The sequence below is a fragment of the Chryseobacterium sp. JM1 genome (assembly GCF_000737715.1).
In the GTDB taxonomy this organism is placed as follows: domain Bacteria; phylum Bacteroidota; class Bacteroidia; order Flavobacteriales; family Weeksellaceae; genus Chryseobacterium.
Window position 1 is genome coordinate 1 of record NZ_JPRN01000021.1, and the last position, 55,584, is coordinate 55,584.

49 protein-coding genes and 1 tRNA gene are annotated in these 55,584 nt (G+C 37.2%); 32 read left to right on the forward strand and 18 right to left on the reverse strand.

Features of this window, described 5'->3' with window-relative positions; all coding sequences use genetic code 11:
- Positions 1 to 535: 535 nt before the first annotated feature.
- The 6 genes from IW22_RS21945 to IW22_RS21970 form a co-directional block, all read right to left on the reverse strand.
- The gene (locus IW22_RS21945; RefSeq protein WP_051891351.1) at positions 536 to 1,795 is read right to left on the reverse strand and encodes a TolC family protein; all 1,260 of its coding nucleotides are present in this window, start codon (positions 1,793 to 1,795) and stop codon (positions 536 to 538) included.
- A complete protein-coding gene (locus IW22_RS21950; protein WP_034731345.1) occupies positions 1,785 to 4,880 on the reverse strand; it encodes an efflux RND transporter permease subunit in 3,096 nt (1,031 codons plus the stop codon). The genes IW22_RS21945 and IW22_RS21950 overlap by 11 nt, the downstream gene beginning before the upstream one ends.
- 66 nt (positions 4,881 to 4,946) lie before the next feature.
- Positions 4,947 to 6,041, reverse strand: coding sequence for an efflux RND transporter periplasmic adaptor subunit (locus IW22_RS21955; protein ID WP_034731348.1), 1,095 nt, complete (start codon positions 6,039 to 6,041; stop codon positions 4,947 to 4,949).
- A 62-nt stretch (positions 6,042 to 6,103) separates the two neighbouring features.
- On the reverse strand, positions 6,104 to 6,799 hold the full coding sequence (locus tag IW22_RS21960) for an MgtC/SapB family protein (protein ID WP_034731350.1): 696 nt from the start codon (positions 6,797 to 6,799) through the stop codon (positions 6,104 to 6,106).
- Between the two features lie 428 nt (positions 6,800 to 7,227).
- Positions 7,228 to 8,580 carry an ATP-binding protein gene (locus IW22_RS21965; protein ID WP_034731353.1) on the reverse strand — a complete coding sequence of 451 codons (1,353 nt, stop codon included), beginning with the start codon at positions 8,578 to 8,580 and terminating at the stop codon, positions 7,228 to 7,230.
- 10 nt (positions 8,581 to 8,590) lie between these two features.
- Positions 8,591 to 9,295, reverse strand: a complete 705-nt coding sequence (locus IW22_RS21970) for a response regulator transcription factor (protein ID WP_034731356.1) — start codon at positions 9,293 to 9,295, stop codon at positions 8,591 to 8,593.
- Positions 9,296 to 9,396: 101 nt separating this feature from the next.
- Between IW22_RS21970 and IW22_RS21975 the strand changes: the two genes are divergently transcribed.
- The 4 genes from IW22_RS21975 (at position 9,397) to IW22_RS21990 (ending at position 13,488) form a co-directional block, all read left to right on the forward strand.
- Complete coding sequence (locus IW22_RS21975) at positions 9,397 to 10,068, forward strand: YiiX/YebB-like N1pC/P60 family cysteine hydrolase (protein WP_081874007.1); 672 nt, start codon at positions 9,397 to 9,399, stop codon at positions 10,066 to 10,068.
- A gap of 466 nt (positions 10,069 to 10,534) precedes the next feature.
- Positions 10,535 to 10,849, forward strand: coding sequence for an NIL domain-containing protein (locus IW22_RS21980; protein ID WP_034731359.1), 315 nt, complete (start codon positions 10,535 to 10,537; stop codon positions 10,847 to 10,849).
- A gap of 158 nt (positions 10,850 to 11,007) precedes the next feature.
- The gene (locus IW22_RS21985; protein WP_034731360.1) at positions 11,008 to 11,559 is read left to right on the forward strand and encodes a LemA family protein; all 552 of its coding nucleotides are present in this window, start codon (positions 11,008 to 11,010) and stop codon (positions 11,557 to 11,559) included.
- A 3-nt stretch (positions 11,560 to 11,562) separates the two neighbouring features.
- On the forward strand, positions 11,563 to 13,488 hold the full coding sequence (locus IW22_RS21990) for a DUF2207 domain-containing protein (protein WP_051891352.1): 1,926 nt from the start codon (positions 11,563 to 11,565) through the stop codon (positions 13,486 to 13,488).
- 71 nt (positions 13,489 to 13,559) lie between these two features.
- Here the strand turns inward: IW22_RS21990 and murA are convergent, their stop codons facing one another.
- Both murA and IW22_RS22000 read right to left on the reverse strand, forming a co-directional pair.
- Entirely contained in the window at positions 13,560 to 14,867 is a 1,308-nt protein-coding gene (gene murA / locus IW22_RS21995; RefSeq protein WP_034731362.1) for a UDP-N-acetylglucosamine 1-carboxyvinyltransferase, read from the reverse strand.
- Positions 14,867 to 15,553 carry a DUF4290 domain-containing protein gene (locus IW22_RS22000; protein WP_034731364.1) on the reverse strand — a complete coding sequence of 229 codons (687 nt, stop codon included), beginning with the start codon at positions 15,551 to 15,553 and terminating at the stop codon, positions 14,867 to 14,869. Before IW22_RS22000 ends, murA begins: the two co-directional genes overlap by 1 nt.
- Before the next feature lie 188 nt (positions 15,554 to 15,741).
- Between IW22_RS22000 and IW22_RS22005 the strand changes: the two genes are divergently transcribed.
- Positions 15,742 to 17,175, forward strand: a complete 1,434-nt coding sequence (locus IW22_RS22005) for an alpha-amylase (protein ID WP_034731365.1) — start codon at positions 15,742 to 15,744, stop codon at positions 17,173 to 17,175.
- Positions 17,176 to 17,426: 251 nt separating this feature from the next.
- Here the strand turns inward: IW22_RS22005 and IW22_RS22010 are convergent, their stop codons facing one another.
- From IW22_RS22010 to IW22_RS22020, 3 genes are all read right to left on the reverse strand, one after another.
- Entirely contained in the window at positions 17,427 to 17,840 is a 414-nt protein-coding gene (locus IW22_RS22010; protein ID WP_034731366.1) for a thiol-disulfide oxidoreductase DCC family protein, read from the reverse strand.
- 11 nt (positions 17,841 to 17,851) lie between these two features.
- The gene (locus IW22_RS22015; protein ID WP_034731367.1) at positions 17,852 to 18,313 is read right to left on the reverse strand and encodes a heme-binding domain-containing protein; all 462 of its coding nucleotides are present in this window, start codon (positions 18,311 to 18,313) and stop codon (positions 17,852 to 17,854) included.
- Positions 18,314 to 18,428: 115 nt separating this feature from the next.
- A complete protein-coding gene (locus IW22_RS22020; protein ID WP_034731369.1) occupies positions 18,429 to 18,887 on the reverse strand; it encodes a hypothetical protein in 459 nt (152 codons plus the stop codon).
- 443 nt (positions 18,888 to 19,330) lie between these two features.
- On the opposite strand from IW22_RS22020, the gene katG reads away from it, so the two are divergent.
- From katG to IW22_RS22040, 5 genes are all read left to right on the forward strand, one after another.
- Entirely contained in the window at positions 19,331 to 21,610 is a 2,280-nt protein-coding gene (gene katG / locus IW22_RS22025; protein ID WP_034731371.1) for a catalase/peroxidase HPI, read from the forward strand.
- A 448-nt stretch (positions 21,611 to 22,058) separates the two neighbouring features.
- Complete coding sequence (locus IW22_RS22030; protein WP_034731373.1) at positions 22,059 to 23,816, forward strand: hypothetical protein; 1,758 nt, start codon at positions 22,059 to 22,061, stop codon at positions 23,814 to 23,816.
- A 312-nt stretch (positions 23,817 to 24,128) separates the two neighbouring features.
- Positions 24,129 to 24,275, forward strand: coding sequence for a hypothetical protein (locus tag IW22_RS24515; protein ID WP_165571918.1), 147 nt, complete (start codon positions 24,129 to 24,131; stop codon positions 24,273 to 24,275).
- Positions 24,276 to 24,984: 709 nt separating this feature from the next.
- A complete protein-coding gene (locus IW22_RS22035) occupies positions 24,985 to 26,316 on the forward strand; it encodes a hypothetical protein (RefSeq protein ID WP_131401779.1) in 1,332 nt (443 codons plus the stop codon).
- 10 nt (positions 26,317 to 26,326) lie between these two features.
- Positions 26,327 to 26,899 carry a DUF6705 family protein gene (locus IW22_RS22040; protein WP_034731382.1) on the forward strand — a complete coding sequence of 191 codons (573 nt, stop codon included), beginning with the start codon at positions 26,327 to 26,329 and terminating at the stop codon, positions 26,897 to 26,899.
- A 232-nt stretch (positions 26,900 to 27,131) separates the two neighbouring features.
- Here IW22_RS22040 and IW22_RS22045 read toward each other — a convergent pair.
- Positions 27,132 to 27,202, reverse strand: a tRNA-Gln gene (locus IW22_RS22045).
- A gap of 256 nt (positions 27,203 to 27,458) precedes the next feature.
- Here IW22_RS22045 and der point away from each other — a divergent pair.
- Positions 27,459 to 28,769 (forward strand): ribosome biogenesis GTPase Der, encoded by a 1,311-nt coding sequence (gene der / locus IW22_RS22050; RefSeq protein WP_034731385.1) that lies wholly within the window; start codon positions 27,459 to 27,461, stop codon positions 28,767 to 28,769.
- Between the two features lie 83 nt (positions 28,770 to 28,852).
- Positions 28,853 to 29,506 carry a uracil phosphoribosyltransferase gene (upp, locus tag IW22_RS22055; protein ID WP_034731387.1) on the forward strand — a complete coding sequence of 218 codons (654 nt, stop codon included), beginning with the start codon at positions 28,853 to 28,855 and terminating at the stop codon, positions 29,504 to 29,506.
- A gap of 3 nt (positions 29,507 to 29,509) precedes the next feature.
- Here upp and IW22_RS22060 read toward each other — a convergent pair whose 3' ends face one another.
- From IW22_RS22060 to IW22_RS22070, 3 genes are all read right to left on the reverse strand, one after another.
- Positions 29,510 to 30,199, reverse strand: a complete 690-nt coding sequence (locus IW22_RS22060) for an alpha/beta fold hydrolase (protein WP_034731390.1) — start codon at positions 30,197 to 30,199, stop codon at positions 29,510 to 29,512.
- A gap of 180 nt (positions 30,200 to 30,379) precedes the next feature.
- Positions 30,380 to 31,033 carry a ComF family protein gene (locus IW22_RS22065; RefSeq protein ID WP_034731393.1) on the reverse strand — a complete coding sequence of 218 codons (654 nt, stop codon included), beginning with the start codon at positions 31,031 to 31,033 and terminating at the stop codon, positions 30,380 to 30,382.
- Positions 31,034 to 31,125: 92 nt separating this feature from the next.
- The gene (locus tag IW22_RS22070) at positions 31,126 to 32,613 is read right to left on the reverse strand and encodes a helix-turn-helix domain-containing protein (RefSeq protein WP_081874009.1); all 1,488 of its coding nucleotides are present in this window, start codon (positions 32,611 to 32,613) and stop codon (positions 31,126 to 31,128) included.
- 125 nt (positions 32,614 to 32,738) lie between these two features.
- Here IW22_RS22070 and aceB point away from each other — a divergent pair, with 125 nt between their 5' ends.
- The 3 genes from aceB to IW22_RS22085 all read left to right on the forward strand — a co-directional run bounded on the left by aceB (position 32,739) and on the right by IW22_RS22085 (position 36,961).
- Complete coding sequence (gene aceB / locus IW22_RS22075) at positions 32,739 to 34,316, forward strand: malate synthase A (protein WP_034731401.1); 1,578 nt, start codon at positions 32,739 to 32,741, stop codon at positions 34,314 to 34,316.
- 142 nt (positions 34,317 to 34,458) lie between these two features.
- The gene (gene aceA / locus IW22_RS22080; RefSeq protein ID WP_034731406.1) at positions 34,459 to 35,739 is read left to right on the forward strand and encodes an isocitrate lyase; all 1,281 of its coding nucleotides are present in this window, start codon (positions 34,459 to 34,461) and stop codon (positions 35,737 to 35,739) included.
- A gap of 832 nt (positions 35,740 to 36,571) precedes the next feature.
- Positions 36,572 to 36,961 (forward strand): acyl-CoA thioesterase, encoded by a 390-nt coding sequence (locus tag IW22_RS22085; RefSeq protein ID WP_034731410.1) that lies wholly within the window; start codon positions 36,572 to 36,574, stop codon positions 36,959 to 36,961.
- A gap of 23 nt (positions 36,962 to 36,984) precedes the next feature.
- On the opposite strand, the gene IW22_RS22090 is transcribed toward IW22_RS22085, so the two are convergent.
- The gene (locus tag IW22_RS22090) at positions 36,985 to 38,808 is read right to left on the reverse strand and encodes an acyltransferase family protein (protein WP_081874010.1); all 1,824 of its coding nucleotides are present in this window, start codon (positions 38,806 to 38,808) and stop codon (positions 36,985 to 36,987) included.
- Positions 38,809 to 39,085: 277 nt separating this feature from the next.
- Here IW22_RS22090 and IW22_RS23870 point away from each other — a divergent pair, with 277 nt between their 5' ends.
- The 10 genes from IW22_RS23870 to IW22_RS22140 all read left to right on the forward strand — a co-directional run bounded on the left by IW22_RS23870 (position 39,086) and on the right by IW22_RS22140 (position 46,726).
- Positions 39,086 to 39,787: a cell wall anchor protein gene (locus IW22_RS23870; protein WP_228384091.1), complete on the forward strand. Its 702-nt coding sequence runs from the start codon at positions 39,086 to 39,088 to the stop codon at positions 39,785 to 39,787.
- A gap of 140 nt (positions 39,788 to 39,927) precedes the next feature.
- On the forward strand, positions 39,928 to 40,398 hold the full coding sequence (locus IW22_RS22100; RefSeq protein ID WP_034731416.1) for a hypothetical protein: 471 nt from the start codon (positions 39,928 to 39,930) through the stop codon (positions 40,396 to 40,398).
- Between the two features lie 120 nt (positions 40,399 to 40,518).
- Positions 40,519 to 41,298: a hypothetical protein gene (locus tag IW22_RS22105; protein ID WP_131401780.1), complete on the forward strand. Its 780-nt coding sequence runs from the start codon at positions 40,519 to 40,521 to the stop codon at positions 41,296 to 41,298.
- Positions 41,299 to 41,396: 98 nt separating this feature from the next.
- Positions 41,397 to 41,849: a hypothetical protein gene (locus IW22_RS22110; RefSeq protein WP_034731424.1), complete on the forward strand. Its 453-nt coding sequence runs from the start codon at positions 41,397 to 41,399 to the stop codon at positions 41,847 to 41,849.
- 738 nt (positions 41,850 to 42,587) lie between these two features.
- The gene (locus IW22_RS22115) at positions 42,588 to 43,028 is read left to right on the forward strand and encodes a hypothetical protein (protein WP_034731427.1); all 441 of its coding nucleotides are present in this window, start codon (positions 42,588 to 42,590) and stop codon (positions 43,026 to 43,028) included.
- A 186-nt stretch (positions 43,029 to 43,214) separates the two neighbouring features.
- Complete coding sequence (gene queD / locus IW22_RS22120; RefSeq protein WP_034731429.1) at positions 43,215 to 43,661, forward strand: 6-carboxytetrahydropterin synthase QueD; 447 nt, start codon at positions 43,215 to 43,217, stop codon at positions 43,659 to 43,661.
- A gap of 29 nt (positions 43,662 to 43,690) precedes the next feature.
- Positions 43,691 to 44,482 carry a UDP-2,3-diacylglucosamine diphosphatase gene (locus tag IW22_RS22125; RefSeq protein ID WP_081874011.1) on the forward strand — a complete coding sequence of 264 codons (792 nt, stop codon included), beginning with the start codon at positions 43,691 to 43,693 and terminating at the stop codon, positions 44,480 to 44,482.
- A gap of 181 nt (positions 44,483 to 44,663) precedes the next feature.
- A complete protein-coding gene (locus IW22_RS22130) occupies positions 44,664 to 45,647 on the forward strand; it encodes an acyltransferase (RefSeq protein ID WP_034731434.1) in 984 nt (327 codons plus the stop codon).
- Between the two features lie 23 nt (positions 45,648 to 45,670).
- On the forward strand, positions 45,671 to 46,174 hold the full coding sequence (locus tag IW22_RS22135) for a hypothetical protein (RefSeq protein WP_034731437.1): 504 nt from the start codon (positions 45,671 to 45,673) through the stop codon (positions 46,172 to 46,174).
- A 6-nt stretch (positions 46,175 to 46,180) separates the two neighbouring features.
- Positions 46,181 to 46,726, forward strand: coding sequence for a hypothetical protein (locus IW22_RS22140; protein WP_034731441.1), 546 nt, complete (start codon positions 46,181 to 46,183; stop codon positions 46,724 to 46,726).
- A gap of 248 nt (positions 46,727 to 46,974) precedes the next feature.
- Here the strand turns inward: IW22_RS22140 and aqpZ are convergent, their stop codons facing one another.
- Complete coding sequence (gene aqpZ / locus IW22_RS22145; RefSeq protein ID WP_034731472.1) at positions 46,975 to 47,694, reverse strand: aquaporin Z; 720 nt, start codon at positions 47,692 to 47,694, stop codon at positions 46,975 to 46,977.
- A gap of 219 nt (positions 47,695 to 47,913) precedes the next feature.
- Here aqpZ and IW22_RS22150 point away from each other — a divergent pair, with 219 nt between their 5' ends.
- The 3 genes from IW22_RS22150 to IW22_RS22160 all read left to right on the forward strand — a co-directional run bounded on the left by IW22_RS22150 (position 47,914) and on the right by IW22_RS22160 (position 50,189).
- The gene (locus tag IW22_RS22150) at positions 47,914 to 48,534 is read left to right on the forward strand and encodes a DUF5715 family protein (protein WP_034731444.1); all 621 of its coding nucleotides are present in this window, start codon (positions 47,914 to 47,916) and stop codon (positions 48,532 to 48,534) included.
- Positions 48,535 to 48,808: 274 nt separating this feature from the next.
- Complete coding sequence (locus IW22_RS22155; protein WP_034731450.1) at positions 48,809 to 49,546, forward strand: hypothetical protein; 738 nt, start codon at positions 48,809 to 48,811, stop codon at positions 49,544 to 49,546.
- Between the two features lie 19 nt (positions 49,547 to 49,565).
- Positions 49,566 to 50,189: a hypothetical protein gene (locus IW22_RS22160; protein ID WP_034731452.1), complete on the forward strand. Its 624-nt coding sequence runs from the start codon at positions 49,566 to 49,568 to the stop codon at positions 50,187 to 50,189.
- Positions 50,190 to 50,191: 2 nt separating this feature from the next.
- Here the strand turns inward: IW22_RS22160 and IW22_RS24680 are convergent, their stop codons facing one another.
- The gene (locus tag IW22_RS24680) at positions 50,192 to 50,398 is read right to left on the reverse strand and encodes a hypothetical protein (protein ID WP_228384092.1); all 207 of its coding nucleotides are present in this window, start codon (positions 50,396 to 50,398) and stop codon (positions 50,192 to 50,194) included.
- Between IW22_RS24680 and IW22_RS22165 the strand changes: the two genes are divergently transcribed.
- The 4 genes from IW22_RS22165 (at position 50,390) to IW22_RS22180 (ending at position 55,227) form a co-directional block, all read left to right on the forward strand.
- The gene (locus tag IW22_RS22165; protein WP_228384093.1) at positions 50,390 to 50,968 is read left to right on the forward strand and encodes a sensor histidine kinase; all 579 of its coding nucleotides are present in this window, start codon (positions 50,390 to 50,392) and stop codon (positions 50,966 to 50,968) included. The genes IW22_RS24680 and IW22_RS22165 overlap by 9 nt on opposite strands.
- Positions 50,937 to 51,614 carry a response regulator transcription factor gene (locus tag IW22_RS22170; protein ID WP_034731455.1) on the forward strand — a complete coding sequence of 226 codons (678 nt, stop codon included), beginning with the start codon at positions 50,937 to 50,939 and terminating at the stop codon, positions 51,612 to 51,614. Before IW22_RS22165 ends, IW22_RS22170 begins: the two co-directional genes overlap by 32 nt.
- A gap of 159 nt (positions 51,615 to 51,773) precedes the next feature.
- Positions 51,774 to 53,114 (forward strand): T6SS phospholipase effector Tle1-like catalytic domain-containing protein, encoded by a 1,341-nt coding sequence (locus IW22_RS22175; RefSeq protein ID WP_034731457.1) that lies wholly within the window; start codon positions 51,774 to 51,776, stop codon positions 53,112 to 53,114.
- Between the two features lie 187 nt (positions 53,115 to 53,301).
- Complete coding sequence (locus IW22_RS22180) at positions 53,302 to 55,227, forward strand: ABC-F family ATP-binding cassette domain-containing protein (protein ID WP_034731460.1); 1,926 nt, start codon at positions 53,302 to 53,304, stop codon at positions 55,225 to 55,227.
- The last annotated feature ends 357 nt before the right edge of the window (positions 55,228 to 55,584 follow it).

A 55,584-nucleotide genomic window follows, 5' to 3' on the forward strand; every position in this document is an offset into this window, starting at 1 on the left:
TTAATCCCGTATTTCTATTTGAGTTTTAAATGAATAAAGCATTTAATTCTTTATCAGCCCATGAATCTTATTCGGAGGCACTCTTAGTTTAATTAAATGCTTTCTCTTTCTCTAAAGTTAATAACTTTTATCCTCTGCTAATCTAAAGGAGGCTCTCGAAGCCCCTTTCCGTGAAATTTTTTCTATACAGATATCCAAAATCATCTGTGTCCCTATGAATAATCCGTGGTTAAAAAAGAATATTTAATTACCACAAAAGCCACAAAATTTTTTGAACACTTAAGTTATTTGAAGATTAAATACTTCATGGATAAGAAGTACACATAAGTTTCAAAAAAATATTTGATTTTTTTATTATTGCCAGAGCGTACCGAAGTGAAAATATAATGACTATTCAAGCTGCGGGTACGTTCCCCTCCCATGGAGGGGTGGCGAAAATTCAAAGAATTTTTGACGGGGTGGTCAAATATTAAACATTAAAAACATAATCATCCGCGTCATCCGGAAAATCTGTGGGAACAAAAAAAGTTTAACCTCAAAAATCAATATCCCAAATCCCAGTTTTCCTTTCCAGTTCTACAAGGGCTGCCGCATTTTCAGCTAACGTTTCAATATAATGCTGTCTGATATCATTATAAGTTCTCTGCGCATTCAGAACTTCCAGAATAGAACTTTCACCCCGCTGATAGCTGTAGCTGATGCCGTCCAGAATATTTTTCGCCTCTGAAAGCATTCCATTATCAAACTGTTTCAACTGCTTCTGTGTTGCAAAATACTGCTGATAAGCCTGCATAACCTCCGTTCGGACACTGTTTTGAATCTGTTTGTAGTCTGTTTCTGCCTGCATACGTGCCATTTCCGCTATTTTCAGATCCGCATTTCTACGGTTCGAAAATTTCAGAGGAATACTTGCTCCCAGTTTTACAGCATTCACGGCAGGTGAGGGAGCAATTTCGTTCGTTGCCCATGTATGATGCTCTGCGCCTACACTAAGTCCGAGGTCTATGACCCGTTTAGATTTTTCAAGCTGAACAAGACTCGCCGCCGTATTGATGTTCTGTTTGGAAGCCAGAAGATCAGTTCTGTTATTAACCGCCTCGAGAATCAGATCTTCAGGATTGAAATCTCTGCTAAAAGCTTTGAAATCTCCACTAATATTCTTTTCTTCCAAACCCGTTCCTAAAAATACGGAAAGTGCTGAGAAAGCCTGTCTGCTGCTGCTTTCTGCCATATAGAGATCATTCAGTAAAGAAGAAGCTTCCAGTCTGCTTTGCTTGGAGGTAACCTGAGAAATAGCTCCCAGTTTGTACCGGATACTGTCGGATTGGGCAAGCTGCTGCATACTGAGATAAGAATCTTTCTGAACGTCCACCAAAGCTTTTGTTTTTAACGCCTCAATATATCCGAGAGAAGCATCGGCTACAAGATTTCTCAAAAAGTACTGAAGCAGAAGTTTGGTGTATTCAGCCTGATTTTTTGCCGTTTCTATCCTTGCTTTTCTTTTTCTGCCTAGCTCGAGTGTCCAACTTAATGAAGTTCCGATGGTGTAGCCCATCTTTTTGGAAACCCCGCTATCCGAGGTTTCCATTTCAAGCTGAGGATCGGGGAAAATGCTTGCTGTCAGGATGGAAGCTTCAGCCATGCTCACATTGTATTTCTGAGCAGCGTAGCTTAAATTTTTTTCCCTGACTTCATTCAGATAAGTGGAGAAATTTAAAGTTTCCTTTTCCTGAGCTTTCAGTACAATTGGAAATAACAGGCCTATTGATATAATTAAAGTGATTTTAGCTTTCATCTGATGTTAATTTAGGTTGATCAAAACGATATTCTGCGAGATAATAGATCGCCGGCAGGATAAATAAAGTAAGGAGTGTTGAAAACATAAGACCGTACACGATCACTGTAGCCAGAGGTCTCTGCACATCCGACCCAATTCCGGTAGCTAATGAAGCCGGAAATAATCCTATGACAGCCACAGAAGCAGTCATCAGTACAGGTCTGAAACGGTCTTCCGCTCCTTTGATTACAGATGTTTTTAAATTCAATCCCTGTTTTCTGAGCGTGTTGATATGCGAGACCATAATCACTCCATTCTGTACCGCCACTCCAAACAGCGCAATAAAGCCGACCGCCGAAGAAACATTTAAAGTCATCCCGCGTACATTCAGCGCAAGCATACCTCCGAATAATGCCAATGGAATAATACTCATCAGAACAAGTGCCTGTCTGAAACTTCCGAATGCTCCGTAAAGCAGTAAGAACATCACAGCCAAAGCCAGCGGAACGATGAAGGCCAGTCGGGAATAGGCCCTGTTTTTATTTTCAAACTGTCCGCCCCATTTGATCTGGTACTTCTGATGATCATAGCGGATGTCTTTTTCGATGGTATCCTGTGCTTCCTTCAGGAAAGAAGATAAATCACGATCCCTTAAGTTCAGTTTAACCGTAAGATGTCTCTTATTCATTTCTCTGGTAATCGTACTTTCTCCGGTGCTCAGTTTGATTTCAGCCACTTGTGAAAGCGGTATTTTAGCTCCTGAAGCTGAAGTCAGCATAAGATTTCCGACCTTATCCGGAGTATTCCGGCTGTCTTCGGCATACCGGCACGAAATATCATAGACTTTATTGCCGATAAATATTTGTGAAATCGCTTTTCCACCCAGAGCGGTTTCGATGAGGTCGGCTACATCGGAAACATTCAGACCATACTGTGCAATTTTATCCCGGTCTGCAATGATTTGCAGCTGAGGAAGCGGCGGTTCCTGATCGATAGCGAGATCGGCAGAACCCGGAATCTTTTTTAAAGTGGAAAGGATCTGTTCGGCAATTTTTCTGGTTCCGCCAAAATCATCACCATATACTTTTACGACCAGTTCACTGTGTGCACCAGAAATTTTATCCATCACTCCATCAATCATAGGTTGGGAAAATCCTACGGAAAATCCTGGCATATTTTTATAATCATCAGCCAGTTCTTTGATAAGATCTGCTTTGGTTTTTCCTGATGCCCATTCTTTGTAAGGCCTTATTCCGACGGAAACTTCAAAATGGGAAGCGGTCCACGGGTCTGTTCCGTCATCATTTCTTCCGGCCTGTACCATTACATAAGTCACTTCGGAATGTTTCATGGTCTGAGTACGTAAAGAATCACTCATTTCTTTCGCTTTGTCTAATGAAATTCCGGGTGGAAGCTGTACCTGAAGCCAGATAGATCCTTCATCCAGTTCCGGCAGGAAATCTTTACCCACCATAAAAGAAAGGAGACCTGCGGAAAACAATATGACACCTGCGGGAATCAGCATTTTTTTAGGAGCTTTGATGATTCTTTCGATTCTTTTACCATACAGACTGCTTATTTTTTCAAGCCATCGGTTATGAAAAATTTTCTGTGGTTTTTTATAGATGACGTAAGCCAGTCCGGGAATTAAGATCAGTGCTGCTGCCAATGCTCCCAACAATGCATATCCGATGGTAAACGCCATGGGAGTGAAGAGTTTCTTCTCGACGCGTTCAAAAGCAAACAGCGGAAGATAAGCGGTGATGATAATGACAGTCGAAAAGAAAATAGGTTTTGCAATTTCTGTTGCTCTCTGGATGATGGTTTTTTCTTCCAGTTCCTGTTCGGGATGATCTTCTCTCTTTTTCAAAATCACTTCCAGCATCACGATGGATCCGTCTACAATAATCCCAAAATCTATTGCACCTAATGACAAAAGATTAGCAGGAATATGAGTAAAGTACATCAGAATAAATGCAATAAGCAGTGATAGTGGAATAGTGATCGCTACAAGTAATGCTCCTCTCCAGCTTCCCAGAAATACAATCAGAATAATAATGACCAGAACAATTCCCTCCGTTAAAGTATGGGTAACTGTAGTCAGCGTTGTATTCACGAGATCGGTACGGTCCAGATAAGCGTGAATTTTTACACCTGCCGGAAGAGTATGGGTGTTCAGTTCCTCAATAGCCTGATGAACATCCTTTAAAACTACGGAAGGATTTTGCCCTTTTAACAGAAGCACAATTCCTCCTGTACTTTCGTTATAATTACGGTTTCTGTCTGTATAGCCCAGAATTCCTTTTCTTTCAAGATTCCCGTACTTCAGAGTTCCTACATCATTCAGAAATACGGGAACTCCTTTTTCTGTTTTAATGACAATTTTCCCAAGATCATCTAAATCTTTGATGAGCCCGATTCCACGTACGACATAAGCCAGGTCACCTCTCGGGAGCATACTTCCTCCGGCGTTGCTGTTGTTTTTCGTGATGGTTTCAGTGACTTCAGATAAAGACAATCCATACTGATCCAGTTTTTGAGGATTCAATTCGATCTGAAACTGGGTGGTGATTCCGCCAAAATTCGTCACATCTGCAATGCCTGTCACCTGTTTGATTCTTGGGATAATGACAAAATTCTGCAGATCTGTAAGTTCTCTCAGACTTTGTCCATTACCTTCAATGATGTAGCGGTAGATTTCTCCCACAGGAGAGGTCAATGGATCCAAACCGGGCTGTGCGTTATAGGGAAGTTCTGCTTCGGATAATCTTTCCTGAATACGCTGTCTTGCCCAGTAGTCATCTACACCATCATCGAAGACCATCGTGATGATAGACAGTCCGAAGGTGCTTTTGCTTCTCATAATGTGCATTCCCGGAAGACCGTTCAGAGATCTTTCCAGAGGAATGGTAATCTGTTGTTCTATTTCTTCAGCAGCGAGTCCCGGAACCTGGGTCACCACCTGTGATGTCGTGTCGGCAATATCCGGATAGGCTTCCACGGAAAGTTTAATCCATGAATAATATCCGAAAATTCCTAATAGTAAGAAGAGGGCAAGCATCAGCCATCTCTTCTGTATGGAGAGTGTGAGTAATTTTTTCATAAGAGTATTGAATGTCTGGAAATCTTCTTGTTTGGCAGGCGAAAGTTTCCGGACTTTTAAAGGTTATTATTGGGTATCCGGCATATAAATCCCACCCTGAGTCATGATGATATCTCCCGGTTTAAGTCCTGAATTGATTCTTACTGTTTTTTCAGAAGTATTACCGGGAACAACGATACGTTTTATAAATTCCTGCTTAGCGGATTGTATCCAGACATACTGACGGTCTCCCTGCTGCATCAGAGCACCGGAAGGAATCACCACCGCTTTTTCTGTTCCTGCAGAGTAGGTAACGGCTGCGTACATTCCGGGTTTTAATTTTCTTTGCGGATTATCACATTGAATCAGGACCTTAATACTTCGGGTATCTTCATCTACCAGTTCACTGATATGATACACTTTTCCGGTAATTTCCATATCCGGATAGGTATTGACTTTCACGGATACAGGGTCTCCCGGACTGATAAAACGGATATCTTTCTCTTTCACAGCACCACTAATCCATACTTTTGAAAGTTCAGCGATAATCACAACAGGTTCCGAGTCTTCTTTTAAATATTGTCCGGTGACGATTTTGTTGGAAATAATTTCTCCGCTGATCGGAGCTTTTATAATGTAGGTTCCTCCCGAACTCTTGCTGTTATATGCATTCAATGTTGATGAAGCATTGGATAGAGATGTCTTTTTATTTTTATATTCGGTTTCTGCCTCTTCCAGTTCTTTTTGAATGCCCACGCCATGTTTCACAAGATCCTGCTGACGTTTGTAATTTTTTTCTGCCAGTCTCACATCATTCAAGGCATCGGAATAATCTTTCTGGACCGAAGAATATCCGGGAGCAAGGATTTCAAAAACCGGACTTCCTGCATTGACGTGCTGTCCGATACTGACAAAGGATCTGATCACCCTTCCCGAAAACGGACTCGCTATTTCCGCATAATTATTAGGAATGGTTTCTATGGTTCCGGCTGAGGTAATGCTGTTGCCGGATTCCTGTTCAGTCACCGTTTCTGTAGTAATTTTCTTCAAGACAGGATCGTTGTTCTTTATGGTCACTCGATTTCCCAGAATGTGGAATGCTTCTTTTTGTTGAGGTTCTTCTTTTTTACCGCTACAGGAAATGATAAGGGCAAAAACAGGAGAGAAGATCAGTATTTTCATAGAGCCTATATTTAGAGGTCGTTGTTTGTTTAAATGGATCATTTTACATTGATTTTTTAGGTTTATAAATCGCTTTCAGTGCCGATGATTTCCCAGCTTACCCTTGTGATTTTATCTTCCAGGGTGAGTCTGCTCACTGCCTTTTCTATAATATTATCCTGTGGGGAAGCGGAATATACTTCGGCGGAAATAATAATGTTTTCAGGGGTGTCTGTATCGTCGCTGGTAAGGGATTTGAGCAAGATCTGATCGGTGGAATTGAATGACTGCATCAGTAAAACTCTCGCATGGTTTTCAATTTCCGTTCTGCATTTAATCGTGATAAGGTATTCGGAAGTGCTGGTGCGGATGGTTTTTGAACCTAATGTTTTTCCCAGCGGGCGTAATATAGTATGCGTTAAAATAATAAGTCCGGCTGTCATTCCTGCCTCGGTAACAAATCCCAAAGCTGCCAGTGAGCCTACAGAGGCAGAACACCAGATGGTAGCAGCGGTATTCAGTCCGCGTACGGTAAGTCCGTCCTTCATGATGACGCCACCCCCGAGAAAGCCAATGCCGCTCACAATATAGGAAGCGATTCTTCCCGTAGCATCACCTCCGATTCTGAGGGATAGTAAAACAAATGCCGCCGATCCCAGACATACCAGAGTATTCGTTCTGAGGCCCGCACTTTTCTGATGCCACTGTCTTTCAAAACCGATGGAGGCACCCAAAATAAGAGCGGTCAGTAAGCGTGTGCCAAATTCTAATGTATTCATAACTTTTTCTTTTTTGCAGGCCTTTTTTCAGGCACACGGAAAAAGTATGCTCAGGAAAGCCTTAAGGTTGATAATAACTGGCAGGATCTGTGTCCATAGTTTGAATTATTTTGCTGCAAAAGTAGAAATAACGGCTGTGGCAGGCCGTTAGAGATGTTTTAGAATGTTATTAGAATTCTATTAGAGAAGTTAGAAGTTGGAGAGTAGTAGGGTTTGAGGGTTTTAGAGTTGGAGTGTTTTAGAGTCGGAGAGTGTATGAAAGTGGAATTTAGTTGCTAGTTGATAGTTGCTAGTTGCTAGTTGGCAAGTTGCTGGTTCAAACCTCGAAACCCGAAACGTGTATCTCGAAACTTTATTAACGATTAAAATAAATCTAAATTTCTATTTCATTACGATTCTGTCTGAAATCTGATATCTGGCATCTGGTCTCAAAAAACAATCTGAAAGCTAGTCGTGTTTTTCCCAGAAGAAACCTGAATTCTGGCATGATGAAGATCGATGATCTTTTGGGTAAGGTAGAGACCGATTCCGTATCCTTTTTTATCGAAAGAATTTTCGGCTCTGTAGAACGGTTTGAAGATGTTCTGCTGATCTTTTTCAGAAATGGAGATTCCGTTATTGATGAATTGGATGGAAAGATGATCAGCGACCAATCCGACATCAATACGGCAGGTGTCATCTGAAGCATATTTACAGGCATTATCAATAAGATTGTTGAATGCCACCAGAAGAAGATAAGGATTTCCTCTGTGAATCAGTTTCTGCTCGTCTATCTCGGGATCAATATTCAGATGGATGGTATACTGCGGATTTTCTTTTCTGATTTTAGCATAAGAATCCATCAGGATTTCATCGATTCTGATCTCAGAGAAACTTATTTCTGCAGGATCATAGCTGGCTTTGGCAAGATCCATTAAGCTTCCGGAAAGTTTGCTCATGTTTTTTACATCCGTTAATGCATTCAGAATGATTTTCTGATATTCTTCCTGAGTATAATTTTTTTGTAGAGCCAGTTCCAACTCTGCGGTCATAGCAGCTAGTGGAGTATTCAGTTCGTGGGAAATATTGGAAACAAAATGCTTTTGTGTACTGAAGGAATGATCCAGTCTTTCCAGCATTTGATTGAAACTTTTTTCAAGTTCGTGAAATTCTCCTTTCTCTTCGGACTCATCCAGTCTCAGCTGTAGTTTTCCGGCATTGATTCTTTTGATCTGTTCCACCATTTTAACCGCTGGGCTGAGTGCTTTTTTCGAGAGAAAAAGACCCGCCAGATAAATAAGCACGAGAATAATAATGAATGAAATAATACTGATCGTCAGCAAATGATTAATCGAATTATAACCATACTGATCATAAGCGGCCGCAGTGATGGCATATTGTTTTCCCTTGTGAGAATAAACAATTCCCGCCACCTGAAAATCATCCAGAAAAAAGAAAAGCTGCTTACTTTTGAAAATTTTGGAAAGCATTTCAGCATTTTCCTTCACATAATCTACTTTCGAATCATCATGATACACAAGATTGAACCCGGAATCATAAATGGCCACCTGAACTTCGCTTAAAGTCTGCGTATTATTTTTGTACAGCTGATGCATTTCCTTTTCACTCAAATCACCTTGGAAAAAGAGGTTGGCTTTGGCTACAGCTTCACTTTTAAGTTCTGTATAAAACGAAGTTTCCCTGGCTTCCTTTGACGAATAGTAAATGGCAGCCCCATAAAAGCTGATGAGCGTTGCAGTCACTAGTGTAAACAGTAAAGTAAGCCTGGTTCTAACTTTCATTCCGTATTTTTTAATTATTGGAACTGTCTTCGTAGCCCTTTTTTAAAATAAATCCCATGCCCGCCCTGGTATGGATGAGCTTGGTTTCAAAGCTGCGGTCTATTTTTTTTCTGATATAATTAATGTAAACATCAATGAAATTCGTGCCTGTATCAAAATGAGTATCCCAAACATTTTCTGCAATCTCATGACGGGAAAGCACCCTTTCAGGATTTTCAAGCAGAAATTTCATCAGATTAAATTCTTTGGGAGTCAATTTGATCAGGTTTCCGGAACGGGTAACGGTTTTCAGTTTCAGATCCATCTCAATATCTTCATATTGCAGTAAAGTTGAGGTTTCCGGACGATAGGTGGAATATCTTTTAAGTAAAACCTTGACTCTGGCCAAAAGCTCCCTCATTTCAAATGGCTTGGTCAGATAATCATCTGCCCCCGAATCAAAACCTTCCAGTTTGTCATCTGTCGTTCCCAGCGCGGTTAACATAATGACTGGGATTTCAGGTTTCAAAGCCTTGATTTCTTTGCAAAATTCCAGACCGTTTTTCACAGGAAGAATAATATCTGTAATGATGAGGTCAAAGTTCAGCAATTCAGTAAGCTTTAAGGCCGTTTCACCGTCAGCAGCGGTATTGACTTCCATATCATGTTCCATCAGTCCTCTCGCAATCAGCTGCGAAAGTCTTTTGTCATCTTCAACGAGTAGGATATGAGGCATAGAAATCTGGTTTTATTGCTGTCCTGCAAAGGTAATTAAGTATTTTCACATACCTGTTATGAATACAATTTGTAAATTTGACCGCTCAATGATAATGTACTATGATTAAAGTTAATAAAGATCCGCTGAAGAAAGCGATACAAATATTTACCTGCGTTCTTTTCTTTGCTGTAACGCTTCTGCTGCAGTATTGTACGCCACATCCGAAAACCGGGCCTTTGAAAAATGGGGACCTGCTTTTTGTGACGGCGAAAGAAACCGGACTTTCGGGAGCGATCAATAATGTCACTCAAAAACAAAAAGAAGCATCCTTTGATCATATCGGAATAGCAGAAAAAGAAAATAATCATTGGTATGTGCTTCATGCCGCTCCAAAAGGAGGTTCTCAAAAACAGGACTTAGCTTCTTTCCTTAAAGATCAGTCCGATGACGGGCAGAAAGTCGTGATATACCGTTTGAAATCTGAATATCAGAAATCTGTTCCGGCAGCACTTGAAAAAGCAGAAACTATGCTTGGAAAGCCGTATAACTTCAATTATATTCTAGACGAAAATTCTTACTACTGCTCAGATTATATTGAGAGAGCGTTTCGTGAACATAATATCTTCAAGTTGGAGCCCATGACATTTATCGATCCAAAAACCGGAAAAATCAATGAGTTCTGGACTGAATTTTACAAGAAGAAAAACTTAGAAGTTCCGGAAGGAAAACCGGGATGCAACCCCAATGGACTGGCAGCTTCCGATAAACTGGAAAGAGTAGGAGAGTTGTAAATAAAATCTCATCAATACTATTACCCTTAAAGACTTGAATGATCTTTGAGGGTATTTTTTTGTTGTGTAAAAAAAAGATGCTTGAATCCGTGTGAAATTTTCAAACGCAAAGTTCTATGATAATCATGAAGACTTTAAGATGGCAAAGAGAGAATCAACTCCGTTGATTCGATGAAGCGGACTTGCTGATGTATGATGAGTAAAAGAAAATCTGTGTCATCCGTGGGAAATATCTTTTGTTTTAAAAAATCTGCATGATCTGTTCAATCTGCGTGAGACAATTAAGCCCAAAGATTGTTCAGTATATCTTCTCCTTATTTCCCGGATTGAAAAATAAATATGTTAAAATTTAAAATTATTAGTCCACTAATTTGGTAGACTAATAATTTTTTATATTTTTGTCAAAGATTTAACGCAAGAAAGCAACCATGATCTAGAAAATGTTTAACCAAAAAATTGTTTAGTGATGATTACACCTAATCCTACGCTGCAGATAATACCCAATACTACCATTGGACTGCCTAAAAAAGAACTGATACTGGAAATAGAATTGAATGGCAAAATGAAATTTGAGCATTTGATGAATACCATTTATAATCAGTTTGGGATATGCCACAGGGTGTTGTCTGCCAATGTAGAATATGTGAATGGAAACAGTTTTGGTTCGGTACAGTTATATATTAATGTTAATTCAGAAGACTACCAGAAGCTGGAGTTTTATCTGAATAAAAATAAACTTTTAAATACCATGGTGGAATACCACTGCCGTAAGTATTTTTAGGGGAGATTCATATAGTTTTAATTACAGAAAGTATCCGGTTTTCCGGGTACTTTTTTGTTTCAAACAATAAAATTTGCTAAAATATTTTTATCCAACTTTTTAATTACCAGTTCAGATTTAAAAAAACACTACTTTTAAAGCATACAAAATAAAAAATTATGACCATAGTTATTATTATTGCTTTAGCTGTTGTGTTTGCGCTTTACGCAGTATCCATCTACAACCGACTTGTCAAACTGAGAAATCTGGTTCAGGAAGCGTGGAGCAGCATAGATGTAATGCTTAAAAAACGTCATGACCTTATTCCCAATCTTGTGGAAACGGTGAAAGGCTATGCTACTCATGAGCGTGAGACCCTTGACAGTGTAATCAGAGCAAGAACTCAGGCTGTAGGTGCCGATTCCGTTCAGTCTAAAGAAGCTGCGGAGAAAAACCTGAATCAGGCGATGATGAATTTATTTGCGGTAGCTGAACAATATCCTGATCTGAAAGCTAACGCGAATTTTCAACAATTGCAGGGAGAACTTACTTCTATAGAAAATGATATTGAAAAATCAAGAAGATACTACAACGGAACAGTCCGTGAAAACAATACGTTGGTAGAATCTTTCCCGAGCAATATCATCGCGAATATGTACAAATTTGAGAAATCCCCGTTCTTCGAGCTGGACAATATTGCAGAAAGAGAAGTTCCAACTGTAAAATTCTAGGAAATGAAAAAGTGGTTACTGCTTTTCTTTCTTCAGTTCTTTCTCATCGCCTTTGCTCAAAATGAATTGGCGAGGGCAGATCAGTTGTCTGTTATCGGGCCGGAAAAAATTATTTCTTTCCATTCGGATATTGAGGTGGATAAAAATTCGGGAATTACCGTTACGGAAAACATTAAAGTATACAGCCTTGGAAATAGCATCAAAAGAGGAATTTTCCGGGCTCTTCCTTTATCAAGAAATCTGAACAATAAAACACAGAGGGTACAATATGATATCCTTTCTGTGAAAAAAAACGGAATTGATGAAAATTACCATGAAGAAACAGGAGACGGCTATTTGAAAATATACGCCGGAAACAAAGATATCATCCTGGATCCCGGAACTTACGATTACGAAATAAAATATAAAGCACAGAATCAGATTGGATTTTTTCCGAAGTACGATGAATTTTACTGGAATGTCAATGGAACATATTGGGACTTTGACGTAGATTCTATTTCTGCAAAAGTAACGCTCCCGGAAGGCGCAGGGATCATCCAGAACTCTTGTTACACAGGAGAATATGGCAGCAACAGCCAGAACTGTACAGTTAAAGTATTGTCCGATCAGTCTATTGAGTGGAACGCATCAGGGCTTAAAGCGAATGAAGGTCTTACTGTTGCGGTAGGTTTTAAAAAAGGAATTATGGTACCGCCACCACCACCTACTTTCCTTGAAAAGTATGGAATTCTGATAGGCGCATGTATCATATTCTTTGGACTAATGCTGTATCTCTATTCCACATGGAGAAAATACGGTATAGATCCTGAATCCCCGACGGTTTATCCGCAGTTCAACGTTCCTGAAAATCTTTCGCCGGCTTCTATGGGCTATATCAATTCTGAAAGTTTTAAAAATAAATATCTGACCGCTGCTGTCGTCAATCTTGCTGTAAAAGGCTACGTAAAAATTATTGAAGGTGAAGATTCCGGTGTGCTGGGATTTTTTAATACCAAAACTTTTACCCTGCAAAGACTGAAACCAGCCGATGAATCCCTTTCTAAAGAAGAGATCAATCTGATGAACAGCCTCTTTTCGCAGTATGAAGATTCCATTAAATTTGATGGAAAATATGATTCGAAAATTGAAAAAGCAGTCCTTAACTTCAAAGAAACACTCAAATTTCAGTACGAAGACTTTTTAAATGAAGGAAATAATACCAAAAAATTGGTACTGCCATGGTTGGTTATCACAATAGTTTATGGTCTTGGTTTATTGATAAGCTTTAAGATATTGCCTGAGGCTGAAAGAGTATTCGCCGGAGTTATTTTATATATTATTCTTTTTATTGCATTTGTTTTAATTGCATTTTTAGCTAATAAATTATCATGGAAGCTTCTGTTTCTGATTCCTATTCCCATTAGTATTATTTTAGGAATTGGAGGAATTATTTCCCAGGAAGGCTCAGATGCCGAAAGCGTTAATTTTAGTGTCTGCTATATTTTTCTTGCCCTTGGTTTTTCAGTGATGGTACTGTATCAGTATTTAATAAAACAGCCATCGAAAGAGAAACTGAGAAAGAAATCTCTGATAGACGGTTTCAAAATGTATATGGGAGCAGCAGAGAATGAGCAGCTCAAATTCCACAATCCTCCTCAGATGACTCCACAGGTTTTTGAAACCCTGCTTCCTTTTGCGATGGTGATGGGAGTGGACCAGATCTGGGGACAGAAATTTGATGACTTATTAAAAAGAACTTCAACCGAATATAACAATTCATGGTATTACGGAGGCGTAATGAATCATTATGCTTTCGGGAATACGCTGAACTCAAGTCTTACGCAGTCCATACAGTCTGCATCTACCAAACCATCCAGTTCCGGCAGCGGATCCGGTGGCGGTGGATTCTCTGGAGGCGGCGGAGGCGGTGGTGGAGGCGGTGGCTGGTAGCCATCCATTCTGAAAAAAAAAAGCGTTCAAAAATTACTTTGAACGCTTTTTTTATGGGAATAAATGTATTCTTAAATTCTTTCAATATCAGCACCAATGGCTTTCAGTCTTCCGTCAATATTTTCGTAACCTCTGTCGATTTGCTCAATATTGTGGATGATCGATTTTCCTTCTGCAGAAAGAGCTGCGATAAGAAGTGCGTTTCCGGCTCTGATATCCGGGGAAACCATCGTTGTTCCTCTCAAAGGAGCTTCCTGGTTCAGTCCGATTACTGTAGCTCTGTGTGGATCACATAAAATAATTTGGGCACCCATGTCAATCAGTTTATCTACAAAGAATAATCTGGATTCAAACATTTTCTGGTGAACCAAAAGACTTCCTTTCGCCTGAGTAGCTACTACCAGAATAATAGACAATAGATCCGGTGTGAATCCCGGCCATGGAGCATCTGAAATAGTAAGGATAGATCCGTCGATAAACTTTTGGATTTTATAATTTTCCTGAGCAGGTATGAAGATATCGTCATTACTCTGTTCAAGCTGAATTCCTAATTTTCTGAATGTATTCGGGATAACGCCAAGCTGGCTCCAGTTTACATTTTTGATGGTGATTTCAGATTTTGTCATGGCAGCAAGACCTATCCATGATCCGATCTCTACCATATCCGGAAGCATTGTGTGTTCCGTACCGTGAAGATGTTCTACCCCTTCAATCGTAACCAAATTGGAACCGATTCCTGAAATATTCGCTCCCATTCTGTTCAGCATTTTGCATAATTGCTGAAGGTAAGGCTCGCAGGCAGCATTGTAAATTCTTGTTTTTCCTTTGGCAAGGGCAGCAGCCATTACAATATTCGCTGTTCCCGTTACAGAAGCCTCTTCCAGAAGAATAAATTTCCCTCTAAGTTCTTTAGCTTTTAATGAATAGAAATATTCTTCTTCATCATAATTGAATTCAGCACCCAGTTCAACAAGTCCCTGGAAGTGCGTGTCTAACCTTCTTCTTCCGATCTTATCACCTCCCGGAGTTGGCATATAAGCCTCACCATAACGGGCAAGCATCGGACCCATCAGCATAATGGAACCTCTCAGTTTAGCACCGTCTTTTTTAAATTCGTCTGATTTTATATAATCGAAATTGACCTTATCGGCTTTGAATGTGAAATCGCCCTGGCCATTCTTGGTTACTTTTACACCAAAGTCACCCAAAATTTCAATCAGTCTGTTGACGTCATGGATGTCCGGAATATTTTTGATTCTTACCTCCTCATCTGTTAACAGGACAGCACATAAAATTTGTAAAGCTTCATTTTTAGCCCCTTGTGGAGTGATTTCCCCATGCAGCCTTTTTCCTCCTCTTATCTGAAATGTTCCACTCATTACTTTCTGTTTTTATGGTTGTTGTTATGCCTTCTCTTATTAGTCTGGTCTTTATTATTACTCGTATTGCTGTTGTTTCGTGTGTTATTATTTCTGCCGTTGTTGCTGTTGTTATTTCGGCTATTGTTGTTGCTGGTGTAGTAGATCTTGCTCTTTTCGAGAGATTCTATTCCGGTAAGGTCCAGCCTGTTTTCAGACAGCTCTTTCAGGTGACGGAAAATCACGTCGTCCGTTACGTGCTCCTTATTATAGACATTGTACGACTTCTTCATATTGTTCGCAATCACTTCGATCAGGGCTTCTTTTTCGTCGCCTGGTTCCAGTTCGATAGCTTTATCGATCAGTTGAAGGATACTTTTTCCGTAAAACTTAAAATCACCCTGAAGTTTAGGGTATTCCATTCTTTTAGGTTTTTCTGCCAGCTGTTCTCTGGTAGGGAAAGGATATGGGGAGTCTACGTCAAGATCATATTCTGCTAAAATGAAAAGATGATCCCAAAGTTTATGTTTATAATTTTCTTCGTCACGGAGTTGAGGGTTTCTCTGACCCATAAAATCGATAATGGCCATAGCCATTTCACTCCTTTCCTCTTTGGTAGGGAGCTCTTTGCAGCGTTCAACCAGCTGCTGTATGATTCTGCCGTATTCCGGCATATGAAGCTGAGTTCTTTGGGTGTTATATTCCATAATATGCAAATATATGGATTAAAAGAAAAATTGTTTTGAAAATATTAAAAGTTTATGATTTTTTAATGAAAATTTTATGCAGTCTTTTGCGGAGATCTTTCGGTGAAAATGAAAATATTTCACATTTTATAGAATTTGTTTTAATAAAATTGTAATTTAGTTAATAGGTTAATAATTAAAATACTAGAATGAAAAAAACACATTTTCTCGTTTCGATGCTGGTTTTAAAAATTTTTAATGCTTGCCAGAACAATGATGAAAACGACAATGACAATCTCCGAAAATCAGAGTCTCATACGAAGACCGTAAACGTTACTACCCATGACGGCCGCCCATTCAGTACCGGAAGCGGATCTGTAGCCGGAAAATTTGTATCCGGTCCCGGAGGTGGAGTGCTGATGCAGGGCTTTTACTGGGATGTTCCCGAAGGCGGAACCTGGTGGAATGTCGTAAAAGACAAACTGACGGCCTGGTCAGATTCAGGAATCGGGGCAGTATGGCTTCCTCCCGCATCAAAAGCTCAGAACGGAGCCTATTCAATGGGATACGATCCTACCGATTATTATGATTTCGGGAATTTCAACCAGAATGGAAGCACAGAAACCCGTTTTGGATCCCGGACAGAGCTGGAAGCTTTAATTACAAAAGCTCACGCCGAAAATATGCAGGTTTACGCAGATATTGTCATCAATCACAACAGTGGCGGGCAGTCTCAGGCAAATCCTTTCACCGGAACGAATACATGGACTGATTTCTCAGGAATTGCTTCAGGAAAATTTCCGAGAAGCTACAATGACTTTTATAAAAATTCTTACGGGAATAATGACGAAGGTGCTTTCGGAGGCTTTCCCGATCTGTGTCATGCAAATCCTTATGTACAGGACTGGCTTTGGGGAAGAGATGACTCTGTGGGAAAATACTATAAAAATGTCATGAAATTCGACGGCTGGAGATTTGATTATGTGAAAGGTTTTGGCCCTTGGGTAGTCAACTCCTGGAATAGCAATGTGGGCGGGTTTTCCGTAGGCGAATTGTGGGACTCCAATGTGAATACCTTAGAATGGTGGGCCAATAATGCCAACAGCTCCGTTTTCGATTTTGCAGCTTACTATAAGATGGATGAAGCTTTCGACAACGGCAATTTAAATGTCCTGAATGACGACATGATGTGGAAAAGAAATCCTTACAAAGCCGTGACTTTCGTAGCTAATCATGATACCGATATCATTAACAATAAAATGCCGGCCTATGCCTACATTCTTACTCATGAAGGATATCCTACCATTTTTTACCGCGATTATGAAGAATGGCTTAATAAAGAAAGACTGAACAATCTGATCTGGATCCACAACAACAAAGCTACCGGAACTACTTCAATCCTCTACACGGATAACGACGAATATATCGCAAGGCGTAACGGCTACAACGGAAACCCAGGACTCGTAGTCTATATCAATAACTCGACAAGCTGGCAGGAAAGATGGGTAGAAACCAACTGGAGCAGTCAGCAAATGAAAGACTTTACTGGTCATTCAAGCTGGTACCCAACGACACAGGGTGATAAATGGGTAAAAATCCAGTGTCCACCGAACAGCTATTCAATATGGTCATTGAATCAATAAAATTTTTAATGATGTAAAAACAAAAGCAAGGGTAATTTATCCTTGCTTTTTTTATTTATACTAAAAAAATATTCAATAGGAATGGGTTTGGGCAATTTAGGATCTCTCGCAGATTATACGGATAGAGCAGATTAGCAAAAGTAAAATCTGCATCATCTGATTAATCTGCGTGAAATTTTTAAATCACTATATGCATTACCTTTATCAGAATCCGCAATCATCTATGAAAATCCGTGGTTAAATTTAAAACCTCAAACCTCAATAAACTTCTTCTTTTGTTCCCTGTCCGGAAGAAAACACTTCTGATTGGCAAGTTTCATTCTGTTTCTCGAAACAAGATCATACACCTGATCACTTAAAAACGCAGGGACAAGTTTCCCAACAGCCGACAGCTTATAAACCCCACCCAAAACATTAGCAATCTGTAAAACCGCCCGTGATTTCGTATAGTAATACTGTCCGGGCTTCCAGAGATACAGTGTGTTGAATACTTTTGATTCCAGACCTCTTTCATTCAGGAATTTCTGCCCGAAATCAGACTGTAAAGACGCAAACATAAACCGGTCATGCTTATCCCGTTCGAGAACCCATTGCACCCAAAAATTACAGACGCCACATTCGCCGTCAAAAAATACAATATGTTGATGTTGCCAGTTCTCTCGCATGATGTTGATATTTAGAATGCCATTTTTCTTTCGGTATCTTCTTTTACTTTTTTGAAATATTTCACGAGTTCTTTACGCTGTTCAGGGGTCAGTTTAGCATCCTGATGTCCTACATAGTAAGATTCCAGTGGCATTTCTTCTTTCCCGACCATCTCTATACATTCTTCCAGTTTATGAGCCTGTTGTTTGGGTTCATACACTGCAAAGGTAGAGAAATTAAGATGCTTTCTGCCTTCATCTATATGATTTTTAACGAACCATGAAGCCGGTGAAATACTTGCGTACCATGGATATTGGGTTTCGTTGGAATGGCAGTCGTAGCAGGAGGTGCTGATGATCTTTGCAATAGGTTCCGGCGTGTTTTTAATCTTCAGGAAATCCATTCCCGGAGTAGGAGGTGGATTGGTTTTATCGATGGGAAAAAACTGAATGATGATAAATGCTACGAGAAGGATAACCACTATTTTTTTCATATCGAATTCTTGTTTATAGTATAAAAATAATGAAATTTTAGCTAAGATTCCATCTTTATATTCTTCTATCTGATGAGTTTTGCTGTTTCTATGAACAATGTGGTATTGCTATAAGTCACGAATAATAATAATTAATATGCATATCGTAGTTCGTTAAATCCCGGGTTCCTTCTAACATTTTTATAAGGGCACTTATTATTTTGCTGAGATCTTCTGTGGGAAAAGGTTTGTTGTAGAACATCTTAAAATCTTCGTCTTTAGTAGGAATTGACTGCAGTTCTGCTGTTGTAATGTAGCTTCCTTTATTTTGAATCCTATTTTTTACGTTTTGAAGAATTTGAATCATGGTCTGTTCTTCCGAAGAGTCTGATATATAGGAATCCCAAAGGAAAGCAAACCAACCTCCCATCTCACCATTGATTACCATCCTGTGATATTCCTGAAGCTGTTCTTTCTTTGTAAAGATATATTCAGCTTTTTTTAATTCTTCATTAATATAATGGAATGCCAGCTGCATAAATGTATCAGATGTTAAGAATCCTTTATCCTTATAATCCATATTTTCTGTTGCCATAAGTAGTTTTTAAAATCAATGAATGGGGTCAATTGGTGTATGCTCATTGAGCAGGTATTATATTCTTATATTCATTTAAAAAATTCACTGTTTTATACAGTTTTAGATCATATATTTCTGATTTCAAAAATGCTTAACACTCAAATTTAGTGATTGTTAATGATAATTGGTATGAACTGGGATGAGTTTCATTTGAATCATTCTAAATATGCCTGTTTGCTCTTGCTTTTTATACAGATGTTCTTGAATTTTGATTAACTTAATTGCATTATTATGTCTTTTGTTATCATGTACCCGGAGAATTTGTAAAACTGAATTTGTTATAGTTTTTAACTATTGTTTAAATTAAAATTAATAGATTGTATTTATAAAGTAAGCTTTGTAGATTTGTCAGGTCTTTAAGAATAAACTGTATTAATCAACATAAAAAATATTAAACGACAATGGAAAATGATTTAAATGACATCAGTAAATGCCCGTTTCACAACGGAACAATGAAAAAAGAAGCCGTAGCCGGTGGAGGAACCAAAAATCTTGACTGGTGGCCCGAGCAGCTGAGAGTAGATATTCTGCGCCAGCACTCGTCACTTTCAGATCCTATGGATAAAGACTTTGATTATGCTGAAGAATTTAAAACCCTTGATCTTGAAGCCGTAAAAAGAGATCTTCATGCTTTAATGACAGATTCTCAGGACTGGTGGCCTGCCGATTTTGGGCATTATGGTCCTCTGTTTATCCGTATGGCCTGGCACAGTGCCGGAACTTACCGTGTAGGAGATGGTAGAGGAGGAGCCGGTGCGGGACAGCAGCGTTTTGCCCCTTTGAACAGCTGGCCGGATAATGTAAGTTTAGACAAAGCCAGAAGACTATTATGGCCTATCAAACAAAAATATGGAAAGAAAATTTCCTGGGCAGATCTTTTAATCCTTACCGGAAATATCGCTCTTGAATCTATGGGCTTTAAAACATTCGGTTTTGCAGGTGGGCGTGAAGATGTTTGGGAACCGGATATGGATATTTATTGGGGTTCTGAGAAAACCTGGCTGGGTGGTGACTTACGTTATGCACACGGATCAGAAGGAGTCGCTGAGCAACATGGTGTGCTTCCTACCGATGATGATGCAGATGGTGATATTCACTCCAGAGATCTTGAAAAACCGCTTGCGGCCGTACAGATGGGACTTATTTATGTAAATCCTGAAGGACCGGACGGAAACCCTGATCCTATTGCAGCGGCTAAAGATATCAGAGATACCTTCGGACGTATGGCGATGAATGATGAAGAAACAGTGGCACTGATTGCCGGTGGACATACCTTCGGAAAAACACATGGTGCCGGCCCTGCGGATAATGTAGGAAAAGAACCGGAAGCTGCAGGAATTGAACTTCAGGGACTGGGATGGAGCAGTAATTATAAGTCAGGAAAAGGAACGGATGCCATTTCCAGTGGTTTGGAAGTAACCTGGACTGAAACGCCAACCGAGTGGAGTAATTACTTCTTTAAAAATTTATTCGAAAACGAATGGGAGCTTACCAAAAGCCCTGCCGGAGCTCATCAGTGGGTTGCTAAAAATGGTGCAGAGATCATTCCTGACGCATTTGACCCCAATAAAAAACACAGACCTACTATGCTTACCACGGATCTTTCGCTGAGACTGGATCCTGAGTATGAAAAAATATCAAGACATTTCTACGAAAACCCGGATGCATTTGCCGATGCTTTCTCAAGAGCCTGGTTTAAACTTACCCACAGAGATATGGGTCCTAAAGCAAGATATTTAGGTCCTGATGTTCCACAGGAAGAACTGATCTGGCAGGATCCTATTCCTGAAGTGAACCATGAATTGGTGAATGATGCAGATATTGATGCATTAAAGAATAAAATATTAAATTCAGGACTGACAGTTTCTGAATTGGTATCCACAGCCTGGGCTTCTGCCTCTACATTCAGAGGTAGTGACAAACGGGGTGGTGCCAACGGGGCAAGGATCAGACTCGCTCCTCAAAAAGACTGGGCGGTCAACAATCCTGCTAAGCTTCAAAAAGTATTGAATGGATTAGAAGGAATTCAGAAAGAATTTAATGATGCTCAAGGTGGTGGAAAGAAAATATCCATTGCCGATATGATTGTTTTGGGAGGAACTGCAGCAGTGGAAAGAGCAGCGAAAGATGCCGGACATGATATTAAAGTAGCTTTCACACCAGGAAGAATGGATGCTTCACAGGAACAGACCGATGTTGAATCCATGAATTATATGGAACCTGCAGCTGATGGATTCCGTAATTATCAGAAAAAAACATTCAGTGTATCTACAGAGTCTCTGCTGATTGATAAGGCACAGCTTTTAACTCTTACATCTCCGGAACTTACTGTACTTATCGGTGGAATGCGTGCTTTAGATGCGAATTTTGACGGATCCAAACATGGTGTATTCACCAACCGTCCCGGTTTACTTACAAATGATTTCTTTGTTAATCTTTTGGATATGAATACGCAATGGAAATCCATTTCAGAAAGCAATGAAGTGTATATGGGAACTGACCGCTCAACGGGACAGCCGAAATGGACGGCTACCCGTGCAGATCTTGTTTTCGGTTCCAATTCTGAATTGAGAGCGATTTCAGAAGTGTACGGAAGCAGCGATGCACAGGAAAAATTTATAAAAGATTTTTCAGGAGCATGGACCAAAATAATGAATTTAGACCGATTTGATCTCAAATAAACCGGCTAAAAAATAACATAAACCATCCCCCCGGCCAGAATGGCCGGGGGGATTTGTTTAATATCTAATAAAATAACAGTTTAGTGATTTTGAAAATTTATACTTTTAAATTTTTTTCCGGTTATTTTTCTTTCACGGAACGGTTATAATGGGTTCAACTTGCTCTCTATTCAGGATTAATGTTAACTAATTGTTATCTAATATTCATTTTTTTGAAATAAAAAGTTAATTATTATTTCGTAATAGACTGGTTATTAATAGTATTTTGATTAATTAATGTTAACTATTGGTGTGTATTGATGCATCCATAAGAAAGGCTTACTTCGGCTTTGTTTTTGAGACAGAAATTATAATTTTAATACACAACAGGGGAATATATTGAATTCAAGCCCTCTGATTTCACATATTTTCATTGTGTTGTTAATAATAATGTTGAAAAAATGCATTGATGAAAGATAAGATTATTAAGATTTTAACCGTTTTGCTGTTTTTTGTGTTTGTTATTTCATGTCATTCCTCTAAAAAAGAAGAAGCTAACAATTATTTTAACCGTATAAACGAAGATGTGTCCAAAATTGTTCACCAGCCTCAAAAAATTAAAGAACTTAAAGCCAGAGAACAGACAAAATATGTAAGGACACATGATCGTAAGTATCAGATTAGCAGTAAATATATAGAATTGTTTTATGATTTTGATGATTCTGAAGACAGGAATGATGAATATGGGTTAAGTCAGATTCCAATTGTATATGAGTTATTGATTCTCAACAATAATGAATATGATTATATTACTATTGCATGCAATTTTAATCTGGCTCATCAGTTTGAGCATAAATCACCTAAGCTTTCCATGCAGTTCCTTAATGATGCCATTAAACTTGATGAAAAATCCGGAAATAAATTTTACCTGCCTCATCTCTATCATCTTAAAGGAAGACTGTTTTTTAATGAAAAAAAATATTCCCAGGCCTTAATCTACTTTAAAAAGGCACTTCAGAATTTAGATAAAAAGAGAAATAATCTGATCTATATTTCTTCTATGCATAATAATTTTGCCCTGTCTTATGAAAAAATGGGACGTACTGATCTTGCTATAAAGGAAACCAGGGAAGCGATTGAAGTTTTGGAACGGGAAAAAAGAATGAATTTAAATGAAATCTCCTTTTTAGAAAAGATGAAAGGGAGTATGGGGTTTTATTATTACAAAACAAAAAATTATGCAGAAGCAGAACGTTTACTTCTTGAGGAATTTAACTTCTATAAAAAGGGAGGAAATTTTCATGGTGAATCGGTCAATAATCTTAAAAAACTATTTAAACTTTATAATGATACCGGCCAAAATGATAAGATGAAAAAAATTGTGGAATATGGAAGATCTATTAAATCAAAAATTCAGGCTATACCGGACAAAATTATAATTGATGAAATGGCTCAGTCATATTCTCTAAAGATGAATGACCCTCAGTCTGTAAAATCTTTATGTCACGAATTGATTTCTCTGCATGATAAGAATGATGAAAATTCCACTCAAAAGCTTACTTATATCTCGGATATGCTTAACAGTTTTATCATCAGAATTATTGATCAAAAGCATCAGTACAGAATCAATGATCAAAAAGTAAAAAACAGAATTATGCTTATAACGGTGTGTATTGTGATTGTTATTTTCGGAATTACCATTTATACTATTCGAAACACGAACAAAAAAGAAAAAGAACTGGCTGAAAAGGAGAAAATTATTCTCATGAAGAATAAAAAAATTCTGGAACAGGACCTGAAACGGCAGGAGGAAAAGATCACCAATCTGCATTTGAATCTTAACCTGAAAATAGAAACAGAAAAGACTTTTCTGGAAAATATAAGAAAAATCAAAAAATCAAAAAATATAGATGCCGAGCAAACAATCACTGATCTTTTTTTGAAAATCAATAACCTGATCCAGATTGATAAAAAGAATTACGATTTGATCAATGAGAGTTCCAGGGAAAATAAACAGTTTATTCAGAAACTTTCTGAAAGATTTCCTTCACTTACTAATAATGAACTGAAGTTCTGTGTGTATTATAAACTGGATTTTTCTTCTAAAGAAATTTCGTTACTGGAAAATATTACGGATGGAAGTGCGAGGGTTTATAAGACCAAAATAAAGAATAAAATGAATATTGGAAAAGAGTCAGCACTGAACACATTTTTGAAAAGTATTTAAACACATTTTAAAACTATTCTTAAAGTTACCGCATTTTAGTTTCGTGTTTTGATCATGCTTTGAATAATCAGAATAAAATTTCTTTCCGTTTGATGATTTTATTTTGTTGTTTTGGAAGAGTTTTATGGAATGTCTTTATTTCGATTTTAATATTTTGATTTTCAATTTGTTGTAAATTAATAATTAACAATTACTTAATGTTAAATTAAAATATAGTTAACAAAAAGTAACGCTTTGAACAAATGATTTTAGTAAGTCATGATATATATTTGTGTCATCAATTAGATCAGTTTTCCCATAAAAAGTAATACAGTGAGAAATTATACAGATGATGAATTAAAAAGAATTAATAAAACTTACAGGCTGACCAAGATGCTGAAAAAGTTTGAGTTTATGTTTTATCTGGCTCTTTTTGTTCTGATCGTTTATTGGGTACTGAAAAATATGATAGCCCGATAGAATTTTTTATGAAGGGTTGGGAAGCTTAAAAAAATTCTAGAGGGTTTTAAAAAAAACACAATTGATGAAAAGAAAAAATAACCGCTTTTTAAAAGCGGTTATTTTATTTGTTATATGTTTATTATGAACTGAGTATGGTGTATGGGAATTAAAATGGCACAGTCTCAAAAGACGGGTGCTAAATTCAATACAATCAAATCAGGAAGGCTTCATTATCAAAATATACCTTTTGATTTTTAAAGAACTTAAAAAAGTATTTTATAATGATACGCTTTGGAAGTGGTATTTAATATAGCGCGTGTAAAAGGACAGAATTTCCAGTATCAAAAAATGGGAACAGTTTTTATGCGTGCCAACATTCACATACAAAGAGTACAGCATTTGGGATAGCATAGAGATTTATTCAACGTTATTATCAATTACCATTCTATACACTGGCTGCACCTATTACCTTCTCTATGCTCTAAAGCTTATTATAGATAGGTTGAAAAAGAACTTTAGTAAAGAATAGGCTAATAGTTCACAAACTATTTATAGTGCGACAAGTTATGGCGTATCAATAATTTATCTTGATAAAAGAAAAAAGATTAGATCAAACTATGGGAAAAACCCCATATAGTGAATTAAAGATTATTTATAAATTAGCAACCAAAAATTACAAATACTTAATGAAGAAAATTTATCGATCAAGCTTATTTTCAATGCTGCTTTGGTCGTTTCTTTGATTTCCTGCCGTTCAGAGGACCTTCTTAACAGTAGTGAAGAACAGCAACCCTCTAAGTTTAGAGTATTTACTGCTCAGGAGAAGGAAACTGTCAATTATGCGAAAGGTTTCAAAACATTATTGGAACGCTATGATGAAATCAACAATGTCCAACACACTGCGAAAGCATTAAGAAAGGCATTTAAAAATTCATCAGAAATGGCAGATGAATATGTAGAACTCAATATCCGTTCTCAGGATTTTACTACAAATACCAATGAAAAATTCACACTTTTCCCATTAATTAAAAACCGGAAGGTTGATGGAATTATTATTGCCATACTCAAGGAGAATGGTACTCAGGTGGAGTTTTTAAAATTGTCTACAGAAGCAGAGAACTATAGTAAAATGTTGGAAATGTTTGGAGAAGCCTATCTTAAAAATACGCTAAAACAAAGAATTGCAGCTAAAGGAAATGGTAATTGCAGTTCTGACGGATCCCCTTGTGATACAGGAGAGGTCGTTATCACTATGCCTGGAACAGGAGGTACTCTTCCAGGAGGAATTTGGAATGGAGGACCTCCTCCTGGAGGATGTCAGCCTTATGACAACTGTCTCAATCCTGAAGGTCCTGGAGGAACTGGTGGCGGTGAAGGAAATGGGCCTGAAAATGGACCCAATACACCTGCAAATCCATGTGAGCAAACAAAGAAAGTTATTAACAATGCTATATCCAAACCAGCAATAGATAATTTAAAAACAAAATCTACACAAGGAGGAGAGGATGGTTATAAAATTAAAGCAGACGGAACGCCTTCAAATGTAATACACGGAGGTGCCCATAGTGTAAATTTTGGAGATAAAACAGGCTATTCTGGTGGTTACCACAATCATACTCCAACGGGAATACCTATGTTATCACCAAATGATATTGACCAGCTTTTAGGCTTTGCAAGAGCACAACCAACTTCCAATCCTGCAAATGTCAATAATGCTTATGTGGGTATGGTAGCACCGAATGGCATGCATTATGTTATTTGGTTTAATGGAACTTATGAGGATGCTGTAAAAACTTTTTCACAGGAGGACATAAATAATTATAAGAATGATTACATAGAATTGGAGTCTGATTTAACAGATGAAGCAAAAAATGGAATGACTTACATGAATGGTGATGGGTCAATTAATAATCTAGGAGTGGAAAAACTTTTTTTTGAAACATTAAAGAATATGGAGTTGGAAGGTAAAGTTAATCTACAAAGAATTGAAAGTGATGGCACAGTTAAAATCATAGGATTAAACAGCAGTAATCAACCAATTTCAACAACTTGTTCGTAAATAATAAAATATGAAAATAATAAATATTAAAACAATTATACTTTTTAGCTTTTTTATAAGTTTTTTATCTTGTAAAGCGCAAGTACTACCATTGAATACAAGTATGACAGATATTCCTCTCAATGCCCATTTAAAAGATACTAATAATGAACTTACTCCATATATAGGAATTTATAGAGCTAATTTTCAGGGGAAAGAAATTACCTTATATATAACTAAAGAAGAAGATAAACTGACGAAAAGATTACAAAAGAATTTTTATAGAGATGCTTTAGTAATAAAATACATTGTTAAAAACTCAACGGGTGCAATTTTACAGGATACAAAAAATAATAATATCCCTAATATCGAATTGTATAGTATTGGCACAAGACCTTATCAAAATTCTGTTATAATGAGCTATAGCGGAACTAATTGTGGTGTCGGATGGGGTAAAATAATTATGAAAAAAATAAATTCCACACAGCTTTCGTGGGAATATAAACCTAATGATATTATTCTTGATGATAGCAAGTGCCCTCCTGGAACAGATATCAACATTTATCTTCCTGAAACAAAAGATTTGATTTTTACTAAACAGTAATTACACTTAATATCTATAATTGGAAAATGATTGGTTCTACTTTAAATAGGTAAAGCCAATCATTTTATTATTTGAATCAAAGTGAGACGGTTATTATTTTCTTTGCTGAAATACAATCAGATTCAAATAAGTTAAATGAGATGCTCTTTTACAAAAAGGGAGACTAAAATCTTGACCACATGACCAAAATAAAAAAGCAATCAACTGATATTCAGAAGATTGCTTTGCTAAGTAGACCCACAGGGATTCGAACCCCAACTGATGGTACCAAAAACCAGAGTGCTACCGTTACACCATGGGTCTCTTTATTTTGGTGGCGCGAAATTATAAAAAATATTTGATTGAAAAAAATATTTTTTGACGGATTAACAACTGAAAACACTGTGTCTGTCTGTAATTGTATGATTTTTAATAAAATAGATTGATGAATAATTTTGTTTTGTAAACAATTTATAGAGACCAATTTTCAACGGCTAAATAATAAAATCTTATCTTTGCAAAAAATTGGGCTCCAAAAGTTGGAGATACCCATTAATAATTTCATTTATTAAACATTTTTATGTCAAATATTGTCGCAATCGTTGGGCGTCCCAACGTAGGAAAATCCACACTTTTTAACCGTTTACTAGAAAGAAGAGAAGCCATCGTAGATTCTACGGCTGGTGTTACCAGAGACCGTCATTACGGGAAGTCAGACTGGAACGGAGTAGATTTTACAGTTATAGATACAGGCGGATATGATGTAGGAACGGATGATATTTTTGAAGAAGAGATTCGTAAACAGGTTCAGCTGGCAATAGATGAAGCTACATCTATCATTTTTATGATGAATGTAGAGGAAGGCCTTACTGATACCGATTACGAAATTTATGAACTTCTGAGAAGAGCAAATAAACCCGTTTATATCGTTATCAATAAAGTAGATTCTGCCAAAGAGGAAATAAATGCTACTGAATTCTATCAGTTAGGAATTGAAAAATATTACACTTTGTCTTCTGCTACAGGTTCCGGAACAGGAGAAGTCTTAGATGATATCGTTAAAGATTTTCCTACAACAGATTATAAAGATCCTTTCGAGGGCTTACCAAAAATTACGATCGCAGGTCGTCCCAATGTTGGTAAATCCACTTTAACGAATGCTTTGCTTGATGTAGAAAGAAACATCGTAACTGATGTTGCAGGTACTACAAGAGACAGTATTCAGACTCTTTATAATAAATTCGGACACGAATTTGTTTTAGTTGATACTGCCGGAATGAGAAGGAAATCTAAAGTAAATGAGGATTTGGAATTTTATTCGGTAATGAGATCTATTCGTTCTATTGAATTTTCAGATGTTGTGATCATTATGGTGGATGCAACGCTTGGCTGGGAATCTCAGGATATGAATATTTTCGGTTTGGCACAAAAGAACAGAAAAGGAATTGTGATCGTTGTGAATAAGTGGGATCTTATTGAGGATAAGCAAACCAATACCGTTAGAGATTTTGAAAATTCAATTAAGGAGAAGATCGGTCAGTTCAGTGATATTCCAATTCTTTTTGTTTCAGCATTAACGAAGCAGAGAATCTTGAAAGCCGTGGAAATGGCAATGGTTGTATACGAAGACCGTAAGAAAAAGATCAAAACTTCAAAATTAAACGAAGTGATGCTTCCTATTTTTGAGCAGACTCCGCCACCGGCTAACAAAGGAAAGTATATTAAAATTAAATATTGTGTACAGCTTCCAACGCCGTCACCACAGTTTGTATTTTTCTGCAACCTTCCGCAATATGTAAAAGAACCTTACAAAAGATTTACTGAAAACCAACTGAGAAAGCAATTCGGGTTTACCGGAGTTCCTATTGAAGTGTATTTCAGACAGAAATAAAAAATAATCCCTTTTAGATTTTTCTAAGAGGGATTTTATTCATATTAAATTTAATATTTTTAATAAAAAGTTTTTTCAGAATAATGAATACAATTGTATTGTCAAAACAGTTTTCTTTAATAAACTCCTGGATCAATGAGCTTAGGAATATAGACATCCAGCATGACAGAATGAGATTCCGTAGAAATATGGAACGTATAGGTGAAATTGCAGCGTTTGAGATCAGTAAAGGATTAGAATACAAAGAAGTAGAGATTCAAACCCCATTAGATAAGATCAAAGTTCAGGAAATAGCTGTTCAGCCGGTGATTACCACTATTTTGAGAGCAGGAGTTCCTTTGTTTGAGGGAATTTTGAGCTACCTGGACAGAGCAGACTGTGGTTTCGTTGCTGCCTACAGAAAGCACGATGCCAACGATTATTTTTCTATCAAACAGGATTATCTTACTTGTCCCAACATTGAAGGAAGACCATTAATTGTAGCTGACCCCATGTTGGCAACAGGAGCTTCATTAATTGAGGCCATCAAAGACCTTTTGACAAACGGAACGCCGACCCAGCTGCATATTGTAGCCGCAATTGCTTCAAGACAGGGAGTAGAAACCATCGAAAAAGCTTATCCTGATGCAAAAATTTGGGTAGGAGCTATTGATGAAGGATTGACTTCAAAAGGATATATCACACCAGGACTTGGTGATGCCGGAGATTTAAGCTACGGCGAAAAACTACAACGATAAATATTAGGAGAGATTCCAGAAATCTTTCATCAGATCAGATAATAAATTAGGCCGTACTTTTTCCATAGGATGTTTTGTATCCGGGAGTATGGCCAATTTTGCATTCGGGATACTTCGGTAAGCACGGATGCTTTCCTCAATACTCACCATATTATCCTTATCTCCGGTCATAATCTGGACAGGAATATGGATAGCCCACAGACTGCTTTCATTCAGAGGGGGATTTTTACCAAGTGAAACCATCATCTGAGCAATGGCTGGCAGTAATTGCTTCCATCTGGCGCCATGCTGATTTTCCAGCTGTTCGGCATATTTCGGAACTTTTAAAAGAATAGCTTCCGGATCAAGCATTTTACTTTCCTTTAAAGCCTGCTCCTCGGTCCAGTTGAATTTTGTACCCAAAGTCATGATGGAATTAATTCTTTCAGGATATCTAAGACTACAGTTAAGTGCAGCATAACCTCCCATACTGTGTCCGAAAATACAGACGTCTTCTAAGTTTTCCTTTACCAAATAATCCCTTATCTCCTCAGTATATTTTTCAATGCTAATACCGTTTTCAGATAACTCTGTACTTCCGTGTCCTGAAAATAAAAACGTATGGATATTGAAATGCTTTGACAACTCCTTTTCATAAGGTTTAAAAATATCAGAGTGTCCCAATGCACCATGCAGTAAAAGCAGATTTTTCATAATCAAAAGTTTACCCGAAAATTAGGAAAAAGAATTGAATTTTGGGCTATGGGGAGGAGAGGTTGAGGGGCAGAGCGTCCTCGAGTGAAAGTGTTATAGAGTTTTAGGGTTGCTGGTTGATAGTTCGGATCTTGAATCTCGCACCCCGAACTCTAAAAACCCTCATACTCTCAAACACTCTTACGCATCAACTGCCATCACCAAAACACTCACCCGGTTATCCCCGGAATTCAAAATCTCCCAGGCAATGGATGAAACCGTATTTCCGGTAGTGAAAACATCGTCAATTAAAAGAATATGCTTTCCGGAAATTGATTTTGAAAGAGAAAAGGGATTTACTGTTTCCAGGCGGTGTTTTTTATCTTTTAAGGCCTGTGCTTTGGAATAATGATTTCTTTGAATAAGTTCATGATCGAATGGAAGGTCATAAAATTTCGACAAAGTTTCTGTAAATAAATGGAGCTGATTATAGCCTCTTTCCTTTAATTTTTTAGGATGAAGCGGAACTGAAAGCAGCAGATCCGGTTTTTCATCTTTGAAATCCAGACGTTCTGTAGTCCATTCGGCAATAGTTTTTCCTGTATTTTCCCTGCTTTTATATTTTAGCTCATGGATGATTTTCTGACTCAGTCCATCCTGTTCAAATTTCATCAGAGCATATGTATTTTCAACGGGAAACAGGAGTCTGCACTTTTCTTTAATGATGTTATCACCGAAATATTCAAAGTGTGTAAAATGAATCTGCTCAAAACATAAACTGCAGACTAAAAGCTTCGCGTCTATGATCCTGCTGCAGTGAATACAGCGGTTTGGGAAAAATAAATCTAATATCATTTGTGTGTGTTTAAATTAGAAGTTAGATGTTAGAAATTAGAAGTTAGATGTGGGAGTTTTTAATTTTTTGACTACAATTCAAAACTCATAACTTATAATTCATCACTCATCATCTGTTTTCTGATCTTCTCAATTGCGTTTTTCATACTAAGGTTAAAATGTTCCTTTTCAAGTCGGACCGGCGGGGCCTGACGTACTTCACAATCCGGAATACTGCAGGATTCGCAGGTGACACCTACATTCACCGTTTTTAAAGTTTGGGATTTTACAAAACCAATTTTTTTAATGGTCTGGGAATTCAGTAAAATACCAAGACAATAGCTTCTGTTGCTGCCGTCTGAAAACGGGTTTTTCTGTGAAGTTGAAATCACCAGATAGCTTACACCCTGATCCTTGTAGTGAGAGATTTGCGCATCGGTAAGTGTTTCGTTCTCCTTTAAATGGTGTAGATTTTTCACAGCAATCCATCTTCTGCAGTAATGTTCATTCATAGCGTTCGCGTGCGGCGCTTGCTGGTGATTCAGATGAAGTTCCTTTAATATCTGGATCTTATCAGAATCTTTTTTCTTGACCAGACACAGATAGAATAAATCTTTGATGCCCAATTCAGATGATAGCAAATTGGTCAGTCGGTAATAAAAAGTTTCAGGAGAATCTGTAAAACTTTCAATCAGCGCTTCAAAACTTTTTGGCTCCCAGGTATGTTGAAGTAAAAATTCTGAAGTTTTTTCAAGCGTTTTTTCTTTGGAAATTAATAAAGCACCTGCGAAATAGGAAGCATAAAAATTGTTCAGAATTTCTTCAAAACTTCCAAAATCCAGCCATGAATAGGTGTTTGGACGTATTTTAAGTTCCAGAACATTGAACCCAATTTCTTTCGCTAAAATAAATGTTCGCTGATCTTTTTCAAGTTTCCTGTTCAAAAGCAGTAATTTCTGCTCAGGAATGAAAAGTGAACGCAGATTATCCAGAGTTCCGAACTGTTCAAAATCCTCAGATCTTATACTGTAATGAAACTTTTCAGTAAGAATAGTCTCCAAAACAGAAGCTCTTAGATCTTTACTGATATCCAATCCGTTTTCTTTGATAAATTCTACTGTTTTCTCCTCAATTTCAGGGAAATGATTATCATAAAGCTCCTGAAAAGATCTAAGTACGGCAAAGTAAAAACGTTCCTTTCCTAAATTATAATTCTGGGAAATCTCAATCAGCGCATTGATAAAAGCAGTCACCTTTTTGGGAGCATCACTGATAATGCTGATCAGATTGTTTTTGCTGATTCCAAAAAGATCCAATGGGACTTCTTTAAAAAAATCTGACTGTAGAATTTCGTTGAATGGGGCTAAACTTTTATCCAGTTTGGTGGAAACCAGTTCATCAAAAGTGCAACTCAGAGATTCCGAAAGCTGGATGATCTTATCATGCTTTGGATATTTTTTTCCGTTTTCAATTTCGTTAAGGTAAGATTTAGACAAACCGGTCTTTACCGCAAGATCCTGCAGAGACCAGTTTTTCTTTTGTCTAAGCTGTTTGAGCTTTAGTCCGAAAACTGTTTTGATAAAATCGCTTTCTGAATTCATAGTCAAATATAAATAATTGGATGCGATTATCCGCATAATAAATTTTAAAAATAATTAGCGAACGTTCGCTGTGTGTGAATATTTTTATTTATGTTTGTAACATCAAATCACAAAATCAATAGGTTATGGAAACCAGGACTCAATTAAAAATAAAAGCTCAGAAGCAGTTTGAAGAGGTTTTTACTCCAGAACTGACCGATTTTCTGACAGCACTCCATCAGAATTTTAATCAGAAAAGGTTGAAGCTTTTAGAAGAAAGAAAAAATACACAGCAGCTTTTTGATTTGGGAAATCTTCCGGGATTTTTACCAGAAACTGAAGGGGTGAGAAACGGAGACTGGACTTGTGCACCACTTCCTGTTGACTTATTGGATAGAAGGGTAGAAATCACAGGACCCGTAGATCGGAAAATGATCATTAATGCACTTAATTCCGGTGCGTCCACTTTTATGGCTGATTTTGAAGACAGCAGCTCGCCAACCTGGGAAAACTGTATTCGAGGCCAGATTAATCTAAAGGATGCTATAAGAAGAAATATAGATTTCACTGCTGAAAATGGAAAATCTTACGAGCTTGATGAAAAAACCGCTATTCTTCAGGTGCGCCCAAGAGGATTGCATCTTCAGGAAAAACACATAGAGATCAATGGTGAAGAAGCATCCGGCTCACTAACAGATTTTGGAATTTACTTTTTTAATAATGCAGAGCAACTCATAGAAAATGGAAGCGGTCCTTATTTTTACCTTCCGAAATTAGAACATTATAAAGAAGCCCGCTGGTGGAATGAGGTTTTTGTTTTTGCTCAAAATTATCTTGGAATTCCTACAGGAACTATCAAAGCAACTGTTTTGATTGAAACGATTACAGCCTCTTTTCAGATCGATGAAATTTTATTTGAATTAAAAGAACACAGTGCAGGCCTGAACTGCGGAAGATGGGATTATATTTTTTCATTCATCAAAAAGTTCAGAAACCTTCCTGAATTCATGGTTCCGGACAGAGATCAGGTGACGATGGCTTCTCCTTTTATGAGTGCTTACTCAAAAAGAGTGATCGAAATTTGCCACAAAAGAAACGTTCATGCTATCGGTGGAATGGCGGCACAAATTCCCGTAAAAAACGATGATGAAGCCAATGCTGCTGCTTTTGAAAAAGTAAAAAAGGACAAAGAGCGTGAAGTGAAAAACGGCCACGACGGAACCTGGGTGGCACATCCTGCATTAGTACCGATCGCAAAAGATATTTTTGATCAGCATATGCCTGCCAAAAACCAGATTGATAAAAAGTTTGATTACCATATCAAAGAAGCAGATCTGCTGGAAGTTCCACAAGGTGAAATCACTGAAAAGGGTGTAAGAAAAAATATCAATGTAGGTATTTTATATCTGGAAAGCTGGCTGATGGGAGTAGGTGCAGCAGCCATTTACAATTTGATGGAAGATGCCGCCACGGCAGAAATCTCAAGAACACAACTCTGGCAATGGCTTAAAAATGATGCTAAGCTGGATAACGATCTTATCCTAACCAGAGAAATGATTCTTCAATGGGAGGCTGAAGAAATAGAGTACATTGAAAAATATGTAGGCGAAGAACGCTTTAAAAACGGAAAATTCAATTTAGCAAAAGAACTTTTCAATGAACTGGTATTCTCGGAAAAATTCGAAGAATTCCTGACCTTGAAAGCGTACCCGTTTATTGGGTAAGAGAGTTTGAGTGTGGGAGAGTTTTGGAATTTGGGATTCGAACTGACCACTATTAATCGACAACTCTAAAATTCTCCTACACTCAAACCCTCCCACACTTATACCCTCCAACTTAATACAAAAACAATAAATCCAAAATATTATGAAAACAAGACAAGAACAGATCCATGCTATAGAGCAGGATTGGCTGAACAATCCCCGCTGGACCGGAGTAAAAAGAACGTATACCGCTGAAGAAGTATTAAAGCTACGCGGTTCTTACACAATTGATTATACCATTGCGACCGAAATGTCCAAAAAATTCTGGGACAAACTGAATAACCAGGATTATGTAGCCGGACTTGGTGCATTGACAGGAAACCAGGCGGTTCAGGAAGTCGACGCAGGGCTGGAAGCGATTTATCTTTCAGGCTGGCAGGTGGCTGCAGATGCCAATCTTTCCGGGGAAATGTATCCCGATCAGTCATTGTATCCGGCGAATTCAGTGCCTTCTGTGGTGAAAAAGATCAATAATGCTTTATTAAGAGCGGATCAGATCCAGTCGGTAAGTGGAAAAGGAGATAAAGAATATTTGGTTCCGATTATTGCAGATGCTGAGGCAGGATTCGGAGGAAACCTTAATGCTTTTGAACTGATGAAACAGATGATTGAAGCAGGAGCTGCGGGCGTTCATTTTGAAGACCAGCTTTCTTCGGCAAAAAAATGCGGGCATTTGGGTGGAAAAGTTTTGGTTCCTACTCAGGAGGCTATTAATAAACTGATTGCAGCACGTTTGGCTTCAGATGTACTGGGTGTTCCAAGTATTATCATTGCAAGAACGGATGCTGATGCAGCAGATCTTCTGACCTCTGATATTGATGAAAGAGACAGGAGATTTGTAACCGGAGAAAGAACTTCCGAAGGTTTTTATGTAGTCAATAATGGAGTAGAGCAGGGAATTGACCGCGGACTTTCATATGCGCCTTATGCAGACCTAATCTGGATGGAGACTTCTAATCCCGATCTGGAGCAGGCCAAAAAATTTGCGGAAGGAATTCATGCTCAGTTTCCGGGGAAAATGCTTGCTTACAACTGTTCACCATCGTTCAATTGGGCGGCAAGATTAAGTGTAGAAGAAATGGCTAATTTCCGTGAAGAGCTTGCAAAAATGGGGTATAAATTCCAATTTATCACACTGGCGGGCTTCCATGCACTGAATACTGCGATGTTTGAACTTGCTTTAGCTTATAAAGAAAGAGGAATGGCAGGATACTCCGAACTTCAGGAACGTGAGTTTGCGCTTCAGCAAAAAGGTTTCAGGGCTGTAAAACACCAGTCATTTGTAGGGACAGGATATTTTGACGAGGTTCAGAATGTGGTGACTAGCGGTTCTTCTGCAACAGTAGCGATGAAAGATTCTACGGAAACAGCACAGTTTCATTAATTATTTTCCATCAATTTTTATATATACAAACCTTCTCATTATTGAGGAGGTTTTTCAGGTGCAAAAGAAATTAATCAGCAGATGAGATTGTGAAATAGATGGAAAACCTCAAGGTAATGCATTTTAATTATATAGATTCAGGATGGGCGTTTTTCTGTTAATTTTTATAATATATCTTATTTGTGTTAATTTTTTACACGTTTTATAGCTGTGCTGTTGTCGTTTTTCTGTTAACAAAGCATTATCTATTAAGAAAAGATGTGTTAACTAGTCCTTTGTTAATAGTTGATAATCAATTGGTTATTAATATTCATTGTTAACTGCTCTTCTAAATGCTTTATTTTTTTTACCATTTATATTAGTTTTGAACAGAGCGAAACACGATTGGATTTTATGACATTATTTCGTTTCTGAAAAGACCTTATAACAATTCAATGAAAAGTAAAAAAGAATTAAAAAAAATACATCCGATCTTGCAGATTGGTTATACAAAAAATTGGTGCCCCTGCCAATGCCCAGAATTTTAGATCATCACTGTAAACAGTATGGAGTATCTCGAAAATAAAAGTAAAAATGAAAAAGGATTTTCCACTGTACCAAATTGAATAGTTAAGATATTAAAAAGGTGATCATTGCTATAGGGAAAAAGTAGATTCTAAAAACACAAATGATGATGATGAAGTATGCGCCGCTGGGCAGGCCTGCTTCATCTTTTTTTATGGAGTAATTTCTAAAAAGAAAGCCTGAAAATTTAATCTGTTTTTAACTGATTGATCACTGCAGCGACAGTTAAAACTTCATATATTTGATTATTAATGAAGCCGAAACAGAAATGAATTTAATTTATGAAAAACAGATTCAGGTAACTGAAGAACATATAGATCAGAATAACCATGTTAATAATGTGCAGTATGTACATTGGGTTGAAGAAATAGCCGCTGAGCATTGGGATTCTTTAAAGCATAAAACAGAGTTTGCTGAATTCGCTTGGATACTTGTTGATCATCATATTCAGTATAAGAAGCAGGTGTATCTTGGAGACATCATTACAGTTAAAACCTATCCGAAAGCTCCTGAAGGTATAAAGCAGCCCAGAAAAGTTGAGTTTTACTGTAATGATAAACTCGTTGTAGATTCAAGCACGCTTTGGGTTTTGGTTGATTTGAAAACGCAAAAGATAAAGAGATTGGAAAGTGACTGGATGGATGATCTTATGGAGTAAACATCTTTTTCCTGTATTTAGGATTAGTGAATAATAAAAGGTTTAAAGAAAGACATAAAATCTCCTTCCAGATCTTTTGCTAAAGAAATGGAACCGTAAACATTTATGTGAGAACGGTTATAATAGATTAACGTATCCTTATAAAATGGCGCATCTTTAAATACTTTGCTCTTGGAGAGGTCATAGAAATGGACATTTTTATAGGAAGCAGCAAGCTTTTTAAGAGCTGCTCTGTTGCCTTCGTTAATCTTCACTTTAAATTTTCTTGATGTCTTTTTAATATAATCCCTGTTCATTTTTACTGGATCAAGATCAACTGAGGGAAATGTTGAAAACAAAATCAATTTCTGATCAGGCTGTAAAGATAAAACCATTTTTTCTACAGTGTGATAGATGGATATTGGGCTTATAAACGAGGAGCAGTTGATCAGGATGATTTTATTTTTATGAACATTCTGGTCCGTAAATTCTGCAAACTGTTGGGAGGAATCGTAAAATTTCATTCCAAAAGAAGATATTTCACTTCTTTTTATTCCTTTTAATGCAGGAAGACCATCAGTAGTAACCGATGTAAAAGAGAAATGATTCCTTTGTCCGATATAATTTAAAAATGGTTTAATCGAAAGGGCGTGGCTGTCTCCTATAAGCAGTATTTTGTTTTTCTTTGAATTTTTATCTCCGAAAGTCTCAATCTTTTTCTGATTATGGGAATTTAATCCAAATGAAGGTGAAGTATACACATCCGGTATTTTATTTATTTCAGCAACTTTTGGAAGAAGAAAGGTTAGAGGAGCTAGTAAAACAGATCCTAAGACCACATATAGGTAGAATACAGAATTATTCTTTTTTCTAAAGTAATTTTCAATAAAACAATATGAAAGCCAGGCCAGAAGAAATGTCATTACACAGGTGAAAATGATTTCCCTTATACTCAAAAAGTAGCCATCATTATAATACCTGATAAAAGCAATAATCGGCCAATGCCAAAGGTAAAGAGAATAGGAAAGTTCTCCGAGATATACAGAGATTTTTTTCGAAAAAAAATCGGAAATAAAATTATTGTTGGCAACCAGTAAATTGGCAGTTGCAGCCGTGGGAATAATAGCTAAACTCCCTGGGAAAAAAGTGTTTTTATCAATCAAAAAGGCAGATAATATTAATACAGCTAAATTCAGGAAAGCAAAAATATTATTACCAATCCTGTCAAAGTTTATTTTGTTTTTTAAGACAAGACTATAAAATGCTCCAATCATAAATTCCGGAATTCGTGCAGGAAGCGAAAAATATTTTGCCGATGTTTCATTCTTAATATACATTGAAATATCTGTATACACTGTTAAAACAGCAATTAATAAGAGAATTAAAGCAGGTAGATATTTCCTTTTTGTAAATACAAGAATGAGTGGGAGTAGAAGATAAAACTGCATTTCAATAGAAAGAGACCATGTATGAAGAAAAGGATTGTCTTCCAGTCTGGCTCCAAAATAGGAATCTCCCCGTGAAAACAAAAGGTTGGAAATAAATAAAACAGAAGCTCCTACAGATTTTTGAAACGTCCGGAAATCCCTGTCCAGATAGATGAAAAATCCAACCGAGGTGACGGCAGTAATGAAAAAAAGATAGGCAGGAAAAATTCTTTTCAGACGTTTAAGATAAAAATCATAAAAATTGAAAGTAAAATGATCCTTTTGATCAATAATAATGGAGGTCATAAGAAACCCTGAAATGACAAAGAAGATATCCACTCCAATAAAGCCACCGGGCAACCAGTTATAATTTAAATGGAAAATAAAAACCAATAAAAAAGCCAGGCCTCTTATCCCTTGTATATCATTTCTAAACATCATTTGGTTAATTCTAAATTGAGGAGCTAAATATAACAGATGTAATTGTAATTATCTGTATGTTAATGTTTTATGTGATTTTGATTTAAAAATTTAATACAATGTGTACGTTGTGAAGAATAATGAAGTTTGTTTCATTGATTTAGTAGTATATTTTAAATTCAACACATTTGTAATCAATGTGTTAAGGTTTATGTTTTTCGAATAAATCTATCCTTTGTGAGTGAAAAAAGAATATTTTTACAGAAAAATAAAACAAACACATTTTTATATATTCAAGATGAAACAAAAATTATTATCATTGGCTTTGCTCGTGCCATCACTCACCTTTGCACAATCCTGGAATTTGACAGGAAATAACGGAACCAATCCCTCTAATAACTTTCTTGGAACAACAGATAGCCAACCTATCGTATTTAAAGCCAACAGTGTGGAGGCCATGCGTATACTTCCCGATGGAAAAATAAAAGTAGGAACAAGTGATCCCGGAGGAAGCGGGGAAGCATTTGTAAGAATTTATAGGGCGGAGAATCCTGTCTTAGAAGTAGCCAGTTCATTGGGCTCATTCCAAATTGTAAAATCTACCTGTGATGGATGTTTGGGAGGGCAAAAGGGAGATACGGTTCTGAGAAATAAAGGGAACACTCATAATATCATCCTTTCTATGCCCAGTGATTATAATGAGGGAAGGTATTATGTTGGGGTACAGGATCTGGCGAACGGTACTTGGGTGAAATTCTTTAATAATGCTACGGCAAGATTTGACGGTAAAATCTTTGCTAAAGAAGTTGAAGTAAAAGCCAATGTATGGGCGGATTATGTATTTAAGAAAGATTATAAGTTGAATAGCCTGGAAGAGGTAGAAAAACATATTCAGGAAAAAGGGCATCTTCCCAGTATGCCTTCGGCAGAAAAGGTAATGCAGGATGGGATCAATCTAGCAGAGATGAATGCAAAGCTTCTTGAAAAATTGAAGAATTGACGCTTTATTCTATCCAACAGAATAAGCAGATCAAAAATCTTCAGGAAGAGAACAAAACGTTAAAGTCTCAATCTCATGAGATTGAAGAATTGAAAAAACAAGTTCAACAGATTCTTTCCACCAAAAAATAAACACCACAGATGAAAACAAAATTACTTTCGATATTTTCTTTGTTTGTAGGCTTTTTCGGTTTTTCTCAAACTGAAGTCTATTTTAAATATGACGAAGCTGGAGACCAAAGATACAGAGGACCACATGCCGCAGGAAAAGCAGCCCCAGCTGAAACAGCAAAAAAACAAACTACAGCCGCAGCTTCTTTGCAACAGCCTGTTGCAATGGATGAGAAAACATTTTGGAAACAAATCAGACTGTATCCGGTACCCGTCAATGATATTCTTACCATCGACTGGACTGAAGAAGCAGATCATCTTATAGAATCCGTTTCACTCTATCAGCACAGTACCGTGCACTGGAAATTCCAGCAACAGAATATCCCGGGGCTGAATCGTCAGCTTAAAATCAATATGACTGGTTATGACTGGGGAGTTTATATTCTACGCTTTACGTTGAAGGACGGAAGGGTCTTCGGTAGAAACGTTACAAAAAGATAAGCTGTTTTTCTGATTCGTTATTTATCAATTTATTAACACAAAGAAAAAGAATATGAAAATTTTCTATTCATTCATTATATCCTGTATCTCGGTATTTTCGTCCAGGGAACAGCGCATGCTTTGGCACAAGGGACACTCTCTTTGATGCAAGGGGAGAACTTTGGAAGCGCTTTTGCTTCAGGATTTCTAGGAAGTTTGGGAGCTTCTGCATTCAGTTCTGTAGCTGGAAAGTTTGCAAACAGTACAGTTGGAACTATTTCTTTTGGAGCAGTGGCAGGCGGAGTAGGAGCTGAACTTTCAGGAGGTAACTTTTGGCAGGGAGCTGTAATTGGTGGGTTTGTTGCTGGATTAAATCATACGATGCATCAGGTGGCAACAGCATTAGAAAAAGATCCATTACAAAAAATTCTAGACAAGCATGATATCGACCCAACAAAGCTATCAACACAAGAAACCCTGGATAAACTTAAAATAATATTAAAAAAATATTGGGATAAGAGTGCAAAATGGGCCGAGTTTGCTACAAAAGAAACTATCACACAATGGGAAGGCAATGAATATAAAGGATATTTAACTTTAAAAGCGGGAATAATTCATACTTCAGCAGGCGGTAGGGATTATGGTATAACAAATCCTATTAATGGAAAAGTATTATTATCAACGGGAAGAAACAATTATAGCCTTGCTGGTAGTTTTATTCACGAAATGGTGCATTCTGTAGATGTTATGTCTGGTGTGCAGGGTTTTTGGAATAATTTTTATATAGGACATGATTATATAGAGTCCAGAGCATACATGGAAGAAGCAAAATGGACAGGTGGTTATATCAATGACATAGGGCAAAATCATATTATAAATTCTATTCAAGTACATCTTTCACTTTTTAATTTTATACGATGAAAAATCTAATCTTAAAAACAATATTCATTATTTTACTTTTCACAATAAAAGTAAAGTCTCAAATTTTACTAAATAGTGATTCATGTTTTAAAATATATATGAATGAAGAAGTTATGATAAATAATTCTCCCGACAATTACAATAAAAACTCTTTCTTAATTGTAAATAAAACAAAGGAAAATTACATCATAAATATTCGCGGATTTATGGAGGAATTTGGAGAAGTATATAAAAATGGGGAAAGATTAAATCCTTATTTATACAAACCTATCTCCGAACCTGCAGGCTGGAATGAAACGGAATGCAAAGAAAATATTCTGTTGGTTCCTGCCAGAAAAAGTATAAAAGCAATATTACATTTGTCTATTTTGAGAGGATGGTATAAAATTGATAATGATGCTGAGTATACAGTTGATTTTGAAACAGAACACACTAAACGATCTCCATATTACTATGGCTGCAAGCAATATGTAGATAGTTTAGTAGTTCATGGATATAAAATATATGATGGAACATTAAAAGGTAAAATAAAACTTATACAGAAAAGATAAATATCTTAGTTATTAATTCTATGAATCCTGAAAATTACATTCTGCTATGAAACCTCTGCTATTTATAACTATTTACATTGTTTCAGGTTGCAAAAAACTAGATCACACTAATATCAATCAGCAATTAAATGAACATAGCGGGAAACATTTACCCCAAAATATGGAAAGCAATACTTTGACCATAATCAAATCGATTACTATCAAATTAGTGTAAATGATGATTCTGTAACATTTAAAACCGATCGTAAATAAGATTTATCAACATCTATTACAGTAATTAATCACTTACAAAATAATTATCACTTTCTTTTTAATAACTGTAATCGTATCGTTTCTGCTGCTCTTACAGGTGCTGGATTATCTCAGTATGGCGGTTATTCTGTAATTCCAAATCTTAATTTTAAGGAAATAAAAAACAACGTCAAAAATAGATGGTTGAAAAAATAAATAGATACTTAAACATTATCATAGTTATTAAATTAATTATAATATCATATTTTATTTACTCTTTAGTAAAAGGAGGGTCAGCTATGGATAAAGGAATTATAGGTGTAATTTGAGTAGATGAAAAATATGGATACATTCAAATTAAAACTTAACAAAAAAGAGATATTTTACATTGTAGCAGTTGAATAGGCTTTTAAGATGTGAGAATGTTGGCAATATAATTGAAAGGAGAAGCTTAATATTAGTTTGGGGTAAATATAGTAATCATCCTATCCCATAAAATTAAGAACAATGAAAATCAAACATTTAAACAAAACCGCACTAATCTTATTTTTATTCTTTATCTGTTGCTTAAAGGAAAAAGACCAAAATAAACCTAATGATATCCCAATAGAAAAATATAAAAAAGAGATTCTGATGAATGGCAATATTGATGCCTACAAACAATTAACTCTATATTATCTTAACTCACCATTTCATAATGAAACTTTGCCCTACTCAATTTTAATGGCAGATAAATATAATAACGGAGATGCTTGTCATGAGATCTTTGTACAAATAATTGGACTTAAACAAGCTCCAGGGACTCAGCATTATGATATATCAATTTTTAATAAGTTGAATAAGGGCGAAAAGGAATATGTCTTATTTTATTTGAAAAAAGGAGCTAGACTGAAAAATATTGGATGTATAGTAGTTCTTAGAGACCTTGGTATTTCTGACAAAGATTAATACATTCAGAACGAATATCTTTATTCTATTTACAAACAAGAACCGTTGCTAAAAAAGCGCCGAATTTAAAGTGAAGATTTGGTGATTTTTTGATAACTATGGATTCACCGTACAACCACCGCTCACAATTTGTTTTTCCAGACCGAATAGACCACTTATAATTATGTTTTGTCATATCTTTGCACTATGATACGTATTACAAAAATTTTCACATTCGAGACAGCCCATGTGCTGTACAACTACGATGGGAAATGTAAAAATATGCACGGACACTCCTATAAACTGTTTGTAACGGTGAAAGGAAAAGTGATTAATGATTTGGAGAATTCCAAGAATGGAATGGTAGTGGATTTTGGGGATATTAAAAGTATCGTAAAATCTGAAATCGTGGATCTTTGGGACCATGCCGTTCTTGTGAATGCATTGTCGCCCCATAAAGAACTGGGCGAAGATCTTGAAAATAAAGGACATAAAGTCATCTACTGCAGCTTTCAGCCTACCTGCGAGAACATGCTGTACGCTATTGCTGCAAAAATAAAATCAAAACTTCCGGCTGAGGTTTCTCTGGCCTACCTTAAACTTCACGAAACGGAAAACTCTTATGGAGAATGGTTCGCTGAAGATAATAAGTAACAGTAATTTATTCATAAAAATTCAGACCGGTGTTAAAAACGATCATTAATTTAGAACCTGGAAAAAAAGTATATTTTGCTTCCGATCAACATTTTGGAGCTCCTACGCCTAAGGAGAGCAAAGTGCGTGAGGAGAAATTTATACGCTGGATGGACGAGATCAAAGAAGATGCTCAGGTTTTGTTTTTAATGGGTGATCTTTTTGACTTCTGGCATGAATGGAAGCATGTGATTCCAAAAGGATATGTGCGCGTTCTCGGAAAAATAGCCGAACTGAAAGACAGAGGAATTCATATTTATTTCTTTGTGGGAAACCATGATCTTTGGATGAAAGACTATCTGGAAGAAGAGATCGGATGTACTGTTTTTTATCAGAAGCAGTATTTTGAGATGGGCGGAAAGCAGTTTCTGCTGGCTCATGGTGATGGTCTAGGACCCGGTGATAAAGGCTACAAAAGAATGAAGAAACTGTTCACCAATCCTGTGGCGCAGTGGTTTTTCAAATGGCTACATCCGGATATTGCCATGAAGGTGGCTTTGTATCTTTCACAGAAAAACAAAATGATTTCCGGAGAAGAGGATAAGGCGTTTTTAGGAGAAGATAAAGAATTCCTGATTATCTATTCAAAAGAAAAACTGAAAAGCCAGAAGATCGATTACTTTATCTATGGCCACCGTCACCTTCCGATGGTGCTGGATCTTGAACAGAAGGCAAAATACATCAATCTAGGCGACTGGATTTCTTATTTCACGTACGGAGTTTTTGAAAGTGATTTTGAACTGAAGACCTATAAAGACGGCACAAAAAAAAATTACCCCTGAGAGAGGTAATTTTCGAATGAACCGAAGCTCACTCTTGTTTTTAATCCATATTCCGAGTAAGTACTTGCAAGAAGTTTACCAAAGTGTAATGCTTCCATTAAAAAAATATTAAAAAAATAGGGTTCATTATGTAATTCATTCATTATGAATTGATAATGAGTTTAAAAATAGTCTTAGAAAATTGGAAAATATATTCAGCATACAGACAGAACAGGATTTCCTGAATACCTCGTTGGCCGCTTTTCGTTATCAGTACGAAAATGTTGAGATATATAAAAAGTTCGTGGATTATCTGAAAATAAATCCGGAAGAAATCAACAGTCTGGAGAAGATTCCTTTTCTGCCGATAGAGATGTTCAAAAACCATCAGATTCTGGACAGGAATAGGGCAACAGATCTGTTTTTTCAGAGTTCAGGAACCACACAGATGAATCTTTCGAAACATTTTATTGCAGCTCCTGATCTTTATGAAGAAAGCATCTATAAAAGTTTTGAACAGTTTATAGGAAAACCGGAAGATTTTATTTTTCTGGGCCTGCTTCCGAGCTATCTGGAGAAGCAAAATTCTTCCTTGATTTATATGGTAGATTATCTGATGAAGAAGTCTGCAAAACCTGAAAACGGCTATTTTTTGTATAATCATTCTGAACTGTTTGAACTTCTAAACCGTTTGAAAGATAAAAAAGTCATTCTTTTCGGGGTATCTTTTGCTCTTTTAGATTTCCTGGATTCCGTGGAGTCTCTTGATTTTTCAATTGAAGGATCTCAAAATCTAACCGTTATTGAAACCGGAGGAATGAAAGGCAGAAAAGAAGAAATGACAAAAGATGAGCTTCTGAAAATTCTGCAGAATGGTTTTAAAACACACAGAATCTACTCAGAATATTCCATGACAGAATTGCTTTCACAGGCCTATTCATTGGGAAATAACGAGTATAAATGTCCCAATTGGATGAAAATACTGGTTCGTAATGCAGAAGATCCATTCTCTTATGAACAGGAAGGCAGAACCGGAGCGGTCAATATTATAGATTTGGCTAATATCCATTCATGCTGCTTTATTGCGACGCAGGATTTAGGTAAAACGCTTCCGGGAGATACATTTCAGGTACTGGGAAGAATAGACCATTCCGATATTCGCGGATGCAGTTTATTGGTTTCTTAATCATCAAATAAAAACTTCTTATCATGAATCTCATAAAAAATGGATTTATATTTTTGCTGCTGATCGGATGGTCCGGCTTGGTATCTGCTCAAAAGAAAGCAGAAAAGGATATCTGGTCCGGAACTTATAGGGTCAATGAGAAGAAGAGTGACGGAGGTTTAACAACGACTGATACGCTGGTGATTGCCAGAATTCAGGATGCTGATGCTAAGGAAGTGTCAGATAAAGAAAAATCAGATCTGGCTCGCTGGTCTATGACCTCAAAAAGAGATGGTGGCAAAGATAAAATCACGGTTAAGCGATTTTTATTTGATCTTGCTAATGACAAGGATGCTTATAAAGAGTTTGGCTTGACAGATATGCATAAAGAGGGAAGAATCAATTGTATTGATGGCGGACATTTTTTTATCTGTCAGACACCGCCAGATACTACCGTTGCATTCGGAAAAGATGAAACTTATTTTACCAAAACAGGTTTTTTTGGAATATGGCTGCATTATGGTGTCGTTGAACTGCAAAAAAAGTAATATATCGTGCTGAAAATAGAAGAATTGGTTCATGCCTATATTCATTCCCATTGCGATTTCGAAAAAGAAATTGTACTGACGAATTATTTCCAGGCAGACTGGGAAGCGGATATGTTGTTCATAGATGCGGATGGTTTCAGTCATGAAATAGAGATCAAGCTTTCGAAAAGCGACTTTAAAAACGATTTCAAAAAATCATACCTCAATAAAGAAACAGGAGAAAAGTTTCTGAAACACGACAAAATTTCATGTGGTGATTATATCTGCAATGCTTTCAGTTTCCTGCTCCCGATGGGCATGATAGAGCATAGTATGATCCCCGAACACTGTGGCATTATCGAATTCTACCATAACGCTGATACCTGGGAAACGGAATTCTACCTTATACGCAGCCCAAAAAGAGTACATGAAGATCCTTACTGGAAACTGAATGACAAAGATCTTTTTATCCGGAAAATGGCCCTGAATTTACTACAACGTAAAATGGAAATCAAAGGAAAAAAGGAAGAACTTATCTTTAAAAATCCTTTTGATATTAAGAAGTTGAAGTAGATTTCAGACATCAGACTATTTTTAATAAGTCAGTGGTCAATTTTGCTGCGCAAGTGAATGGTGAATTTCAGTTTCGGGATGCGGGTTTCATGGTTCGAACTAGCAACTGACAACCAGCAACTAACGCTCCATTCATACACTCTCAAACCCTCAAACTCTCCGAACCCTCAAACTCGTAACTCGTACCCACAAAAAAATAGGCTGCCAAAAAATTGACAGCCTATGTTTTTTATAATGATTATTACTAATTAGTCAGCAACCACTTCCGTTGAATCTCTCTGAAGTAAGAACTTGTAGATCAATCCTCCTACGATTCCTCCCGCAATAGGAGCAACCCAGAACAGCCAAAGCTGTGACATTGCAAGCCCACCGGTGAATACCGCCTGTGACAGTGATCTTGCCGGATTTACCGAAGTATTGGTAATCGGAATAGAGATAAGGTGAATCAGGGTCAAAGCAAGACCGATAGCGATACCCGCAAACTTTCCGTTAGCCCATTTGTCTGTAGCTCCCATGATCACAATCAGGAAGAAGGCTGTCAGTAAAAATTCTGCAAGGAATGCGGCTCCCATACTGAAAGCTTTTCCGTTGTAGACAGCTTCACCGTAAAAATTGGTGGCAAAAGCTCCCGGTTTAGAAAAATCTACAGCTCCGGAACCGTTAAGGATAACGTAAAGACATCCCGCAGCTACCAATGCTCCAAGACACTGAGCTACCACATAAGGAATAAGGTCTTTTGCCGAGAATCTGCCTCCAGCTAAAAGTCCGAAAGATACTGCCGGATTGAAATGTCCGCCAGAAATATGCCCGACGGCATAAGCCATCGTAAGAACGGTAAGACCAAACGCTAGAGCTACGCCCAGCAGGCCAATTCCGATATCGGGAACTCCGGCAGCAAAAACTGCACTTCCGCAGCCACCGAAAACAAGCCAAAATGTGCCGAAAAATTCAGCAAAAAGTTTTTTTATCATGTTGTTTATTATTTAAATGTATCTCAAATGTAAAATTTAAATTTTAAAATAAAAAGTTAAAATGGAAAAATATTTTAACTTTTTTTAACTTAAAATTGAAAATTTAATAATTTGGTTTAATGTTTGTTGGGAATTTTTTCAGGATGTCATTATGCAGGGGTTGAATACTATGGCATAAATGTTTATCTTTCGTTTAGTAATTTAAAAGCATGGTTAATGAGAAAGTATTTTTGTGTGGCTTTTTTGCCCTTTATGTATAGCTTTTATTATTCGCAGGGAACAAAAAAAGCAGTTCCCTGTTATGATCTTTCAACGGTACTGAAAGTGGAACCAACGGCACTGTACAAGTCGCACCTGGATGCTTCAAAAAGTTTCGGGGTAAAACTGCTGACAGATTCCAAAACGGTACAGAAGTATATTAACAGCGGGAAATTTCATAAAATAAAAAAGAGCGGAAAAGGCTATCGCGTTCAAAAGCTGGATTACAGCCGTGCTTATATGGTTTCCAAAGCTAAAGCCACGCTCGAAAAGATGGCGTCCAGATTCAGCAAAGAAACGAAAGGACATACTTTCACTGTTTCATCCATGACCAGAACACTTGAAGACCAGTGCAGGCTGAGACGGGTGAATTCCAACGCTTCAATGGGAATCAGCTCTCACAACTACGGAAACTCTTTTGATATTTCTTACATTCGGTTCAATGATGTTCTCAAATACAATCCGAAAATGGAAGCAGCCTTGGAGAAAGTTTTAAAGTATTATGTAGCTGCCGGTAGAATTTATTACATTAAAGAGAGACAGCAGAGCTGTTATCATATAACCGTCAGAAATTATTGATTTTCTTTTATTGTCCTCTTTCTTGTTTTTATTTTTTGCAATATCTGAATTTTCAACGAACAATTTTCATAACGGTGTTGCCGGATCTTTTATAGCTGTATCGGCTTGTGTATATAGTATCCCAAATCATATATCACAAACCGCATGACGTTGTTTTGTGAATTTTTAGCGTTTAAGATTAAATTTGTTTTACGAATAATAAATTTATGATACGATTATTTGTGCGGTAGGTTTAGTTTATATAATTTTATGCGACTAAATAAACCATGAAATTATGAACGAGAACGATTACAAACTGGCGATCGCCGAATGGGACAGGCACCGGTCAGATTATTTTCTGATCACCCAACTGATTCAAACCAATTATGTTTTTGATCTGTCTAAAGAGCAGCTCGATAAAATCAAAGAAAAGAATAAATACGTAGATGCATGTGCGCAGGTAGGTGTATTTAACGGCGAAATGGTCCTGATCTTTGTCCCTCTGGATGAAAAAGGATTTATTGACAGAAGCGTTGTTGAATACCAGTACACTACGCTGAAACCGCTTAAACATGATCTGAGACTGCAGGAAACAAAACAATTCACCGTTGTGAAAAATGCAGTTCTTTCCAGTAACCTTACCAAAATTGATGATAATACCAACACAACCCTTCCTGTAACCAATCAGCCAATTCTTGATCAGGATATCGCTGTAGAAGCTATTGAACGTTGGAGAAATGAAGGAATGGAATGGTTCTTCCGTGAGTGTACAGAATTCGGAGGACAGAGAATCTTTAAAAGATTTTATATTCCTATTGCAGATTTGTCACATCCGTATCCGGAAGTTGCGGGCATTAAATGTTCATTTGGTCTCAGACACAATGATATTTACCAGAGAATGCTGGTAACCGTGATTTTTATTTCGTTCCATGAGCTTCTTCTGGAAGGAGACAGTGAAGAAACTATTTCAAATACTTACGATTGGGCGAAACCATGTCCGCCTGTCTGCCGTATTCCCGAACTTGGATCTTAAATACGTAGTATAGATAGGAATGACAGATTTTTTTAAAGCAATTCTATTCCTAAACTATGGTCTGCTTCTATCCATCATACTTTTGGGAGCAGCAAAATACCGTATACTGAATACTAAAGAGAAGCAATATTTTCACTGTATTGCTTTTCTTTTTTTTATTGAACTGTTGAACTTGGTTCTGCCATATGTGTTCAATCTTAATGACACCTCGTTTCTGTATCCTCTGTACATAGCCGGAGAGTTTTTTCTGGTGACAGCCTTGTTTATCAGAAAACTGGATCTTCCCAAATATTTTCTGGGCATTACAGCACTTTTAGCCATAGGATTTATGGTGTCAAAATATGTATTCAATTACCCTTTTAACAGTGATATTGTCAAAGTGATTTCCAATATTATGATCATCTGCCTTTCAGGGTTTGCTCTGATCCGCGAGATCAAAGATGCGTCTACACAGAACCGTTTTCTTCTCGTAGATGCGTGCATTTTTTTCTACTATTCCGTTTCGGTCTTTATTTTTATTATTCAGCACCAGCTCGCGAATCTGTCAGAAAATGATTATTATATTATTCTGAGTGTGAATAATATTTTGTCAAGCATTTTATACTGTTCATTTTTATATACCTTCATCAAATTAAAGAAGTAACCTTAAATATTAGCCTGCTGATCCTTATAATTGTTACCATAACAGTTATCGTATCCTTCATTCTCATAGCGTACAGATCTTTTATCAGCCGGATCATTAAGGAGAAAAATGTTCAGCATGAAGCTGAAGTTCTTCACCAGAAAAAGCTTGTCCTGGAAAACATCAAAGCACAGGAAGAAGAGAGAAAAAGAATTGCCGTCATGATTCATGATGATATCGGAAACCGTCTCAATATCCTTTCCCTGTGGATGAATAACCTGGATACGAAAGGCGATGAGGTGATCAAGAAAAATATTTACAACCAGATGTCATCCCTCATTGATGCAGCGCGCAGTATTTCCCATTCATTATATCCTGTCAATCTTGAATCGGTGGGATTTGTTCTGTATGTGGAAGAACTGATTGCGAACCTTTCGCATAAGATCAATATCTCTATGCAGGTAATGCCCGGATATGAGAAAAAAGATATCTTTGTGGAAGTACAGCTGTACAGGATTATCCAGGAATTTACGACCAATGTGATCAAACATTCCAATGCGACGGATCTCTGGATTTATATCAAAGATTATCCCCAAAATATGGCAGTGATTATCTCTGATAACGGACAGGGATTTGATTATGATCTCGTGAAAAAAGGAATGGGAATCAAAAACATCGAATCCAGAATAAAATCCATGAATGCCGTCCATAAATGGAAAAGTACTTTAAATAAAGGAACCCGTTTAATCATTATAATTCCAAAAAACAATGAACTCCCAAATCAAAATAGCCTTAATTGATGACGAACAGCTGATCCTGGAAGGGGTGAAAATGCTGCTCTCGAATGAAAAGAATATTTCCGTCTGCCTTACGTCCAATAACGGCCCTGACTTCATTGAGAAACTGGGAAGCCTTTCCGAAGACGATTTTCCGCATATCGCATTGGTAGACGTACAAATGCAGCCTATGAACGGCTTTGAGCTGGTAGAAGTTCTTAAAGAAAAATATCCTGAGCTCAGAATCATTATCCTGTCTTCCCACTACAAAACCTCTATTCTTGGGTACATGGTTAAGTTGGGTGTTTCAGCTTTCCTTCCTAAAAATTCAGACAGGAAAACATTTATCGATGCCATTACGATGGTGTATAAAAACGGAGTTTTCTTTACGGCCGAAGATCATCAGATGCTGTTTACGTACATGAACAGCTCTGCCAAGAAGAAATCACTTTTTGAAATGGAAGACGAATTATCTGAACGGGAAAAAGATGTGGTTAAACTGATCTGTCAGGAATACACCAATAACGAGATCGGAGAGAAGCTTTTCATCAGCCCGAGGACGGTGGAAAGTCACCGCCAGCGGATCCTGGAAAAGATTGGAGCCAAGAACACCGTAGGGATTGTCATCTACGCCGTTGTGAACAATATATATTCTCTAGATAAAATGTGATTCCGTAGAAATACGGAATTTTTTATTTGGTATTTTTCACGCTAGTATTGCTTTTCCTTCTTCCGTTAATTTGAAAAATAAGTTTTTACGGAATTCAGAGCAGAATCAGATCATGAAGATGTCCGGGAAAACTTTTAACAATTAAAGCAAAACACAGCGATGGAAAAAGATACAATATTATCTGTCGGAATTTTTTTTGACGGAACAGGAAACAACGGAATCAATACGGAAGCCATCATAGTACCTTCAGCCAATAATGAAAGTTATAAAGAGGCGCCCACCAATGTTTATAAATTATTCAATTTATTCAACGGAAGCCATAAAATATATGTAGAAGGAATAGGAACAATTACAGGTGGTGAAGACAGTAATTTCGCCATGGCTACATGTGCCAATCCACCGGATGCACAGGGCTATTCTTCCGATGATAAACTGCAGAAAGCAGATACTTTTGTACAGAATCTTTTGATTGATAAAAATATAGAGTATCAGTTTTACGTCTATGGATTCAGCAGAGGAAGCATGCTGGCAAGGGAATTTTGCAACCAGCTTGTCGCGAAATATCCATCAGTAAATGTTACCATAAAATTTCTGGGCGTTTTTGATACGGTTGAATCCAAACCTTTCAATACCTATGATATGGGTCTGCCGCAGGAAGTGGAAAATGCCCTCCATATTTGCGCGGTCAATGAATGCAGATTCTTTTTCCCGCTTACCGGATTTTTTGAGAATTCTAAAAATATGCAGGATACCAAAACCGAAACAGCAGGTTCTGTCTGGAAAGAGGTTTTTGTTCCGGGAGCCCATGCTGATGTAGGCGGAGGCTACTTGCCGGCAGCACATTCTGTGTATATTTCTACTGATTTCATTAATGTGAATGATCTTAATGACTATGTTTCAGATGTAAGGAACGCGAAAACCGATGCCGAAGGAAATAAAATCTGGGATGCACTGCTTTCAGATTTTCAAATTGAGAAAGGAGTGGTCCTTTCGCAGGCTTATATTTCAAGAGAGCTTGTGCTGAACACGCTTCCGTTCGTATATGGACGCATCATGCTGGAGGAAACCAATAGTGCCGTGTCCGGAATATTTAATACGGATCTCACCCAATCAGGTCTTGAAATTACAGATGATACCTTCCTTTCGGATTTTTATAAAGCCCTTTCAACCTATGTTGAAAGCTTCACACCGGATCTGAAACCGAAGTATGATTATTCAGCTTTGGCAGCCTATACTCATATTTCAGCGAATTACGGGATGTACAGAGACCCGTCGGACAATAAAACCGTGGAGGAAATTGAAGCAGAGCTTATTAATAATGGTCTGAATGTACCCAGCAGTACATCCGTAGACCGTGGCATTCATACCAGACTTCTTACCGAGCTGCATCTTCCCGAAGACAGCTTTGTGGCAGATTTTCTGTATGGAACCAATGTTCCCAATAATGATATCTGGAGCCGTACGATCGAAATGAGATCCGTAACGGCAGATCAGAATTAGATAAATACGTTAGTACTTTTCAGTTTTAAATTTAGGTTACGAAGGGATGTCTGGCAGGGCATCCCTTTTATTGTTCCAAATAATGGTGCTTCGGGGCAGTCCGTTTTTATTTCTGGGCTATTCATTTCTTTTTCCGTACTTTTGCACCCGAAAATTCATTATTCATCACTAATTTTTATTTTACACAATGCTTTCGGTTCAAGGTTTAGGATTACATCATTCAGGAAACTATCTGTTTCAAAATACAAATTTCACCATTAAAAAGGATGATAAAGTAGGTCTCGTAGGAAAAAATGGAGCAGGGAAATCCACTTTGTTGAAAATGCTTTCCGGCGAAATTAATTTCTATGAAGGAAATGTAGTCCGTGAAGGAGGTGCTACCATCGGTTTTCTGAAGCAGGATCTGGATTTCGTAAAAGGAAGAACAGTCTGGGCAGAAACCATGCAGGCTTTTGAGCAGATCAATGCGTGGAAAAACGAACTGGAAGAGGTGAATCATCAAATGGCTGTGAGAACAGACTACGAAAGTGATGCCTATACAGATCTGATCAATAAAATGACAGAACTGAATGACCTTCTGATGAACCATGACGCTTATAATCTCGAAGGCGATATGGAGAAAGTATTGTTCGGTTTAGGTTTTAAAGCTGATGATTTCCAAAAAATCACCGATGAATTTTCAGGAGGGTGGAGAATGAGAATTGAACTGGCAAAACTGCTGCTTCAGAAAAATGACATCATGCTTCTCGATGAGCCTACCAACCACCTGGATATGGAATCCATTATCTGGCTGGAAAACTTCCTTAAAGATTATCCCGGTGCCATTGTTCTGGTAAGTCACGATAAGCAGTTTATGACGGCTGTCTGCAACAGAACTTTTGACATTAACAATAAAAAAGTTGACGACTACAAGGCCAATTATTCCAAATATCTCGTAATGCGTGAAGAGCGCCGTGAGAAACTGATCGGAGCGAAAAAGAATCAGGATGCAGAGATCAAGCAGATGGAGGACAACATCAATAAGTTCCGTGCCAGTGCTACCAAAGCATCTTTCGCACAGTCATTGATCAAAAAACTAGACAAAATCGAGCGTATTGAAGTGGATAATGAAGACGTTTCAAAATTCAATATCCGTTTCGTACAGTCTATGGTTCCCGGAAAAGTTATTTTTGAAGCAGAGAATTTAGGAAAAGCATACGGAAAAAAACAAATCTTCGATAATGTAGACTTTATTGTTCAGAGAGGAGACAGAATTGCTCTTTTAGGACAGAACGGACAGGGTAAAACCACTTTAGCGAAAATTCTTGCAGGAGATATTAAAGATCATACAGGAAGCTGGAATTTAGGGCACAACGTAAACATCGGATACTTCGCCCAAAATCAGGAAGAAGTACTGACACCGAATAAAACCGTTTTAGAAGAAGCTGAAGATGCAGCAACCGAAGAAACGAGACCAAGAGTAAGAGACTTATTAGGATCTTTCCTTTTCCAGGGTGAAGCTGTTTCCAAAAAGACAAAAGTACTTTCCGGAGGAGAAAGAAACCGTCTGGCACTTTGTAAACTGTTGCTTCGTCCATTCAACACACTGATCATGGATGAGCCTACCAACCACCTTGATATTCAGTCTAAGGAAATTATCAAACTGGCTCTACAAAATTTTGAAGGAACATTGATCGTGATTTCTCACGACAGAGAATTCCTGGACGGACTTTGTGATAAAATCTACGAATTCCGTGACGGAAGAATGAAGGAATTCCTTGGAAGTGTCGGAGAATATCTTGAATACAGACAAAAGGAAACCCTTAGAGAAATCTCCGCAGAAAAAGCAAAACTTCACAGCGAAGACAAAATTGAGTTAAAACCGGTTCCGAAAGAAGTGAAAGTTGAAGAAAAATCATCAACTATCGTAAGTAAGGAGCAGAAAAATATTCAGAATAAATTAAAGAAAGTAGAAGAAAGAATTTCCGAGCTTGAAGTAGAAATCGAAAAATATGAAGCTTCATTCACCAAAGAAAATCCTTCTGAAGAAACTTTAGAAAAATATAATAAAACGAAAGAAGAACTTGAAGTTGCCCTTCAGGAATGGGAGCATTTGGGTTCTCAGTTGAGCTAGGGTGTTATAGGGTTTTAGAGTGGGAGCGTTTTAGGGTTTGAGAGTGAATGAGTATTTGGTTGCTGGTTGACAGTTGCTGGTTTGAATCACGTAACCCGCATCCCGAAACTAAAATTCACCATTTACTTGCGAAGCAAAATTGACCATTGACTTATCAATAGTCTGATGTCTGAAATCCGGCATCTTGATGTAAATCCCTAAATAGAGTTGACCGTATTATTCTTTAATATCTCGTTGTTAAATATATTCAAAATAGGTTTATTAAATTTCATATTTTGTCTGCAATTCTCTTCAAATTTTTGAGGAGAGATTCTTCCAATTGCATTATGAGGTCGTTTGGTATTATAATGGTTGACC

What these genes read in the sequence shown, in the direction of transcription:
- IW22_RS21945 (WP_051891351.1), bottom strand. Translation starts at nt 1,795, where the DNA reads ATGAAAGCTAAAATCACTTTAATTATATCAATAGGCCTGTTATTTCCA.
- IW22_RS21950 (WP_034731345.1), bottom strand. Translation starts at nt 4,880, where the DNA reads ATGAAAAAATTACTCACACTCTCCATACAGAAGAGATGGCTGATGCTT.
- IW22_RS21955 (WP_034731348.1), bottom strand. Translation starts at nt 6,041, where the DNA reads ATGAAAATACTGATCTTCTCTCCTGTTTTTGCCCTTATCATTTCCTGT.
- IW22_RS21960 (WP_034731350.1), bottom strand. Translation starts at nt 6,799, where the DNA reads ATGAATACATTAGAATTTGGCACACGCTTACTGACCGCTCTTATTTTG.
- IW22_RS21965 (WP_034731353.1), bottom strand. Translation starts at nt 8,580, where the DNA reads ATGAAAGTTAGAACCAGGCTTACTTTACTGTTTACACTAGTGACTGCA.
- IW22_RS21970 (WP_034731356.1), bottom strand. Translation starts at nt 9,295, where the DNA reads ATGCCTCATATCCTACTCGTTGAAGATGACAAAAGACTTTCGCAGCTG.
- IW22_RS21975 (WP_081874007.1), top strand. Translation starts at nt 9,397, where the DNA reads ATGATTAAAGTTAATAAAGATCCGCTGAAGAAAGCGATACAAATATTT.
- IW22_RS21980 (WP_034731359.1), top strand. Translation starts at nt 10,535, where the DNA reads ATGATTACACCTAATCCTACGCTGCAGATAATACCCAATACTACCATT.
- IW22_RS21985 (WP_034731360.1), top strand. Translation starts at nt 11,008, where the DNA reads ATGACCATAGTTATTATTATTGCTTTAGCTGTTGTGTTTGCGCTTTAC.
- IW22_RS21990 (WP_051891352.1), top strand. Translation starts at nt 11,563, where the DNA reads ATGAAAAAGTGGTTACTGCTTTTCTTTCTTCAGTTCTTTCTCATCGCC.
- murA (WP_034731362.1), bottom strand. Translation starts at nt 14,867, where the DNA reads ATGAGTGGAACATTTCAGATAAGAGGAGGAAAAAGGCTGCATGGGGAA.
- IW22_RS22000 (WP_034731364.1), bottom strand. Translation starts at nt 15,553, where the DNA reads ATGGAATATAACACCCAAAGAACTCAGCTTCATATGCCGGAATACGGC.
- IW22_RS22005 (WP_034731365.1), top strand. Translation starts at nt 15,742, where the DNA reads ATGAAAAAAACACATTTTCTCGTTTCGATGCTGGTTTTAAAAATTTTT.
- IW22_RS22010 (WP_034731366.1), bottom strand. Translation starts at nt 17,840, where the DNA reads ATGCGAGAGAACTGGCAACATCAACATATTGTATTTTTTGACGGCGAA.
- IW22_RS22015 (WP_034731367.1), bottom strand. Translation starts at nt 18,313, where the DNA reads ATGAAAAAAATAGTGGTTATCCTTCTCGTAGCATTTATCATCATTCAG.
- IW22_RS22020 (WP_034731369.1), bottom strand. Translation starts at nt 18,887, where the DNA reads ATGGCAACAGAAAATATGGATTATAAGGATAAAGGATTCTTAACATCT.
- katG (WP_034731371.1), top strand. Translation starts at nt 19,331, where the DNA reads ATGGAAAATGATTTAAATGACATCAGTAAATGCCCGTTTCACAACGGA.
- IW22_RS22030 (WP_034731373.1), top strand. Translation starts at nt 22,059, where the DNA reads ATGAAAGATAAGATTATTAAGATTTTAACCGTTTTGCTGTTTTTTGTG.
- IW22_RS22040 (WP_034731382.1), top strand. Translation starts at nt 26,327, where the DNA reads ATGAAAATAATAAATATTAAAACAATTATACTTTTTAGCTTTTTTATA.
- der (WP_034731385.1), top strand. Translation starts at nt 27,459, where the DNA reads ATGTCAAATATTGTCGCAATCGTTGGGCGTCCCAACGTAGGAAAATCC.
- upp (WP_034731387.1), top strand. Translation starts at nt 28,853, where the DNA reads ATGAATACAATTGTATTGTCAAAACAGTTTTCTTTAATAAACTCCTGG.
- IW22_RS22060 (WP_034731390.1), bottom strand. Translation starts at nt 30,199, where the DNA reads ATGAAAAATCTGCTTTTACTGCATGGTGCATTGGGACACTCTGATATT.
- IW22_RS22065 (WP_034731393.1), bottom strand. Translation starts at nt 31,033, where the DNA reads ATGATATTAGATTTATTTTTCCCAAACCGCTGTATTCACTGCAGCAGG.
- IW22_RS22070 (WP_081874009.1), bottom strand. Translation starts at nt 32,613, where the DNA reads ATGAATTCAGAAAGCGATTTTATCAAAACAGTTTTCGGACTAAAGCTC.
- aceB (WP_034731401.1), top strand. Translation starts at nt 32,739, where the DNA reads ATGGAAACCAGGACTCAATTAAAAATAAAAGCTCAGAAGCAGTTTGAA.
- aceA (WP_034731406.1), top strand. Translation starts at nt 34,459, where the DNA reads ATGAAAACAAGACAAGAACAGATCCATGCTATAGAGCAGGATTGGCTG.
- IW22_RS22085 (WP_034731410.1), top strand. Translation starts at nt 36,572, where the DNA reads ATGAATTTAATTTATGAAAAACAGATTCAGGTAACTGAAGAACATATA.
- IW22_RS22090 (WP_081874010.1), bottom strand. Translation starts at nt 38,808, where the DNA reads ATGATGTTTAGAAATGATATACAAGGGATAAGAGGCCTGGCTTTTTTA.
- IW22_RS23870 (WP_228384091.1), top strand. Translation starts at nt 39,086, where the DNA reads ATGAAACAAAAATTATTATCATTGGCTTTGCTCGTGCCATCACTCACC.
- IW22_RS22100 (WP_034731416.1), top strand. Translation starts at nt 39,928, where the DNA reads ATGAAAACAAAATTACTTTCGATATTTTCTTTGTTTGTAGGCTTTTTC.
- IW22_RS22110 (WP_034731424.1), top strand. Translation starts at nt 41,397, where the DNA reads ATGAATGAAGAAGTTATGATAAATAATTCTCCCGACAATTACAATAAA.
- IW22_RS22115 (WP_034731427.1), top strand. Translation starts at nt 42,588, where the DNA reads ATGAAAATCAAACATTTAAACAAAACCGCACTAATCTTATTTTTATTC.
- queD (WP_034731429.1), top strand. Translation starts at nt 43,215, where the DNA reads ATGATACGTATTACAAAAATTTTCACATTCGAGACAGCCCATGTGCTG.
- IW22_RS22135 (WP_034731437.1), top strand. Translation starts at nt 45,671, where the DNA reads ATGAATCTCATAAAAAATGGATTTATATTTTTGCTGCTGATCGGATGG.
- IW22_RS22150 (WP_034731444.1), top strand. Translation starts at nt 47,914, where the DNA reads ATGAGAAAGTATTTTTGTGTGGCTTTTTTGCCCTTTATGTATAGCTTT.
- IW22_RS22155 (WP_034731450.1), top strand. Translation starts at nt 48,809, where the DNA reads ATGAACGAGAACGATTACAAACTGGCGATCGCCGAATGGGACAGGCAC.
- IW22_RS22160 (WP_034731452.1), top strand. Translation starts at nt 49,566, where the DNA reads ATGACAGATTTTTTTAAAGCAATTCTATTCCTAAACTATGGTCTGCTT.
- IW22_RS22165 (WP_228384093.1), top strand. Translation starts at nt 50,390, where the DNA reads ATGATTCATGATGATATCGGAAACCGTCTCAATATCCTTTCCCTGTGG.
- IW22_RS24680 (WP_228384092.1), bottom strand. Translation starts at nt 50,398, where the DNA reads ATGAATCATGACGGCAATTCTTTTTCTCTCTTCTTCCTGTGCTTTGAT.
- IW22_RS22170 (WP_034731455.1), top strand. Translation starts at nt 50,937, where the DNA reads ATGAACTCCCAAATCAAAATAGCCTTAATTGATGACGAACAGCTGATC.
- IW22_RS22175 (WP_034731457.1), top strand. Translation starts at nt 51,774, where the DNA reads ATGGAAAAAGATACAATATTATCTGTCGGAATTTTTTTTGACGGAACA.
- IW22_RS22180 (WP_034731460.1), top strand. Translation starts at nt 53,302, where the DNA reads ATGCTTTCGGTTCAAGGTTTAGGATTACATCATTCAGGAAACTATCTG.